The following is a 55720-nucleotide window of genomic DNA, read 5'->3' on the forward strand; positions in this document are numbered from 1 at the left end:
AAAGCATCGAGGTCGACACCGTCACCCTGCGGGTGGTGGCCCGCACCCTGCCCGGCAAACAGTTCGAGGTCGGGCGGCAGCTGCGCGTCCTGGTCATTCGGGCGCTGGCCCGCGTCGGCATCGTGACCGCGGCCGACGCGACGATAGGCCTGGTCGAAGACGACCCCTCCGTCCCGGCCGCCCAGGCCGCCGAGAAGTCGACCGACGGCAAAGTCGAAGATGCGGTGCGACGGCGGTGAAGTTCACCGTGAGCATCCTCGAGAGGCGGGGCGAAGACACGCAACGACGACGCTGGAGCCACCTCTTCGGCGGCCGCATGCGCACGTCAACGCTGATCTTGATCATCGCGTTCTTCGCGGTCTGGTGGGTCTACGACACCTACCGCCCGGAAGCGGCCCCGAAGCCGCCGGCCCCGCAGGTGGTGCCGCCGGGCTTCGTGCCGGACCCCAACTACACCTGGGTGCCGCGGAGCAAAGTGCAGCAGCCCCCGGCGACGGTCACGATCACCCCGACGCCGACCACGACGGTGCCGACCACCACCACGCCCCCCGTCACGACGACGACGACCACGCCGCCGCCGTTCCAGTTGCCCACGCCGCCGTGCCTGCTGCCGCCGCCCTTCTGCCCGCCGAGCACCAGCCCGACGCCGACGCCGCCGCAGCTACCCCAGCCCGGGCCCGGTCCGGCGCCGAGCTCACCGCTACCGGCCAGCTGACTTGGCTCGCCAGCGAAATTCACGGCTACACTGGCGTGCCGTGATGATCACCCTTGACAACGTCAGCAAGAAGTACAAAGCGTCGGCTCGTCCGGCGCTGGACGACATCAACGTCAAAATCGACAAGGGTGAATTCGTCTTCCTGATCGGCCCTTCGGGCTCCGGCAAGTCGACGTTCATGCGGCTGCTGCTGGCCGAGGAGAGCCCCAACACCGGTGACATCCGGGTTTCGAAGTTTCACGTCAACAAGCTCCCCGGACGCCACGTGCCGAAGCTGCGTCAGGTCATCGGTTGCGTGTTCCAGGACTTCCGGCTGCTGCAGCAAAAGACCGTGTATGAAAACGTCGCCTTCGCGCTGGAGGTCATCGGCAAGCGCCGGGAGGCGATCAACCGGACCGTGCCCGAGGTGCTGGAAACGGTCGGCCTGTCCGGAAAGGCGAACCGGCTGCCCGGTGAGTTGTCCGGCGGCGAGCAGCAGCGGGTCGCCATCGCCCGCGCGTTCGTCAACCGCCCGCTGGTGCTGCTGGCCGACGAGCCGACCGGCAACCTCGACCCGGACACCAGTAAGGACATCATGGATTTGTTGGAGCGGATCAACCGCACGGGCACCACGGTGCTGATGGCGACGCACGATCACCACATCGTCGACTCCATGCGGCAGCGGGTCGTCGAGCTGTCGCTTGGCCGGCTGGTTCGCGACGAGCAGCGCGGCATCTACGGGATGGATCGCTAAGTGCGCTTCGGCTTCCTGCTCAACGAGGTCCTGACCGGCCTTCGTCGCAACGTCACCATGACGGCCGCGATGATCCTGACCACCGCGATCTCGATCGGCCTGTTCGGTGGTGGTCTGCTGGTGGTGCTGCTGGCCGACCATTCCCGCGCCATCTACCTGGACCGGGTCGAGACGCAGGTCTTCCTCACCGAGGACGTGTCCGCCAACGACCCGTCCTGCGGCACCAACCCGTGCAAGGCGCTGCGGGAAAAGATCGAAGCGCGGCAAGACGTCAAATCCGTGCGCTTCCTCAACCGTCAGGACGCCTACGACGACGCCATCCGGAAGTTCCCGCAGTACAAGGACGTGGCCGGAAAGGATTCCTTCCCAGCGTCGTTCATCGTCAAGCTGGACAATCCCGAGCAGCACAAGGATTTTGACTCCGCGATGCAGGGACAGCCCGGGGTGCTCTCCGTGCTCAACCAGAAGGACCTGATCGACCGCCTGTTCGCGGTCCTGGACGGCCTGAGCAAGGCCGCGTTTGCCGTCGCCCTGGTGCAGGCCGTCGGCGCGATCCTGTTGATTGCCAACATGGTCCAGGTGGCGGCGTATACGCGCCGCACGGAGATCGGGATCATGCGCCTGGTCGGCGCGAGCCGCTGGTATACCCAGTTGCCGTTCCTGGTCGAGGCGATGGTCGCCGCGGCGGTCGGTGTCGCGATCTCCGTCGCCGGGTTAATCCTGGTACGGGCAACATTTTTGGACAATGCGCTGAACCAGTTCTACCAAGCCAACCTGATCGCCCGGGTCGACTACGCCGACATCATCTACATCTCGCCATGGCTGTTCCTGCTCGGCGTGTCGATGGCCGCGTTGACCGCCTACGTGACGCTGCGCCTGTACGTACGGCGGTAGCTGTGGCCAAGGACTCCGGCGGGGCCAAGGCGGCGGGCGGCAAGCGCGGCAGCAAACAGATCATCGCCACCAATCGCAAAGCGCGGCACAACTATTCGGTTCTCGAGGTTTTCGAGGCGGGAGTGGCTCTGCAGGGCACCGAAGTAAAGAGCCTGCGGGAAGGACACGCCTCACTTGCCGATGCCTACGCAACCATTGATAACGGCGAAGTGTGGTTGCGTAACTTGCACATTCCGGAGTATCAGCACGGTAGCTGGACCAATCATGACCCGCGTCGCAATCGAAAGTTGTTGTTACATAGGCAACAAATCGACAGACTGGTCGGCAAGATACGAGATGGTAACCTCGCCCTGATGCCACTGTCACTTTACTTCTCCGAGGGCAAGGTCAAGGTCGAGCTCGCGCTAGCGCGAGGTAAGCGGGCTCACGATAAACGTCAGGACATGGCCCAGCGCGATGCCCAGCGCGAAGTGCTTCGCGAACTGGGGCGGCGAGCCAAGGGCTTGAACTGATCGGGGCGGCGTACGCCCAGCTGTCTGCCGTTACGTACGGCGTCAGCGATTTCGTGGGCGGTGTGGCCGCTCGACGGGTGGCGGCGCTGCGAGTGATGCTCGTGGCCTACCCGGTCGAGGCAGTGTTGCTGGGGCTGCTGGCCGCCGTGGTGGGCGGCCCGATTCAGTCCGGCGCGGTCATTTGGGGCTCCCTGTACGGCATCGGGATGGCGTTCGGCATGTGGGCGTTCTTCGCCGCGCTGGGCGCCGGGCCGATATCGGTGGTCTCGCCCTTGGCCGCCGTGCTCAATGCCGCGGTGCCGGTGGCGGTCGGCGTGGCGCTGGGGGAGCGGCCGGGGCAGGCGGCCTCGGTGGGCGTCGTGTTGGCCCTGGTCGCCGTCATGCTGGTCAGCCGCGAGGCCGCGGTCGAGGGCGTGACGCCGTATCGGTTCACCCCGAAGGTCGCCTGGCTCACGGTGGTGGCGGGCTCGGCGATGGGGCTGAACCTGGTGTTTCTTCACCAGGCGCCACACGAGACCAAACTCTGGCCGCTGGTGTTCGCGCGGCTGTCCGCCTCCGCGGTGGTGTTCGCCATGTCCGCGATGAGCAAGAACCTGAAGATGCCGGCCGGCAAGCCGCTGAAGCTGGCCCTGGGGGTGGGGGTGCTGGACATCTGCGCGAACGTGACCATGCTGCTGGCGCTGCACACCTGGCTGCTCTCGCTGGCCAGCATCCTGATCTCGCTGTATCCGGCGGCGACGGTCGTGCTGGCGATGGTGGTGCTGCGCGAGCGGGTGAGCCGATGCCAGGGCGTCGGCATGGTGATGGCCATGGGTTCCGTGGCGATGATCGCCGCAAGCTAACGGATCGGCCCGCGATCGGCCTACGATCCGACCATGGCCGACCGACCCGTCACGCAGCTGGATAAATCCGACGTCCTGTCCGGGCTCTTCGCCGTGTGGGACTCCATCGACGCGCTGCTCGACGGGCTGCCCGAGGAGGATTGGCTGGCGGCGACGCCGCTGCCCGGCTGGGACGTCAAGGCTGTGGTGTCGCACATCATCGGCACCGAATCGTTCCTGGCCGGAATCGCCGCCCCGCAGCCCGATATCGACGTGTCGGCGCTCGAGCACGTGCGCAACGACATCGGCGCGATGAACGAGTGCTGGGTGCGCCACCTCAGCGGGCAATCGGGCGCGGAAGTGCTCGCACGATTCAGGGACATCACCGCCGATCGCCGCAAGGCGCTGGCCGGCATGTCGGAGGACGAGTGGAACGCGGTGATGCCGACCCCGGTGGGCCCCGAAACGTACGGCCGGTTCATGCGGGTGCGCACGTTCGACTGTTGGATGCACGAGCAGGACATCCGCGCCGCGCTGTCGCGGCCGTCGTCCGACGCCGAGCTCGTCGGGCCCGCGTCGCGGCTTTCGCTCGACGAGATCGCGGCCACCATCGGGTATGTGGTGGGCAAGCGCGGCAAGGCGCCCGACGGCTCGCGCATCCTGTTCGAGCTGACCGGCCCGGTGGCCCGCGACATCCGCGTCAGCGTGAACGGCCGCGCGCAGCTGGTCGACGACTTCGGCGGCGGAGAACCGACGGCGACGATCCGGCTGGACGGAGTGCAGTTCACCAGGCTGTCCGGTGGCCGCCCGCTGTGCCCCGCGCGCGCCCGGGACATCGAACTCGGCGGCGACGAAGACGTTGCCACCCGGGTCGTCGAGAACCTCAATTTTGTGATCTGACCGCTTCCCGACCGGGAAGGTTATTCCATTGCCGCTCGTTACTAGGCGGGTACCATGGATTGTCCTGCCGAAATTCGGCGGGGATGCTCGAAGCAGCAAGACAAGGGGCTGAAAGGTTTCGACTTCGCGCATCGAATCAAGGGAAGCGTGCCGGTGCAGGCAAGAGACCACCGTAAGCGTCGTTGCAACCATATAAGCGCCGATTCACATCAGCGCGACTACGCTCTCGCTGCCTAAGCGACAGCTAGTCCGTCAGACCGGGAACGCCCTCGACCCGGAGCCTGGCGTCAGCTAGAGGGATCCACCGGTGAGTCCGGTCGCGGGACTCATCGGGACATACACAGCGACTGGGATCGTCATCCTGGCTAGTTCGCGTGACCAGGAGATCCGAGCAGAGGCATAGCGAACTGCGCACGGAGAAGCCTTGAGGGAATGCCGTAGGACCCGGGTTCGATTCCCGGCAGCTCCACAACAGAACGTCGTTAGCAGGTCAGAGGGCACTTCCGCTCTGGCCTGCTTTCTTTGTGGGTACATTTTGGGCACCCCGATACCAGGTCGTCCAGCGCGACGGTCGTTCAGTAGCCACACGTTACGTGCCGGATCGCAATCGTGACGGACGAGCGCGACCGGAACGGTGGGAGGTACCGGTTGCAGAGGATCCGCGCACCCCTTCGGCGAAGATTCGTGCTCCGAGTTCGATTTGAGCGCGAATGTCGGCCTCGGAGGTGCCGAACCAGCGCGGACCGACGGTCGTGGTGAAGATTGTGAAATTCGCGAGCAGCTCGGCCAGGGTGACCGAATCGACGTGTCGAGTAACCTGACCGAGATCTTGATAATGAGCGACGCCGTCGGCGATCACCGACACGCGATGGTCGTGATTCGGACGCATGACCCGCAGGGAGAAGGCGGGATCAGATAACGCGCGCCCCGCTATGTCCCAGCCTGGCATCGTGTCATCGCGCTCGTGAATCGTCAGCCGCGCAAGAAATAGCTGCTTCACGAAGTCGATGAACCTGTCAGGAAGGGACGCCCTGTTCGGCGAAAACTTCAGTCGCCGCCTCGATCAAGGCGCGCTGTTTCCCGTCCTTGTCTCGGACACGCTTCGTACCGCTACTGCTCATGGGGACACCGTAAAGCGACGGCGCACTTCATCATTGACATCGGGCTCCGGTGGTGCACTCGCAATCACCACTACCAAGTGAAACTTGACAGTAATAGGGTGACGTCGTTAAATGCGTCGACAATGAAGATGAACGCGGCGGTCTTGTGGGATGTGCACCAGGAGTGGAGCGTCGAGGAAGTCGACCTCGATGGTCCGCGAGAAGGCGAGGTGCTCGTCTCCTTCGAGGCGACGGGGTTATGCCACTCCGATCACCACGTCCGCGAGGGTGATCTTCCCCTCGCGCTGCCTCTCGTCGGGGGGCACGAAGGCGCGGGCATCGTCCAAGAGGTCGGACCAGGTGTCCAGAACCTGAACGTTGGTGATCACGTCGTGGGGTTGTTCCTGCCGGCGTGTGGGCGATGCCGGTGGTGCTCGAGCGGCCATCAGAACCTGTGTGACCTCGGCGCGCAGATGGCCACCGGCGGGCAACTCGACGGCAGCTTCCGCCGGCACGCCAAGGGCCGCGACATCGGTGCGCTGGCCTGGCTCGGCGCGTTCGCGCAATACGGCACAGTGCCGGAGGCATCGGTGGTCAAGATCGACGAGGACCTCCCGCTGAGCCGGGCCTGTCTCGTCGGCTGCGGCGTGACCACCGGCTGGGGCTCGGCGGTGAACACCGCGGGAGTCAAACCGGGCGACACCGTCGTGGTGATTGGGTGCGGCGGCATCGGCAGTGGGGCGATCCAGGGCGCGCGGCTGGCCGGGGCGGAGAAGATTGTCGCCGTTGACATCGTAGAAGGCAAGCGGGACATGGTATCTCAGTTCGGAGCCACCCACTTCGCGACGTCGACGGAGGAGGCGACGGCCTTGGTGGCGGATCTGACCCGCGGCGTAATGGCCGACTCCGCGATTGTGACGGTCGGACTAGTGGAAGCCCCGATGATCGTCGACGCACTCAACATCGTCAGCAAGAACGGCGCCGTCGTTGTCACCGCGCTGGGATCGATGCTCGACATGACGGCGACACTGCCGATGTCGATGGTCGCGATGGTCACGCTGTTCCAAAAGCGCCTGCTGGGAAGCCTTTACGGCGAGGCCAACCCGCGCTCCGACATTCCGCGGCTACTGAGCCTTTACCGCGAGGGCAAGCTGTTGCTGGATGAAACAGTCACCACCGAATACAAACTCGCCGACATCAACGACGCCTACGACGACATGCTCGCCGGCCGGAACATTCGTGGCGTGATCATTCACGAACACTGACAGCTCCCTACGCGAAAGCTAGGTCAGCGTGACTCGCGGTCCCGGTGTGAACGCCACTGGAGTCTTCCGGTACCCCCGAGTCACTGAGTTGTCGTGAAAGACCGACTCGGCATCCGAAGCCGTGTAATCGGGCATGCGGGCCAGCGCCTGCTCCACGCCGATACGAAACTCCAGGCGCGCCAGGTTCGACCCCAGACAGCGGTGGACGCCGGCCCCAAAGCCGAGATGACGATTGGCCTCGCGGTCGAGGATGCACTTGTCGGGATCCGGGAATTCGCGACTGTCACGGTTGCCTGACGCGTAGTTGACAACCACCGATTCGCCCGGGCAGAACTTCTGCCCGCCAAGCTCGACATCCTTGGTCACCGTCCGTGGGATGCCGTGAATAGATCCGGCGAAGCGGATGAACTCCTCGACGGCGGTCGGCATGAGCTCAGGGCTCGCGGATCAGTCGGTCAGCCCCTAAGGGCTCGCGTCCTGTGTGGTTGCCGGAGGAATCCCCAGCGTTCTTGCGAACCGCGAGGTGGCGGACTACGACTCCCGCTGCCACGACGCGGGAGTTTGAGCCGACCGGCATCTCGACGTATGCGATCGCGGTTCCGTCTGCATCGGAACAATTGTAGAATGTCTGCGATTTGCACTTTGTCGGCTACGAGCTGGGCTTTTGTTCTCTGGGAGGGCACTGTGCTGACGGCGTTGACCGCATCGGCGCTACCGGTGGTGCCGTGACTGCGGCGGCGCGGCATGCCGGGTGACTCGGCGATGGAGAAGCTGGCGCGGCGCGTCGGCGACCTGCTGACCAATGACCCCGAGTTCACGGCGGCGCTGCCCAGCCCCGACGTTGCCAAGTCGATGCTGCAGCAGGGCATCGGCCTGGCTGGTGTCATGCGTACAGTCGCCGAAGGCTATGCCGATCGGCCGGCACTGGGGCAGCGGGCTACCACTGTCCGCGAGTCGGCAGACGGAAGTCGACGTGTTCTCGAGATCTTGCCCCGTTTCGACATGGTCACCTACGGCGACCTGTGGAGCCGCGCCAACACCATTGCAGCGGTTCTGAAACGGGACGGCGTGCAAGTGGGGGACCGCATTGCCACGATGGGGTTCGCCGGCGTCGAGTACACCGCGTTGGATATGGCCGTAGCTCTGGTCGGTGGTGTGTCGGTGCCGTTGCACACGGGCGCTCCCGTGGCCCTGCTCGCGCCGATGGTCGACGAAGCCGAACCGTGTGTGATCGCTTGCAGCGCGGAGTATGTCGCGGAAGGCGCGCAACTCGCTCTCGGTGCGGTGCACCCCGTGCGGCTGATCGTGTTCGACTATCGGCCCGAGGTCGATGATCAGCGAGAGGCGGTTGACGCCGCGCGGGCCCGGCTCGCGGAAGCTGCCGGTTCACCTGTGCTCGAGACGCTCACCGAATTGGTCCAGGGCGCAGGCACTTTGCCCCCGGTCGATCCACCTCCTCCTGACGACGATCGCCTGGCGGCGATTGTCTACACCTCGGGCAGCAGCGGCAAGCCGAAAGGGGCGATGCTGCGGGAAGGACTGGTGAGCCGGGCGTGGTCCCAAGGTGCAGCGATGATGGTTCGATACAGCTTCGCGCTCCCGGCGATCACATTGAATTACCTGCCGATGAGCCACACCGGGGGACGCAGCATGCTCTACGCCGCGTTGGGCGCCGGCGGCACAGCCTATTTCACTGCGGCGAGCGACTACTCGACGCTGCTGGAGGACCTCTCGATGGTGCGGCCGACGCAACTTAACTACGTACCGCGGGTCTGGGAGATGCTCTATCGGGAGTTTCTCAGCGAGTGCACGCGACGCGAACACCAAGGCGTAGAGACCGCGGATATCGACGACGCCGTCCTTGACGATATCCGCACCCGCGTCCTCGGTGGCCGCTATGTGACGGCGTTGTCGGGCTCCGCCCCGATTTCGGACGAACTCGCGGCGTGGGTGGAACGGCTGCTCGACTCGCATCTGATGAACGCACTCGGTGCGACCGAATCCGGGGCGGTGATCATCGACGGGAAGGTGCAGTCTCCGCCCGTGACCGACTACAAGATTGTCGATGTGCCGGAATTGGGGTATTTCAGCACCGATCGGCCGTATCCCCGTGGCGAGCTGCTGATCAAGTCGAAAACTCTCTTCGGCGGCTACTACAAGCGACCGGAGCTCACCGCCGACGTTTTCGACGAGGACGGGTTTTATCGCACCGGTGACGTTGTAGCAGAAGTCGGTCCCGATGAGTTCCGTTATATCGACCGCCGCAACAACGTCCTCAAGCTCTCCCAGGGAGAGTTCGTCACGATTTCTAAACTCGAAGCGCTCTTTACGAATTGCGAGCCTGTTCGTCAGATCTACGTCTACGGCAACAGTGAGCGGTCCTTCCTTCTCGCTGTTGTTGTTCCGACCGATGAAGCGTTGGCAGCCACCGACGGCGCTGCGCTCAAGGCGCTGATTCTGCGCTCGCTACGACGCGCGTCGCGTGCGGCCGAACTGCAGGGATACGAAATCCCGCGCGAAATCATCGTCGAAACAACGCCTTTCAGTGTCGAAAACGGTCTGCTAACTGGGACTGGAAAGCCTCAGCGCCCCAACCTGAAGCGGCAATACGGCGAGAGACTCGAGCGCTTGTATGACGATCTTGCCGACACCCAACACGCTCGGCTGCGTGAGTTGCGCGAGCTGGCCGCCAGCCAACCCGTCGTCGACACCGTCTGTGCGGCCGCCGGAGCGCTGCTCGGATACACCGCGGAGGCACCGACGCCCGGCGAGCATTTCACCGAGCTCGGAGGGGACTCGCTGTCAGCGTTGACATTCACCGACGCCTTGAAGGATATCTTCGGCGTCGAGGTCAATGTCGGGGTCGTCATAAGCCCGTCGAGTGACTTGCAGGCCACCGCGAACTACATCGAAGCGCGACGGATGTCGACGTCCAGAAGGCCGACCTTCGACTCGATACACCACGCGAGTTCGACCGTCGTGCGCGCCGACGAACTGACCCTCGACAAATTCATTGACGCCACCACGCTCACGCACGCTCCATCCGTCCCGGGCCCGAGTCCTGCGGTCCGCTCGGTGTTGCTTACTGGTGCGACCGGTTATCTGGGTCGTTACTTGCTGCTGCACTGGCTGCAACGCATGAAGACAACGGGCGGAAAAGTGATCTGTCTGGTTCGGGCGAAGGATAATTCGGCCGCGCGAGCGCGCTTGGACGACGTGTTCGACAGTGGTGACGCCGAGATGCTAACCCATTACCAGACACTGGCGGCCGACCATCTCGACGTCGTTGCCGGCGATAAGGACGCAACCGACCTCGGACTGGGCCATGCGGAGTGGGAATCGCTGGCCGACACCGTCGACGTGATCGTCGATCCAGCAGCGCTGGTCAACCACATGCTGCCCTATGGCCAGCTGTTCGGTCCCAATGTGGTTGGTACCGCTGAGCTTATCCGACTCGCGTTGACGTCTCGTCAGAAGCCGTTCGCATATGTCTCGTCGGTGGGGGTCGGGGCCAGCGTGAATCCTTGTGAATTCACCGAGGATGCCGACGTCCGGACGATCAGCGCGACCCGCGCCCTCGACAACACCTACGCCAGCGGTTATGCCACCAGCAAATGGGCCGCAGAGGTGCTGCTGCGGGAGGCGAATGACCTGTGCGGGCTGCCCGTGGCCGTATTCCGTTGCGACATGATTATGGCGGAACCAAACTTCCGTGGACAGCTCAATGTCCCTGACATGGTTACCCGCCTCATCCTCAGCATCGCGGCCACCGGCCTCGCCCCCGAATCGTTCTATGTTCGCGATCCCGACGGCCAGCGCGCTCGAGCGCATTTCGACGGTCTGCCTGTCGACTTCGTGGCGGAATCGATATCGACGTTGAGTACGGTCGCGAACAAGGGTTTCCAGACTTTCCACGTGATCAACCCGCATGACGATGGCATCGGCTTGGACACCTATGTCGACTGGATGATCCAGGCGGGGTGTCACATTGAACGGATTCCCGACTATGAGGTCTGGATCGCGAGATTCGAGACTGCGCTGCGCAATCTGCCAGGACGACAACGCCAAGCCTCACTGCTGCCACTCCTGCAGATCTTCCGACACCCGCAACACCCGATGCGGGGGACGTTCGCGCCTGTCCAACGGTTTCGCGCCGCGGTCATGGATTCCGGCATCGGTCCGGATTGCGGCATTCCGCACATCGGCCGGCCCGTCATCGAGAAGTACGTGTCTGACCTGGAGCTCCTCGGTCTGCTCGACGGGGATCGCCGTGCCGCCTACGAAGTTGAGGAGAGTTGAGCAATGGATCATATCGAATTTGAGGTCACTCACGAGGCGCCATCCTTGGAGCATTATCGGCGCCGCTGGACACCCGCTCCTGACGCCGGGCTCGCCGGCATTTGGCTGGGGGCGATCGTCAGGGACGACGCAGACCACGATTACTGGGCCGTCCGTGGAATCGACGACTTCGTGGTAGGGATGACCCACGTAGTGTCACCCATTTGCGGCTTCAGGCGGCTCGAGAAGGACATGAACGTCCAGGCACCGCACTTGTTCGCCGAGTATTCGACACTCGACTGGTTCGAACCGGTGCAGTGCGTCGACTCCGGCGACAGCGTCCAGACGATCTTTTACGGAGGCGAGATCGATCGCTCGGGCGATGGCTTTCATTGGCGTGACGCCAGCAGCCGGTGGGACATTCACGGCCGGACGGTCAGCGACATCGTAATCACCCATGTGCCCCGACAAAACGGCATCGATCACGAGGTTTACTACCGCCACGAATTGATCTATGCGACAGGGATGGTCAACGGCGAACAGGTGTCCGGGTATGCCCACCAGGATTTCGCTTACGGGCCGCCGGGCATGGCGTACACCGAACTGCCGATTGCGCGCCACCTGCAAGGCATGTGGGTGTCGTGGCTGCACGAGCATGCCGACGGCGAACTGGGCGGTGGCAGCTTCTGGCAAGGCAAGGGCGGGCTGGCTTTTGGGCCCGGCTATCAGTTCAAGGGCGATACAACGACCGTCTACAAGGACATCGTCGCGAAGCCGGGTTTCAACGATGCCGGACAAATGGTCACCCTGGATGTGTCCATGGGTGCTGACTCGTACGCATTCGAGTTCGAAGCAACCGGGAGTCCAATCCACTTCTTCGGCCCGATGACGGGCGCTTCGTCTGGCAAGGTTCCGGCCCGAAGCTGGTGCTGGGTCGAGTATGCCGGCGACATGATCACTCCCGAAATACTCGATCTGACGATGTTGCCCTTCCGCCTCGCCCGAGGCCGCTGAGCCCGAAAGTAGCCCTGTTCCAAATCAATCGGCGCAAAGGAGCGACATTATGGCGGAACTACCAACCTCGGCCGAGGTGGTCGGTTACATCGAAGAACTGAAGAACTGGGACCGATGGGGACCCGACGATCAGCGCGGTACGTTGAATTTCATCACACCAGAGCATCGGGTCGCGGCCGCCCGACTGGTGACCGAGGGACGGACCGTATCGTGCGCCCGCGATCTCGTCACCGCCTACGGCAGCCCCGACAACTGCGCACAGATGTACTGGGTCAACACCGGCGAGGGGGTGGCGCATAAGGAACCGTCGGTGCCGCCGACGGCGCTCGGATTCGGCAATCTCGGCTCGGCCGTGGAGTTCTTCGGCTTGGTGTTCCACGGCATCAACGTGACCCATATCGACGCCCTGGCGCATTTGTTCTGGAAAGGCAAGCTTTACAACGACCGACCCGCCGGCCTTATGACCGCCGAACACGGGGCACTGTGGGCATCGGTGATGCAAATGAGCGACGGCATCGTCGGCCGTGGCGTCCTGATGGATGTGTCGCGCGCAGAAGGTGCCGAAGTGCTCGAGCCCGGGCGGGCGGTCACGCCCGAAGACCTCGAGGCCACCGCCGCCAAGCAGGGCGTCACGGTCGGGCCCGGCGACATCGTTCTGCTGCGAACCGGCCGCTGGCACAAGGGCAGCAGCGCAACGGGATCCACGACCGAATACGAAGACGCGCACGACCACGCCCGGTGGGGACAGGTCGCCGGTTGGCACCAAGCGTGCATGCCGTGGCTGCGCGATCGCGACGTCGCGGCCATCGGCAGCGACGGGCCGCAGGAAACGATCCCACCTAAGTACCTCGATGCACTCGACGCGACCGTCCACGTCATGGCCCTGAACTCAATGGGAATGCCCCTAATCGACAACTGCGATCTCGAGGCGCTCGGTGCGGTCTGCGCGGAACTCGGTCGCTGGGAGTTCCAGTTCATCATCAGTCCGCTGCGCGTCGTCGGTGGCTCAGGATCCCCGGTCAACCCGATCGCGGTGTTCTGATGACTCTGCCAAGCGAGGTCGTCGCATGGGCCGAAGATCGGTGCGGCGGCAAGGTGGTCGACATCGCGGAGCAAATTCGTTGGCGTCCCCACCATTTCCTGACAATCGAACGGCCGAAGGGCGCCCTCCACGTCGTCGCACGGTCGGCGCGGACCGAGATGGCGGGGGCGGGCTTCGCGAAGCATTTCGATATTGCGCACGAGGCGCGGGTGCTCGAAGCGCTGCAGGGCAAAGGCCTGAAGGTTCCGCAGTTCTTTGGTTTCAACGAGGAATTCGGCGTCATCCTGATGGAACAGGTCACGGGCACGAACGAGTTTTCGGACGCACCGGACGACAGCACCCGCAAGAGAGTGATGGCCGAGTACATCGAACAGCTCGCCAAGCTGCATCAACTTGATGTCGAGTCGATGCACCTCTCGGGCCTCTCGATACCCCAGACACCCGAGCAGGCCGCGTTCGGAGGCAAATTCAAGTACATCGAAGAGGACTTCAGCAATTGGCGCCCGCATCTGCGGCCTGAACCGTTCTTAGAGCTCGGCATCTGGTGGCTGCACGCCAACGTCCCCAGAGGTGATCGGCGGGTCAGCTTCGTGCAGGCCGATACCGGACCTGGGCAGTTCATGTTCGCCGATGGTCATCTCACTGCGCTGATCGACTGGGAGCTGGCCCACATCGGCGACCCGATGCTCGATCTCGGCGTGATGCGAATGCGCAACATGCTTTATCCGACCGGGCCGTTGGCCGAACCATTGGCTCACTACGAGCGGGTGAGCGGCCGTCCGATCGACTGGCAGGCACTGTGCTTCTACACGGTGATGTCAATGGTCTTGACTCCGATGGGCGTTTCGCCGTTGATGCAACATCCCACTGCCCACAGCGAGCACACGTTGCCCGGTTTCGGTTGGGATGCCACGCTAAGGCGGGGGTTGGGCGAGGCGCTGGCCGAGGCGATCGGAATGGAGATCGAGCCGCCGGAGCTGCCGGATCCGCCTGCTGCACAATATCCTTCGCTGGGCGACTATCTGGTCGAGTATCTCGGCCTCAAGTGTGAGCCGGTCGCGAGCGACGACGCTGGACGCTTCCACATTAGTTCGGCCGCCGCGATTGCGCGCAGTGTGGTGCTGGATTCGAAGGTCGGCGGCGAACTGCTCGATGCCGATCTCGACGACATGTGCGCGGTGCTCGGGCGTCGTCCCGACAGCCGCGATGACGGGTTCGCCCGGCTCTCCGAGATCGTGGCCGCTGGTGCGGGCCAACAACTCGAGCGACTCGTCTGGCTGTTCGCGCGCATCGAGCGCCGACGTGAGTTTTTGCTCGAGCCGCTGATGGTCTCTCAAAGCTCCGGAGCATTCGAACGACTTGCCCCGCAGGAGGTAGCGCAATGACCGCTGACATACCCGCCGATACCGCGGCGGAAATCCTCGAACTGCCCGATACTGTTCAAGTCGGCCTCGATGTCGATCCGCATCCGTATATCGCTGAGGCGAGGCGGCGCAATACAATTCAGACCGAATACCCGCTACCGATGACCGCGGCCATCAGCGCACCGGACGACGGGACTGCGAAGACGTTCAACGTGCTCGGCTACGAAGAGGTCACCGCCGTCTTTCGTGACGATAAGACCTACTCATCGGCACTGATTGGTCAGGCGATCGGTCCGCTGCTGGCCGACACGATCGTGGCGATGGACGAGCCCGAACATCATGCGCACCGTGCGCTCGTTTTCCAAGCATTCAGGCCAAAAATGCTCGCGCGCTGGGAGAACGAGCTTGTACGCCCAGTGGCCGATCAGCTGATCGACGCGTTCGTTACTACCGGCCGAGTTGACCTTGTCCGGGCGTTCACGTTCGCGCTGCCCATGCGTGTCATCGCGCGGATCCTCGGTCTGCCCCGGGATGACACGCAGAAGTTCCAGAGATGGTCGATCGAAGTCATCAGCATCGGCATGAACTGGGATCGAGGCATGGCAGCCTTCAACGCCTTGCGGGACTACTTCGCCGAGCTAGTCGAACAGCGTCGACATGATCCGCAGGACGATCTGATCACCGAACTAGTGCAGGCTGAGGTTGACGGCCAAAGGCTAAGTGATGAAGAGATATTCGCCTTCCTGCGCCTGCTCTTGCCGGCCGGAATCGAGACAACCTATCGATCGCTGGGCAATCTACTCTTCGCGTTGTTGAATCACCCGGATCAGCTCGAAGAGGTCCGGTACGATCATGCTCTGATTCCCCAGGCCGTCGAGGAGGGATTGCGTTGGGAGCCACCGATCTTCAACACGGGGCGGATCAGCGCTCGCGACAGCCGCCTCGGCGGCGTGGACATTCCAGCGGGTTCGGTGGTGATGCTGTTCATCGGTGCCGCGAATCGTGACGAGAAGGTCTTTCCCGACCCAAATAAATTCGATGTGCATCGCAAACCTAACCAGCAGATCGCATTCGCCGTTGGGGCACATGCTTGCCTCGGAATGCATCTCGCGCGTATGGAGAACAGAGTTGCTCTGGAGGCAATCCTGGACCGGCTCCCAGAGCTGCGGCTCGACCCCGCGGCAGCGCCACCGCGGATCATCGGCATGCCGCTGCGCTCACCGGGCACCCTACCAGTGCTGTTCACGCCCGCGGCCAGGTGATCCGGATACCGTGATGGCACAGAATGAGCGAGACATAAAGCGGTTCAAAGTGATTCAGGTAGCTACCGGAGCGGTTGGCACGCATAGCCTGCGAACGATAGTTGGCCGGAAGGACATGGAACTGGTTGGCCTGTTGGTCTTCAGCCCGGAGAAGGCAGGCAAGGAAGCCGGTGAGTTTATCGGCAATGAGCCCTTGGGCGTACGAGCAACCGATAGCTTCGATGAGATCCTGGCAACGGATGCCGACGCCGTATCCTTTAACGCACTAGGGGATACGTTAGATCCCGCCGCCGCTTTCGATCAGATCTGTCGCTTGCTGGAGTCGGGCAAGAATGTGTGCTCAACGTCGTTGAGCGGCCTTGTCTACCCGCGCGTTATGGATCGCCACGGCATGAGTGAGCGCCTGAAAACCGCCTGCGAAATGGGTGGCGTGTCGTTCCATGCGACCGGTATCAACCCTGGATTCATGATGGACGTATGGCCGATCGTGCTCGGTCGCCTCGTCCGACACATCGACACGGTTTACATGACCGAGATGGTCGACATGTCGCGCTACACGTCAGATCAGGTGTTGCACGTCCTTGGCTATGGTAAGACGCCGGGGGAGATGAGTTTCGAGGTGCCGTTTGAGCACGCACGGGAGAGCGCATACTTCGGCTCGATATTGATGCTTGCCGAGGCCGCCGGCCTCGAAATCGACGATGCGACCTTGAGCTGGGAGGGCTTTCCCTCGGACAAAACGATCGTCACACCTGTTTGTATGGTCGAACCCGGCCACGTCGGCGCTATCCGTGTCCGAGTGCGGGCCTTCAAGGACGGCAAAATGCGAGTCGAGAGCCAGATGCTGTGGATGCTAGGCAAAGACGCGGCTCCGGCCGACTGGCCCTACGGCGACGGCTCCTGGAGCATTCGAATCGAGGGTGACCCGACCATCGAAACGCGGATCGACACAACTACCAGATATGACGCTCGACAGCCCGATGTATTGATGACCGGGGCTCACGCAGTGAATGCCATACCCGCGGTCGTCGCCGGTCCAGTCGGCATTCTGACCCACCTAGATCTACCGTTATTCACCGGCACTTTTTCGGCGTGATTTAGGGGTAACGTGATCACGCCCGCGGTGGGTTGATCAACGCGTCGTCACTCTCGGTTCTTGAACGCCGTCATCAGCAAGTGCAAGCATTCGCGCTGCATTGCGGCGTGTTCGGCGTTGGCGCGCTCGCCATCACGGCTGCGAATCGCATCGATGATTGCAAGCGTGCCAGTGCGACTGATCTCTATTGTTTCGGGGGCGACACCGACGATCGCGTCGATAGACGTTGCGCGCGTGCGCCGTACGGTCCGTGCCACCGCCGGCGCGCTGGCACCCTCGAACAAGATATCCAGGTAGTCCTCGCACAGCGCGGACACCGCGGCCGGGTCCTCAGCGGCAGTCAGCTCGTCGGCAATCTGCGCGAGCTGTGCGTCGAATTCAGGCGTCATGCGTGCGACGGCGCGTCGAGCGATCAAGCCGAATACAAGATCCCAGACTTCGGCGTTGTCGCTGATTGACGTTTCGATCGGCAAGACGAAGCCGCCGCGATGCATTTCCATCTTGACCCAGCCCTCTTGCTCGAGGATCACAAGGGCTTCGCGCACGGGAACCCGGCTGGTGCCGAGTTCGGCAGCGATGTCTTCCTGGGTGAGTCGCTGGCCGGGGCCAAGCTCGCCGTTGATGATCTGGCGGCGAAGGTGATCGGCAACGAGCTCCCCGCTGCTGCGGCGCTCGAGTAGAGAGCGAGGTCTTGCCGACTGGTTCATGTCGTGTCGGCCCTACCTTCACTGTCGTGCACTCGGCCGACGGCCGTGCCACGCCGAGCGTAGCCCGTCGGTGCTGCGCTTGCGCCCGGGCGCGCCGCCCGGAAGTGTCGTAACCACAAATTGTAGACAATCTGCAAACCACCCGACTAGTGTTCGGCACTAGCTCAGCCCGAGGCGCACCTCGAAAGGACGACTAGTGTCCTACCGCGTAATCCAGTGGGGAACCGGGAACGTCGGCATGAACGCGTTGCGGACCATCATCGACCGTCCCGACTTCGAGCTAGCGGGTCTACGGGTGTACAACCCGGAGAAAGTGGGGCGCGACGCGGGTGACCTTGCCGGCGTCGCTCCGACCGGAGTCGTCGCGACCGACGACGTCGAGGCAATTCTGGCGCTCGACGCCGACTGCGTGTGCTACTCCCCGCTGGGAGGCACGATCGACGGTGGGCGCAGTGCGGTCGACGACATCAGCCGGCTGCTGGCGTCGGGCAAGAACGTCGTGTCCAGCGCGCACGAGGACCTGGCCTTCTTGGCACCGGATGTCAATCTGCCTGGTGCCCACCCCGACACGTATGAACGGATGTCCAGCGCATGCCGCACCGGTAACGCCTCCTTCTTTCATGTCGGCATCAATCCGGGATTCGCGATGGACCTTTGGCCGATGTTGATGACCCGGGTGTGCGGCCGCATCAATTCGGTGCGAGTGGCCGAGATCGTCGACATGGGGCGCTACACCTCGATTCACATCGTGCGCGACGCCATCGGATTCGGGCTTCCACCAGATGCCCCAACGCCGCTTGACGCTCACTTCAGTCAGGTGTTCAACTCGCCCTATTACCTGTCCATGCGGACGTTAGCCGACGCGATGGGCCTCCCGCTCGATGATGTGAAGTACCGCAGGGAGGTCGCGGTGACCAACCGACCGCTGACCATCGCGGCGGGCAGCATCGACGCGGGCACGGTCGCAGCCCTGAAGATGTCGTTGGACGGGATTGTTCGGGGCCGGTCCGCGATCACCTTCGAGTTGATCTGGCGGATCTCCGACGACGTCGCGCCGGAGTGGCCCTCCGGCGACAGCCGGTGGCTGCTGAATATCGATGGTGACATGAACGTCGAGTCGGAGGTGACGCTCAAGACCACGCTCGGCACCGGCCGAGCCGTCTCGCTGGCCGTCGCGACCCTGCTTCTCAATGCCGTTCCGGCGGTGTGCGCGGCGGCCCCGGGCCTGATCGGCAACCTCGGACTGCCCGCGCACGCCGGAGGTTACATCGCCTCCTGACTTGCGCAGTGGGCGTCGACGATTCACCGAGATTGCGCAATTGGCACGAGGCTCCGAGCGCCCGGCAGGCTTCTCGGGCCGGACGATTTCTCCGGCATCGCGTACCCTCCAACGCCATGGTGAAGACGCGATGAGTGCAGGCCTTTTCGGACTGCTCGACGACGTCGCGGTCCTGGCACGACTGGCCGCCGCCTCCGGCCGCGCGACCGCCAAGGCGGCCGGGGTTGTCATCGACGACACGGCGGTGACGCCCCAGTACGTCCACGGGATCGCCGCCGAGCGCGAGCTGCCGATCATCAAACGCATCGCGATCGGATCCCTGCGTAACAAGCTCCTGGTGATCCTGCCCGTCGCGATGCTGCTCAGTCAGTTCGCGCCGCGACTGCTGACCCCGGTCTTGATGCTCGGCGCCACCTACCTGTGTTACGAAGGCGCCGAAAAGATTTGGGAGAGCATTCGCGGTCATAACGCCGACGCTTCGCCGGTCGCCGAGCACGAAGTGGTGAGCGGGGCGATCCGGACCGATTTGATCTTGTCCGCCGAGATCATGGTGATCGCCCTCAACGAGGTGGCCGATCAGGCGTTGGTGCCACGGCTCATCATCCTCATCGTCGTCGCGTTGGTCCTCACCGTCGTCGTGTACGGGGTCGTCGCGGTGATCGTCAAGATGGACGACGTCGGCCTGCGCCTCACGCAGACCAGACCCCGAATCGGGCAGCGTGTCGGCCGAGGTCTCGTCGCGGGGATGCCCATGGTGCTCTCGGCGCTTTCAACCGTCGGGACGGTGGCGATGCTCTGGGTCGGTGGCCACATCCTGCTGGCGGGCAGCGACCGCCTCGGTTGGCGCACGCCGTATGGCCTGCTCCACCATGCCGAGGATCAGGTTCGCCACGGCGTCAAGTCTTTTGGTGCGGTGCTTGGCTGGTTGGTCGACACCGGGGCATCCGCGGTGGTGGGATTGGTCGTCGGATTCGTGGTCTTTGTGGTCCTACGGCTGTCGAAGCGGATCTGGACCGCTTTGTTCATCACCTCGGACTGACTGCCCTCTCAAGCGTGACCTCGGAAATGTCGGAGTGGCTTTTTCCTCCGGTGGTGCCGAGGGTGGTTATCCACAGCACTACGACGGTCACCGGGGCGGACTTGTTCACGGCGATGACGTTGTGGCCGGGCCGCAACCCAGTGCGCGGGCTGAGTTCGGCGGTCTCGCTGAGCTTGGCGGGAGCCGGGCCCGCCGATGACCGTATCTGTGCCACCGTGCCGGTGCTGTCCAGGTCGACGGTGACCGCACTCAGCGAGGTCGGCTCGGGAAGTTGCAACAGTAATCCGACGCCGTCCTTGAACTTTGGGAACGGTTCGGGGTCAAAGTAGGTGTCGGTCGACCACGCCGTGGCGGGGTTACCGTCGATCGCCAGCCCGGCCGAGTTCGGGCCGTCCGGCGCGCCGCCGGGTGAAAAGACTGAGGCTTTGAGCGGCTTGACCGTCCCACTTCGAGCGGCGGGCGGAGGCGCTGCCGGCGCGGCCGACATCGGCGCCGTGGTCTGAAGCCCCAGCCTGTCCGGGTGCATCGCTGCGTCGGTGTTGACCGCGCCCACTATCCGACTGATTGCGCTGGCGAACGTCATCAACACGACGAGAACGACAGCCGCCGCTGTCCCCAGCATCGTTTTCAACAGCTGACGGCGAGCGTATTCGGCCTTTTCGGCCGGTCCGAAATTGCGAAAGCTGGCATAGGAGCCGGGCGGTGGAGGTAGGAGCAGTTCGCGAGTGGTGGAGGGCGTCGCGTAGTTCTTGGCGTCGTCGCTGGCCTCGCGCAGCAACGTCGAAATCGTCTTGGCACTCCGGATACCGTCGTCGCGCACCAGCCCTGCGGCGGTGGACGAAATCAGGAACGGAACTTGCGGGTTGAGGACCGCGGGCGCCGGGATTCGGCCCTCCGCATCGGTCTCGACGCTCTTCCAATCCTCAACCGGGGCACCGACTTTGGAGGGCCAACGGTTGACGAGCAAGCCATACATGACAGCACCGATGCCCCGAAGGTCATCCCGCGGCGTCGTATTCGGCATGGTCGCCGGAAAGGCCAAAACCAGGCGCCGGTCGACGCTGACCCGGATTCGCTCGGGATGGTCGATCGACAACGCGAAACCTGCCCCGTGCACGACGTCGGCGGTCTCCGCCAGGGATAACACGGCGTCCGCGACCCCGACGGGCGACGGCTGCGTACGGGCTACTTCTTTCAGCGTGGCACCGCGCGTCCAGTCGGAAACAACTACTCCGCCGCACCAGTCGCGCCCGACATCAATCACCCTCGCCAAGCCCGGCGACTCGATGCCGCGCAGGCTCGAGGTGTTGGAAAGAATCGCGTCGACGGTACTGGTCGGCAGGGAGTTCTCGGAGTCGACGACCGTGACGGCCAGATGTTGACCCGTGACCGTGTCAGCGGCTTGCCAGAACTGAAGATGCGAAGATTTGCCGTAGAAGATCATCAGCCGAATCCGGCCGCCCGCGATCGTGGCACCGGCAACGAGGGGCGCCTTTTCTCTGGGCGAATACGGCTCGGTCCAGTAGCGAGGAATGTCAGTCGTCGGCGGATCAGGTGCAACCGGTTGCGTGGCGGTCATCGCTTCGTCTCGCTCCCGCGGTGCTCACCGACCGCCTCGGCCGGACGAGCACGGACGCTGATATTGGTCATCCATACATAGCCGGGGGTGGACACTCTTAAACCCGGTATTCGCCGGCGCGGCAGTCCTCGCAAACTTGTCCCTGACTGCGCCGCGCGAGCATAAGCTCTGGCTGTTCGGCGATCGCAGAGATAATGGGAGCGGCGCGGTGTCATATGTTCTTGCGTTGCCCGAGGTGATGTCCGCCGCTGCCACGGACGTGGATTCGATCGGTTCGGTGGTCGCGACGGCAAACCGCGGCGTAGCGGGTGCGACCACTGGGGTCTTGGCCGCGGGGCAGGACGAGGTCTCCGCGGCCATCGCCGCCGTGTTCTCCGCTCACGGCCAGGGCTATCAAGCCCTCAGCTCGCAGGCGGCGGCCTACCACAAGTGGTTCGTGCAGGCCTTGGCCGGCGCGTCCGGCGCGTACTCCGCCGCCGAGGCGGCCAACGCATCGCCTTTGGCGGCGCTCGAGCAGGCGCTGCTCGGTGTGCAGCAGGAAATCCAGCAGATCCCCGCGGCGCTGGGGAACGGATTCAGCCAGGGATTCGATGTTCTGTTCGCAGACCCGAATTCACCCCTCTTGGCGCTACTCACCGGCGACAATCCGTTAACCGGCATCGTGGGGACCAACAACCCGCCGCGGTTGTTGACGTTGCTGCTCGGAGAATCGGTGCAGCACACCACCTATAACGGGATGCCGGTCGTGCAGATCACGCCGGCTCATCCCAACGGCGATTACGTGGTGGCCATTCACGGTGGCGCGTTTATCTTGCCGCCGTCGATCTTCCATTGGATCGACTACACGGTGATGGCCTATCAGACCGGCGCGACCATCGAGGTGCCGATCTACCCGCTGCTGCAGCAGGGCGGCACCGCCAACACCGTGGTGCCGAATATCGCCGGCCTCATCTCGCAGGAGATCACCCTGCACGGTGCCTCGCACGTCAGCGTGACCGGTGACTCCGCGGGCGGGAACCTCGCCCTGGCGGCCGCCGAATACCTGGTGGCCCACGGTCAACCCGTGCCGTCGTCGATGGTCCTGCTGTCCCCCTGGCTCGACCTGGCGCACGACGGCGGTCAGATCGGCCGGGTGTGGGCGGGCGGCCTTTCCATCACCGATCCCGAGGTGAGTCCGCTGTACGGGTCCCTGACCGGTCTTCCGCCGACGTATGTCTACTCGGGCTCGTTCGATTCGCTCTATAACGAGACGCTGGCCCTTCAGCAAAAAGCCCTGGCCGTCGGGGCCCCGATGGGCTTCGTGCTGGCGCAGGGCCAAGTTCACGACTGGATCCTGCTCACCCCGACCGGCCCCCGGTACTGGGCGCAGATCGACCAGGAACTCGGTCTCGTGCACTGACGCCAGTCGCGCCACAGCACGGAGTCAAGTAGTCGATTACTCTAGCTGGCCCCGCGCCGGCGGCGGAATCTGACGAGCAGCACAAAGCAACACCGTCGTTCGCGCTGCGAAGGGGTAGTCATGGACGCCCAACAACCACAGACCCTGTGCACCACTGATCGACCGGCGAGGTCATCATGACCGCCGCGGCAAGCCCAACCTGTCTCGTGCCGAGACGATTTCGTTGGTGGCACGCCGTCGCCAGCGCCGTCTTGATCGGCTTGGGCGCGTACCTGTTCGTTGCGCATTGGAAGCGGGCCGACGCGGAATACCTGTTCACGGTGATCTTCAGCAAGAATCCAGATTTCCTCCGGATGGGCATACCTGCCTTTGTGGCGAAGGCGCTCAATTCGGCCCTGCACTTCGACCATTTGGTGATCGCGGGCTATTTCCTGGTCCTCATTACCTGCGCCGCGGTCTTCAAGTCTCTGGCGTTCTCCGAGTCCGGCAAGAGGCTGAGCCGCTACGTCCTCGCCGCGGCGATAGTCGCCGCGGTCGCGCACATACTCGAGGACGTATTGATTTACGGCGCGCTGCACCGGGCGTCGGCCGGGTTGCTCAGCGGACTGCCTGACGAACTCTGGCTCTACGGGCCCGCGGCGATGGCAACCGTGAAATGGTGTGCGCTCATCGTGGCGGTGGCGGCGATACCGTCAGCTGTCTTCTCGATAGTCCGGGTGGCCCTGTCGCACCTGCGGCTGCGCAGGTACCGCCGACGACACGACGGCAGAAACTGGTGGGACGACGCGTTAGCGGTGCCCGCGCGGGAGCCTGTGGAGGACGACGTCGAGGCGGCCTGGCGGCAGGCCTATTGCGTGCCCGACGGCGAAGACCTCGCCGCCCACGATGACGGCCTCGCGCCGACGCCGACGGCGCTGTGCCTGTCCGGCGGCGGAATCCGCTCTGCCTGTGTGGCGATGGGCGCTATGCAGGAGCTCGCCGGCCCGCGAGACGCCGGCACCGGCGCCTGGCCCGCGACGCCGGCGCTCGACGATTTCGACTATGTGATCTCGGTGTCGGGTGGTGGGTTCAGCGCCGGGGCGCGGGTGCTCGGCGTGCAGGGCGGGCCAGCGCGCGACGGCCGGGGCGGTGGCGCGATCGCGCCGCTCTCCGAGCGCTTCAGCCCGGGCTCGGTCGAATTCGACTCCTTGCGCCGCCGCTGCGACTACCTCGCCGATTCACCGCTCGCGCTCCTGCGCGCCCTCGCCGAGGTGTTGAAAAATCTTCTGGCGTCGCTGCTCATCGTCGCGTCGTCCGCCGTCATTCTTGGCTGGCTGCTGGGCATGTTCGTCAACTATTTCCCGTTCCGGGCGGTGGTTCCGCGTGGCCGCGGCGCGTCGCCGATTTACCCGGATGTGCACCAGCCGGTGGACATCGATGCGCTCCACGCCCGCCCGGTAGCCGCGCTTGGGGCCATCGCGATCCTCGCTGTGGCCGTGATCGTCTGCGTCGTCGGTGGCCTGGTCTGCGAGTGGGCCTCCACGTCGCGGTTGTGCACCCGCGCGCAAGACTTTTTCGGCTTGCTGGGCCGCAGCGCCGCGATGCTGGCCTTGCTGGTAGCCCTTCTCAGCGTCGCCGGTCCCGCGCTGATGTGGCTGTGTGTGCAGCGACCGGACCAGGGGCATGTGGGGGCGGTCGGCGGTCTTGCCGCGGTGATAGGCCTGCAGTACGCGACGACACTGCTGTCGATGACGAAGAAGAAGGAGGGCCTGGTAAATCCCTCGCGGTGGCTGAAACTCGTTCCGTCTGGAGTCGTGCGCATCGCCTTGGTGGTGTTGACCTTGGGTGCGCTGTTGGCCGCGTGGCTGCTGCTGCTTGGAATCGTCGCCGGCCGGGTCTTCAACATGGAGGTCGATCAAGCTATCGCCAACCCGGCCCACAGCCGCCAGCCCCTGACATCCGACGTTCAGTGCCTGTACCTGGCTGGGGTCGCGCTGATTGCGGTGTTTCTCAGCAGCTTCGACGTGACCTCGCTCAGCCTGCACCCGTTCTATCGGCAACGACTGGCGCACACATTCGCCGTGCGCCGCCTCCTCGGCAGGGCGGTAGCGTACGACCGTTGCGAGTCGACCTGGCTCGACCAGTACGGCAAGGCGCAGGACGGCGGTCCGAAATTCGTGTTCGCCGCGGCCGCCGCCATCTCGGACGGCGACATCCGGCCGGCTCCCGGTCTGAATGCTGTGTCGTTCGTCATGACCGCCGATTACGTTGGGGGACCGGCCCTTGGCTGGCTCCGGACCGCGGAACTTCGCCAAGCGTCGCCCCCGCGCATTCAACGCGACCTCACCGTCCAAGCGGCGATGGCGGTGAGCGGAGCGGCATTCGCCTCGGCAATGGGACGACAGAGCCAAGGCATTCAGTCGCTGCTCGCGCTGTCCGGTGCCCGGCTCGGAACCTGGCTTCCCAATCCGCTTTTCGTGAAAAACGCTCAGCTCAAAGCGGCCGACGCTTCCTTCCCCAAGGCGCTGCCGTCGGTGCGGGGAGCCGGCTACTTCTATCGAGAGCTGTTGGGGATCAACAGATTCGACGCACGACTGGTCCAGGTCACCGACGGCGGACACTACGAAAATCTTGGCCTCGTCGAGGCCCTGCGTCGGCGGTGTCGGCTGATCTACTGCATCGACAGCAGCGGCGACGCTCCTCCTTTGCTGTCCGGTCTCGGCGAAGCGATCAGGCTCGCCAGGTTCGAACTCGGCGTCGAGGTCATCATGGAGACCGGCGGACCGTTCGGGGTGGAAAATCTCGCACCGGGATCCGGTGAGGAGTTCCCCGATGGTAATGCGTTTTGCAGCCTCAACTCCCGCATCACGAAATGCGCTGTGGCAAGGGGCAGAATCATCTATCCCGACGCGGCTGGGATCGAAAACAAGGAAGCCAGAACCGGCTGGCTGATCATCGCCAAAGCCGTGTTGTGGAAGGAGTTGCCCGATTGGGTCTTGACCTTCGCCGCCCAGAATGGCAGCGCGGAGTTCCCCCACGACAACACGTCTGACCAATGGTTTTCCGAGGGGCAGTTCGCCGCTTACACCGAAGTCGGCCGCAGCATCGCGGTGAGCGCCATGAAGGTCCCCGGCGACGGCAGCTTCCCCGCGAGCGAAAGCCCGGTGCAGGCGGTCAGCGACGACGTGCCCGACGCGCCGGCGGCATGACTACAGAAGGAGCCTTTCGATGATCACCCGCCCGAGGACGAGTTCGCCCACCCTTTTCTGTGCCGCACTTGCGCTTGTCGCCAGCCCGTTCGTAGCGCCGGCCGTCGCGCACGCCGACTTCAATCAGGACTTCTACCGGTTCTGTATCACGAACCTTGGTCAGGGCAACGACTACTGCTGTGCGCACGCGGGGGGCAACGTGAAGGGCGCCAGTTGCGCGGACCCGGTCACCGGAAACCTCATATCGCCGGCGGTCGCGGTGCGGCCGGGTTGACCGTCATCGGGCTCGTCGAGGACGCCCATTCTTGAGGTGGGCGATGCCGGCCAAGGATGTCGCACCTAAGGCCGCAGATATCACGATCATCCATACCGGTGCCTGGCTCGACGCCACCACCGCGCATAGCCAGCCCACGACGCCGCCGACCGCTGCAACGGCGAGGAGTTCGGGCCAGGCATAGCGATGCGCCCATCGAAGCGCCAAAGTTGGCAACAGTAGCGCGATCGAGGCGACCAGCGCCATAACCGCCGCCCGCACGGATGTGGGCACGTCGAACTTGCCGCCAAGCGTGTTCGACACGCTGAACGCACCCAGTAGCGCGCCAAGAAGGCTCGTCTGCAGCACGGCGAGCAAGTTCGCCGTTCGTCCGTGCGCAGCTGAAATTTGTTGCAGGCGAAGGTCGGTGAGCTTTTGCGCCTCGGCCACGCGTTCGCGGCACGACTCCAGATACGCGATCTCGTGATCAACTCGATGGAGAAGCCAGTCCGCCAGGCCCAGCTCGCGGGCGAATGGCGAAGTGTTTGACAGGGCTGTGTCAACGTCGGTCGGCTGATATTCGCGCAGATTGTGGGCGGCGATCTCGACGGTCTGATGCAGATCTCGCAGACGTGTGATCGAGATCAGAAGGCCCGCGGCCTCGCCCTGAGCGCGACCCAGCCGGCTCTGCGCGTCGATCAACTCACTCGCGGATGCGGCCTCCGTCTCGAATTGTTGATGAAGCGCAAACATTTCGGCGAGGTCATCGTCGAGTCTGCGTTCTTGTTCGCGCAATTCCGAGATGCCCCGCTGAAACACGTTGACCTCAAAGCGAAGCTTGCTCGCATGCACGAAGTAGCGCACCAAGGGTCCGGCGTCGTCGTTCTCGCCTGTCAGCCAACACCATTCGCTCAACACGGTGGCGTTGGAGTCGTCAGTCAGCGCGACGACTGAACGCCCCCACGACGACTCTCGGTCCCACAGCGCAATTCCCGGCTCGACAACAGCAGACAATTCAAGTCCTGAGCCTGCGTGGTCGGCCTGCAACTTGCGGACAGTGCCGCCGGCTCTCGCCGCCAACACGGTGGCCGGTTGGTCGCCGACGCCGGTGAATAGGTGCACTGCGCCCAACGCGCCGATGAGCTGATCGCCGCCGGTGGCATCGCGCCACGCTGTCGACAAGTTGGTCCATGCGTCTTCGACGTCGGTCGTCGGCGCGCGCAGCCTGATGGCAACCGCCGCAACGTCATGCGCAGTAAATACGAATGCGGCGTTTTGCGCGTCGGCATCGGTTTTGCCCGCCAGCACGCGGAACCACACGTCGTCGATGGGCAGCTCGTCTGGCGGCTCGATGGGGACGTCATGATCGGCGAGGGGCTCGGTGATCCCGATCTTCGATGCCGCCATCCAAGTCTTCCGCAGGGCCCTGTCGAGACTACCCACGCCAGGTAAAAGCGGCACGAATACGAAAACGTGAAGTGCGTGACCGCGGATGCTGATCGTCACGAGATCAACCTTCCGCGGAGCGGAAGCCGCCGCGGGCAGAAAGCGTGTCCACCAAGCGATTGGCGAACTCGCGTATCTCCTGCGGGGGCGGGACTTCGATGTCGACAGCTGCGTCGAGAACACCCACCGGCATCGCAGGCCGCTCGGCGGGCGCACCGCTGATCCGCGACTGCCGCCTTCGGATCGTTACCGCGATGAGCGCCGCACCAATAATCGCGAGCAGTACGCCTCCGAGCACCAATCCGATCAACCCCGCATGGAGTGACGTGGCCGGCCCCGGGGGTGCGGGCGAAGGGGGCGCCGGTGTCGTTGCAACCGAACGTTTTAAAAGGCTGGTCCCGACTGCGAAGACGCCGAGCAGGCCCACTACCACCGCCGCGACAGCGCTCAGAAGTATGGCTGGAGAAAACCGTGCGACACGCGGGGCATTGCCGCGCGAGAGCTCAGCCCGAAGTGGGGGTGCCCCAAGTGGGGGCGCCGCTCTTACCGCGGACTCTCCGTCCGATCCCGCCAGATCGGCGAGGTAATTGAGCGCTTCCGTCAGTGCGGCGGTGTCGTCATGTTTGGTTGCCCAGTCGATCTCGTGGAAGCGAGCGTCAACGACCGACCACTGAGAGGGGGACAACTGAAGCCTGACGACATGGTTGATTGCGCTCTGGGTCTCTTCGAGCAGCTCCTTCGGCAACTCACTCGCCACAAAGGCAAATCGTACGGCTCTTGCTGGTGATTTGCGGCGCGAACAATTGGCGAAAGCGGCGGGTTCGGACCGGCGCCCTCATGCAAATATGGGTCCAATGATCCTCGCCATCGACCTGGGCAAGACGCGGTGTCGGGCGTCCGGGGGCGGCCGGCGGGCCGAGGGGCCAGGCGCGCCGGGGCTCGCGGCGCCCGGCGGCGTGCGGGCCGCGGAGGCGGCGATCGTGGCCGTCGCGCGAGATTTCGGCCGCGTCGACGAGGTGATCGTGGGGGCCGCCGGCGCTCTGAACGCGCCGGACGCGGCGCGCGCGCTGGCCGACGCGCTGCTGACGTCGCTGCGGGCCGAGCGGGTCGCCGTGACAGGTGACAGCGTGATCGCGCACGCGGGGGCGCTGGACGGGAAGCCGGGCGTCGTGCTGATCGCCGGCACCGGGGTCGTGGCGCTGGCCATCGATGCGGACGGCGCGCTGCGAACCGCCGACGGCTGGGGCCCGTGGCTGGGCGACGAGGGCGGTGGCGCGTGGATCGGAGCCGCGGGCCTGCGCGCGGCGCTGCGCGCCCACGACGGCCGCGGCCCGTCCACCGCCCTGCTCGACGCGGCCCGCGCCCGGTTCGGGGCGCCGGAATCCTGGCCGGCGCAGCTCACGGACGCGGCGGCGGTCGCGTCGTTCGCGCCCGCCGTCCTCGCCGCGGACGACGACCCGGTGGCGTCGGCGATCGTCGGCGCCGCCGCCGAGGCACTCGCCGCGACCGCCCGCGCGGCCGGGGATGGGCCGGTCGCGATGGTCGGCGGCCTGGCCGGGATGGAGGCGCTGCGCAAACAGCTCGACTTGATCCCGGCCGCCGGCGACGCGCTCGACGGCGCGCTGCGACTCGGCGCGATTCACGAGCCGCACGTGATCCGCGTGCAGGCGGCCGTCCGGCAGGGCCTCGACGCCCTCGCCACCGAGGCCGTCCGTCCCGGCCTCGACGACCTCGACCTGCGGCCGGTCGGCGAGGTCGTGGCGCTGCTCGTCGCCGCGGAGGGCGAGGCGCATGGAGCGGTTGCGGCGGCGGTTCCGCGGATCGTGGCCGCGGCCGAGGCCATCGTCGCGCGGCTCGAGCGGGGAGGCCGCCTGATCTATGCCGGCGCCGGGACGCCCGGCCGTCTGGGAGTGCTGGACGCGGCTGAGTGCGGGCCGACGTTCGGCACCGACCTCGTTCGTGGCGTCATCGCCGGCGGGAGCGCGGCGTTGACCGAGGCGATCGAGGGCGCGGAGGACGCGTTCGACCCGGCCGACCTCGCCGATCTCACCGCCGCCGACGCGCTGGTCGGGGTCACGGCGTCGGGCCGAACGCCGTACGTGCTCGGGGCGCTCGAGCATGCCCGCGCGGCGGGAGCGCTGACGGTCGCGATCGTCAACAACCCGGGCAGCGAGGCGTCTGCCGACGTGGTGATCGAGCTGCTGACCGGGCCGGAGGTGCTCGCCGGCTCGACCCGGCTGACCGCGGGGACGGCACAGAAGGTGGTGCTCAACGCGCTGTCAACCAGCGTCATGATCGCGCTCGGCAAAGCCTACGGACCGCGGATGGTCGATGTCCGCGCCACCAGCGCCAAGTTGCGTCGCCGCGCCGTGCGGATCGTCCGCGACGCGGCCGGGGTCGACGAAGAGTCTGCGGTCGCGGCTCTCGCCGGCGCGGGCGGTCACGCCAAGACGGCGATTGTCGCGCTGCTCGCTGGCGTCGACGCGGCCGAGGCCGCCCTGCGGCTGGACCGCGCCCGCGGACGCGTGCGGGACGCGCTCAATGGGCAGGTACCGCAATGAAATCCCCGGCGCCACCGACCATCTGGCCCAGGCCGCGCTCCTTGACAAGCCGTGCCGCCGGACCCAGCATCATGGCGGGATCATCATGAAGCGCATGCGAAGGGCCATCGCCGTCGGAGCCGTCGTGCTCGTGGCGGGCTGCTCGCATGCCCATATATCGCAGACGGCTGTAGTCGACAGTTCGCAACCGACGCCAACGCCGATTCCAACGCCGGTGCCCGCCGCGGTTCCCGCGCCCAACGTCCCAACCGTTTCCAAGCCGCCCGACGCGGCTCCCGCGCCCGATTTCGCGACGGTGTCCAAGCTGATCAACGATGCGATTGCGGCGAACCGGATGCCCGGTGCCGTGGTCGTGATCGGACATGCCGGACAGATCGTCTTCCACCAGGCGTATGGCTCGCGCAAGCTCGCCGGTGAACCCGGGCTGGACGGATCGCCCGCACCGGCCGAGCCGATGACCGAGGACACGCTCTTCGACATGGCGTCCCTGACGAAGATCCTCGCGACGGCGCCGGCCGTCATGCAGCTATACGAACAGGGCAAGGTTCAGTTCGACGACCCGGTGCAGCAGTACCTGCCTGAGTTCAACACAGTGGACGACCCACGGCGCGCAAAGGTGACCGTTCGCATGTTGCTGACGCACACTTCAGGCGAGACGGGCGACGTCGAACTCAAAGATCCATGGGGGCTGGACGGAGCGGACAAAGCGGAAGGCATCCATCGTGCGCTCACGACGCCGCTGGAGTCGGATCCCGGCGGGGTTTTCCGCTACTCCGACATCAACTTCATCCTGCTCGGTGCGCTGATCGAGAAAATCACCGGCGAGGCGGAAGACGATTACGTCGCCGAACATGTGCTCGCACCGCTCGGCATGCAAGACACCCGCTACCTCCCCGCGGACAAAGCCTGCGGCCCGCACACGGTCCGGGGAGCCGCGATCGGTTGGGCTGGCCCGTCAACCGGGAACGGATGTCCCGCGGGCACGTGGAGCACGGATCTCTTGCCGCGCATCGCGCCAACGGCGCGTGACGAAGAGGGCCGGGCCGATCCGGGCAAGAATCCCGATCTCGACTACCTGCTTCGGGGCACCGTGCAGGACACCACGGCGCGGCGCATGGGGGGTGTGGCCGGGCATGCCGGCGTGTTCTCGACGGCGCACGATGTGGGCATTTACGCGCAGTCGCTGCTCGATCGGCTTGCCGGCCGCCCGAGCGAATTTCCCTTGGCGCAAACGACTTTGGAGCTGATGACCACTCCCCAGCAGCCCGGCCACACGGCCCAGCAGCTCCAGGCGGCCAACGATGCCGCCCGCCAAGCCATCGCAATGAGGCGAAGCCCCACATATCCGCTGCTCGCCGCGCACTATCCGGCGATCGCGGGGCAAAATCTGCGCGGCTTTGGCTGGGACATCGATACCCCCCTTTCCATGCCGCGAGGCATGATCTTCCCGATCGGCAGCTTCGGCCACACCGGTTTCACCGGAACCTCACTCTGGCTCGACCCGCGGTCCGATACCTACGTGGTTCTGCTCACCAACTCGATCCACACGCGGGGCAGTGAACCGATCTCGGATGTGCGCGGCGAAGTGGCGACGGCGGCCGCGCGCGCGTTGGGTCTTTAAGGGACCTCTAGGTCCGCTCGAAGTGCTGATAGTCCAGGGGGGCCGTCCACTCGCCACCCCACCGCCAACCCCGGTCCGTGAAGGCGTGCACCGCCGGGTCGCCGACGTGTAGGAGTCCCGGGTCGGTGCGGGTGCGGTCCAGGTAAGCCGCCGCGTTCCGGGGTTCGAAATACCCGCTGGCGTAGAGGCACGGGTTGACCAGCGTGTTGATATCGATGGCGCGCCCGTAAGCGTGTGGCGACCACTGATCGGTTCCGGGGATCAGTCGGCAGTTGAAGGCCGACGTGTTGTTGTCCTCCATCGACAATTCGTCGTCGGCGTCCGCATAGTGGTCGACCGTCTGCATTTTTTCGATCGGGTAGCCCAGCCGGAAGAGCTGCCCGAAGATCGCGACGACGTCCGCCGCCAGGTCTTCATGCACGACGAGCTGGCCGCGGTGGGTCTGGCCGTCGAACCCGACGTAGTCGACGCCGACCCGGCGCAGCTGCTCGGGTTCGACGGGACAACCCGGCCGCCAGGTCGTACCGAGTTCCGCGGCAGTGACCGGCTCCACCGTCGCACCTGCGGATGTTGGTGGCGCGCTCGCCGACGGCGGGGCGGCGGGTGACGACGACGCGGCGGCTGACACCGACGGAGATGCTGTGGCCGCATGCGGCGGGGGCGCGGCGGCGCATTGCACCAGCACGACACCGGCCGCGAGCACTTCCGCCAGCACGGCCCATGGCCGCTTGAAGGGCGTCAATCGAAATGAGTCCTCACCGCTACCCCGGACAAGTCCGTGCAACGCTACCGTTGCGCTGCAGCAGAAGTGGGTAAACAAACGCCATCAGATTTGCCAATCACGTCAGTAATCGGAAGGTGGCATCGGATGGCTGGTCACGAAGGGGGCCGATGGGACGTCGGCACCAAGGACGACGCGGTCTACCTCCAGCGCGTCTCTGAGAGCGACGAGCGGTTATTCGACGACTTGTTGGCGGCCGACGAGGCCCGCGAATTAAGTGGGCTGTTGACGAAATACGCAGACAAGGTCGACAAGTCCAAGGACTCCGACAAATCCGACGACTCCGATAAGTCGGAGGACTCGGACAAGTCCGAGGATTCCGACAAATCCGAGGACTCGGACAAATCCGAGGACTCCGACAAGTCCGAGGACTCCGACAAGTCCGAGGATTCCGACAAGGCCGAGGACTCCGACAAGGCCGACGACTCCGAGGACGGCGACGAGTCGTCAGATTAGCGGAACCAGTTCGTCAAACCTCTGTCTCTTGCGCCCACCTCGGCCGGCGAGCTTCTCGGCTGTGCGGCGAACGCGCCGCGGCCAGTGTCGCCGCGCTCCCGCCGTTGATCGCGGTCAGCGGCGGCGGCTGGCCCTTGCGCAGCGTCGCGATCAGCTCGCGGTACGGGCCGATCAGGTAGACGGTGTCGCCCGCTTGCAGTCGGGCGTCGCGGCGGGGCCGCAGTCTGATCGGCCCTTCCGGGCGGATGATCGCGATCACGCGGGTTTGCGTGGACATGTGCATCATCGTCAGCCCGTCCAGCTCGCTGCCCTCCGCCACGAGCATCCCGCCCACCATGAACGAGCGCTGTCCCACCCAGAACGTCCCCAACACCTGCAGCCCCATCGCTGCGCCGATGAACCAGGGCGCGGCCAGGTCGACGATCGACCGCACGTTTTCGAAGCCGAACCGCTGATTCACCGCGGTACCCAGGGCGCGGCCTTGAACCCGCATGACGATGGGCGTCTTGGTGTCGGATCCGAGGATCTCGAGCAGCACGATCCCGGTCTCGATGTTCTCCATGTCGTCGCTGGTCACCACCGCCACCCCACGGGCGCGGTCGACGCGCGCCGATTCCAGCGTCTGGCGCATCGCCGGATCTCCGAAGATCACCGGGACGTCGAGTTCCGCCGCGGTCGGCAGGAAGCGGTTGTTCTCGTCCTTCTCGATGACCAGGACGTCATAGCCGGCCGCGGCCAGGTCGCTGACGACGCGGATCCCGACGGAGCCGAGGCCGATGACGACGACGTGGTCGCGCATTTGCCGGGCCCGCCGGAGTCCGGCCAACTGGACGAAGCGGCGCGACAGCAGCAGGTCCGCCAGGAACGCGACGAGAATGGCGGTGACGATCGCGCCGCTGAACATCAACCCGACCGCGAACAGTCGCAGCCAAACGGATTGTTGGGTGAAGTTGAACTCGCCATAGCCCACGGTGGTGATCGTCTCGGAGGTGAAGTACAGGGCGTCGACCCACGACATCCGCGGGTTCCGATAGCTGAAGTGCACCACCGCTGTCGAACCGAGCGTGAGGAATAGCGCGAATCCCAACGAGGGATAAAGCATTGGGTTGATGTCGTCGCGCATGGCGCGCGTGGCATCGATTATGCGCCGCGCCCGGGAGTGGCGAGAGCGCGTCGCTGTCGCGGAGGGCACCTTGATCCCACGGGCTTCCAATTCGTCTTTGACGCCGATCATCGACGTCCAGTCGCCGGCGTAGACCCGCTGATCCCGTCCCGGGCAGGGCACCACCTCGCCGGGGGCGGGTGACTTCTTGCCGTGGACCACCGCCACCGGCGCGAGGTCGCCGTAGAGCTCGCGCAGGGTGCCGTCGTGCGGTGCCTCGGCTCCCCAGACAACGAATTCGATACCGGCCGTGTCGAACTGGTGCGCATTACGCGACAGAACCGCCTCGACGAGGGATGGCGTCGCGAGCTCGGCGACGTCCAAGATCGCGCCGGGGCCGTTGACCGTCGACACCGCTTCGCGCAGCACGTCATTGGCCAGCCGGGCCACCACGCGAACGTCCGGGCTGTATTGCCGTGCAAGTAAAGCGATTTCGAGATTCACGGCATCATTGGGACCGGCGCAGACGACCGCGCGTGCTCGATGCACCCCGGCGCCGAGAAGGTCGGCAGCGGTGTTGATCTTGATGATCCGCGCGCCGGCGCCCCGCAGCTCCTCGGCGATGGTTCTCGACAGAGCGTCGTCACCGGCGACGATGATTTCGCGATGCATGATCTCGCGCGCAGGGTGGGAAACGGGTTGCTCCATGCGCCCGTCAAGATGGCCGATTTGTGGCCGGAGCCCGGGGACCGACGACATCGTCTTCATGGTTCGGCCTTTCGTTTTTCGTTCCTATGACTATCGGCCACTGTGCCGGGTCATGCCACCGGAGGAGCGCGGATACAGAAAGTCCTGCGGTGCAACAGGTTCGACTCGGGCTTGTCACGCCGACGAAATAGTCGGGGTGTACAAAACGCTGGCGCGGTCCGCCGGGCGCCCCGTTAAGCGAAGGAGCATTCCGTGTCCGAACACACGCCCGACGACATCTTCAAACTGGTCAAGGACGAGAAGATCGAGTACGTCGACGTCCGCTTCTGTGACCTGCCGGGCACCATGCAGCACTTCACGATTCCGATTTACGTGTTCGACGAGAACGTGTTCGAGGAAGGCCTGGCCTTCGACGGCTCGTCGATTCGCGGTTTCCAGTCGATCCACGAGTCCGACATGTTGCTGCTTCCCGACCCGGAAACCGCGACCGTCGACCCGTTCCGCGAAGCCAAGACGCTGAACGTGAACTTCTTCGTGCACGACCCGTTCACCCTCGAGTTGTACTCACGCGACCCGCGCAACGTCGCCCGCAAGGCCGAGAACTACCTGATCAGCTCCGGCATCGCGGACACCGCCTACTTCGGCCCCGAGGCCGAGTTCTACATCTTCGACTCGGTGAAGTTCGACTCGGCCATCAACGGCTCGTTCTACAAGGTGGACGCGACATCGGGGTGGTGGAACACCGGGGAAGATACGGAGTCCGACGGGAGCCCCAACCGCGGCTACAAGGTCCGGCCCAAGGGCGGCTACTTCCCGGTCGCCCCCACCGACCACTACGTCGACCTGCGCGACAAGATTCTCACCAATCTGACCAACGCCGGCTTCTTCTTGGAGAAGGGTCACCACGAAGTGGGCGGCGGTGGCCAGACCGAGATCAACTACAAGTTCAACACGCTGCTGCACGCGGCCGACGACCTTCAGATGTACAAGTACATCGTCAAGCAGACGGCATGGCAGGCCGGCAAGACCGTGACGTTCATGCCCAAGCCGCTGTTCGGCGACAACGGCTCCGGCATGCACTGCCACCAGTCGCTGTGGAAGGACGGGGTCCCGCTGATGTACGACGAGGAGGGCTACGCCGGCCTGTCGGACACCGCACGGCACTACATCGGCGGCTTGCTGTACCACGCTCCGTCATTACTGGCCTTCACCAACCCGACGGTGAACTCCTACAAGCGGCTGGTGCCGGGTTATGAGGCCCCGATCAACCTGGTGTACAGCCAGCGCAACCGCTCGGCATGTGTTCGAATCCCGATCACCGGCAACAACCCGAAGGCCAAGCGCCTCGAGTTCCGTTGCCCGGACTCGTCGGGCAACCCGTACCTGGCGTTCTCGGCCATGCTGATGGCGGGCCTGGACGGCATCAAGAACAAGATCGAGCCGCCACCACCGGTCGACAAGGACCTCTATGAGCTGCCGCCCGAGGAGGCCGCCGAAATCGTGCAGGCGCCCACCCAGCTGTCCGCCGTGATCGACCGGCTGGAGGAGGACAGCGAATACCTCACTGAGGGCGGTGTTTTCACGCCCGACCTGATCGAGACGTGGATCAACTACAAGCGCGACTACGAGATAGCGCCGTTCAACCTCCGGGTGACCCCGTACGAGTTCGCCCTCTATTACGACGTGTGAACCTGGTCAGTTCCCCGCCTCGATGGCCGCGACTCTCGCGGCGGCGTCCGGTCCGCAAAAGCGCTGGAGGTCCACCGGGGCGCCCGCCAGCAGATCGTCGATGCGGCGCTTGAGGTCACCCGACGAGAGATGGGCATAGAGGTTCGCGCCCGGGCAGGACGTCGAGGCCAGGTCGCGATGGCCCGCCAATGTGCTGCTCGCTACCCGAAAGTTCTGGGCGGCCCAGGCGAACGCGAGCGCGGCTCCCTGTAGCTGGGCCTCGGACACGGCCTCTTGGTCGAAGTCACCCTCGCAGAGGACGAGGAAATGGCCGGTCGTGTTGTAGTCCGTCGCGGTGTCGCCCGCGAATTCGGTGCTTCGCAGTTCGTAAATGTTGCCGTTGCGGTCGACGCCGACGTGGTACGCGATGTCGATCCAGCCCTTCTCGTCTTGGTGGTACCGCTGGTCCTGGCGCAAATGGCTTGGGGCATTGCGGTTTTCGCCGAGGACCACCGCCTCGTGGTGCAGGGTCATTCGGGTGATGGTGTGGGGCTTCCCGCCGGAGCGGGCCGGCCGCGCGCCCCAGGCGTCCCGGCAGAGCAACTGCGCCGACGTAGCGGCTGGGGCCGCTGCGGCAATGTCCATTTGTGCCGCACCCGCGCCGAGCAGCGACAAGCCGACGCCGCCCGCCAGCCGGAGCAGCTGGCGGCGGTCGACCATGGCCCAGCGCTCTACTTCGCCGTACTCGGGCAGTACGCAAAGACGGCGGCCTGCGCCAAATGCAGGGCGTCGTCATGACTGAACCGCTTCGGCCATGGATTACCGGCGGCTTTGTCCTGGTTCTGTGCCTCCAGGATGTTGTTCACCGTCGACTCGATGGGCTCTGGGCGCGGCGGCAACATCAGGAAGCAGGTGTGGTGGCCGAGCTCCATGAACCGCTGACGCATGGCCGCCTTGCCGCTGTCGGTGATGCCGTAACTGTCCAGCGTGGACATGAATTGAGCGTCCGCCCCGTCGGCCGGGGAGTTGGCCGCGCCCGACGCGCTGATCGTTACCGTTTGCGGCCCCGGCGACATCGCCGTCTTATCCCGTGACAGGTAGACGCCCACCGAGATGAGACCCGCGAGGGCGGCGACGGCGAGAGCCGCCCCTCCGATGAGGACCCCAACCGGCGTCCGCCTGGTTTGGCTGCCCGTCATGCGCGGCCTCCTCTGACTGCCGGGTGGTCGCCAAGGGCGCTCGCGCTTCCTGGATCACGCCGACCCCTCGCCTGGGCTCCCCAGGCAACCCCAAGTCCAATCAATATCGCACCGTCTGCGCTCCGGAGTTCAACGACACGTCCATGGCCGATGTCGAAGTCTGTCACGGCGGTCTCGGTCCGTACAGACCGCGCTAGGACGCCGGGCCAACCAGGTTGGCGTTCTGTGGGCAGTACGCGTGCACGGAGATCGTCACATACGTATCGGCGTCGAGCCCGGGGTTGCTCGTCCGAAACGACCCGACGATCTGCGGCACCGTCAATCCCTGGCGGATGTCGTCGCACACCACCTTGCCGTTGTGAATGGCGGCCTCGGGGTTGGCGAACGAGATGCCGTGATCGTTCAGGTCCTGCACGTACTTGTTGTCCTGGTCGGGCGTGGACACGATGGACGACGGCCCGGCCGCCGGAGGCGGCGCCGCGGGTGCGGTCGATCCGGGCGTGGGGGCGGCCGGTTGCGGAGCCTTCGAGGACGGGCTGAACACCCAGAACACCAGGACGATCGCGCCGGCCAACCCCAGACCGCCCATCAGCAGCGCGCCGGCCTTACGCCAAGTGGCGCTCCATGATTGGCGGTCTTCCGGTGGTTCATCGGGGACGTCGTTGTAGTCGCGCGCCGACGTGCGGTCGGCTTCATCCGAAGCTGCGTGATTGGGTACGGCAACCGTCTCGGCGCGGTTGAGCCCGAACGTATCGTCGGCAGCCGGAGACGGCTCGGCCATGACGGCCATGGTAGCCATCGCCGAGCGATTGTGAGAACCTCGCGCTATGTCAGCGTCGCCTGACCACCGCGCCGACACGGGCGGCCGGGGTGTTTCCGGAGGCCGGATCGACCGCGCGATGGATGTGCTTCGGCGCCTGCTGCGGTACGAGGTCAGCGTCGGAGCGCTGATCGAGCTGGCGCTCTGGCTCGCGATCCCCTACCTGACCATCGGCTTCGTGTGGGCGGTCCTGCACACCGAGCAGACGCAGCGAATCCAGGCGCGGCTGGAAAACGTGTTCCCGACGGCCCCCGACATCGCGGCGTTCGGCTTGACGGCGGCGTTGTGGCCGGCCTCGATCCAAATCGCCGATGCGTGCCCGGCCAAGTAACCGGCCTCGCCGCTAGCCCGCCGCCGCGTCTTCCCCGGTGACCCGTTCGATCGTGTGGGGCGCGACGCCGAGTCCGCGCAGGCAGAACCGCAGCGCGCGTTCGCGCACCACGGCGCGGTCCCAACGATGGGTCGCCCACTGCCGCTGGGTGCCCGCCCACACGACGCCGTGGATCGATTTCGCCGCGGTCGCCGGAACGATGTCTTCGAACACGCCAAGTTCGAGCCCGCGTTCGAGCTGCTCGATGAGCGGCTCGAGTATCGCGCCGTAGGCCGGGGCCGCCATCTCCGGCGAGGAGAACGCTTTCGAATGAGCCTCCAGCGAAAGCCGACGCGCGCCCGATTCGGCGTTGTCCCCGAAGGCGAGTTCGAGTCGTCCGTCCACCCAGGCGACGACCGCTTCGACCGGGTTGGCGGTGTTCGCCATCTTGCCCCGCAACCGTTGGGTCTCCATCCGGGCCAGCTCCAGAAAGACCTCCGCGACCAGCTGATCCTTCGAGTCGAAATGCCGGTAGAACGCGCGGGTACTCAACTGCGCGCGTTCCAGCACGGCAGCGACGCTAAGCCCCCGGACACCGTGGTCGTGCATCGACTGAGACGCGGCGTCCAGGATGGCGCACCGCACGTCCGGGTCGGGGGCGAGCTTGTTCCGTCGTTGCGTCAAGGAGGTAGTCATGGTGTCAGCAGAGGGTTGCCCGGTTATACAGACGTTTCATAGGTGCGTAGGTACCCCGCCCAATTGCCAGCGAAAACCTCGAAATGCCCGCCGATTGAAAATTTACGTTTTCGAAATGTCCGGCTAGCCGGCGGCCGTGACTTGTTCGATGGTGTGCGGCGCGACGCCCAGCCCACGCAGGCAGAACCGCACCGCTCGGTCACGGACGTCGTCGCGGTCCCAATGGTTCGTCGCCCACTGCCGCTGCGTGCCGGCCCACACGACGCCGTGTATCGACTTGGCCGCGACCGTAGGGACGATGTCCTTGAACACGCCGAGGTCCAGGCCCCGCTGGAGCTGCTCGATGAGCGGCTCGAGGATCGCGCCGTAGGCGGGCGTGACCATCTCGGGAGTGGAGAACACTTTCGATTGGGCCTCCAGCGACACCTGTCGCAGCTCCGCCCGGATGTCCTCGTCGAAGGCGAGGTCGAGCCGCCCGTCGATCCATGCGGCCACCGCCTCGATCGGGTCGGTGGCTTCCGACATCTTGTGCCGCAGCCGCGTCACCTCGCTGCGCGTCATCTCCAGGAAGACCGCCGCCACCAGTTGGTCCTTCGACTCGAAATGCCGGTAGAAGGCGCGGGTGCTCAGCTGCGCGCGTTCGAGCACCGTGGCGACGCTGAGTCCTCGAACCCCCTGCTCGCGAACCGATTTCGCGGCGGCATCGACGATCGCGCGGCGCACGTCGGGGTCGGGCGCAAGCTTCTTGCGTCGTGGCGTGACCGTGTGGCCGGCATATTGCTGCGGACGCGCCCGCGGATCCCCCTGTCCCGTCATAGTTTGTAAAAATAATCCGCTGATCGGTCGCGTACATCCGCTTTCGGAAACCCCGTGTCGGACGAGTTTTGATCGAATGTTGGCCGGATGTCTATTAGACAAATGCACAATTGTTTCGTTTCAAGATCATTGTTGACTGCTTGTTGCTGGTCTGGGATGTTTTGTTGAGATCGCTCGCGGACGGCATCCGGACAGACGGCAATTGTGTTTCATATGAACAGGTTTGCTGGGATGGGTGACCGTACCGCAATTTTCTTACGCCGCGCCCTGCGTGAAGCTTCCACCTGAAAACGACGATTTCGGTGAACTCCAGTTCACTAACGCCTGCGGGGTCATGCTCGTGAACGTCAGCGAATGGCTCTAGGCTGCGGGCCATGGCGATTGACCGGGCCGCGCTTCTCGCGGGCAGCATCCGACTGGCGTCGGGCATCTCCTTCCTCGTCGACCCGCTCCGGGCGAACCGGCTGTGGGGCGATCCGGAGGAGCCGACGCCGACGGCGCGACTGCTGCTGCGTTCCATGGGCTATCGCGATGCCTTGATCGGAGGGCTGCTCGCCGCGGCCGCGCTGCGCGGCAAGGACACCCGCGGCTGGTTCCTCGCCTCGGGCGGCGCCGACGCGGCCGACCTGCTCGGCGGGATAAGCGTGCATGACGAGTTGAAGCCGTCGCAGCGGGTTATCGGCCTCGGCGGCGCCGTCGTCGGTATCGGGGTGGGGCTTTGGGGCGCGACCCGTCGTAATGTCGTCAGGCGACGAGGGGAGCAAGCATGAGGATCGGCGTCCTGACGTTCATTACCGACGAAGGCATCGGCCCGGTCGAGTTGGGCCAGGCGCTCGAGGAGCGCGGGTTTGGCTCACTGTTCCTGGCCGAGCACTCACACATCCCGGTCGACGCAAAGACGCCGTATCCGATGGGCGGGCCGATTCCGCGGAAGTACTACCGGACGTTCGATCCGTTCGTGGCGTTGACCGCGGCGGCCGTCGCGACCCAGCAGCTCGTGGTGGGCACGGGGATCGCGTTGGTCCCGCAGCGAGACCCGATCCTGACGGCCAAGGAGGTGGTCTCGCTCGATCTGGTGTCGCAGGGGCGATTCCGCTTCGGCGTCGGCGTGGGCTGGCTACGCGAAGAGATCGCCAACCATGGCGTCGACCCGGGAGTGCGCGGTCGCGTGGTCGACGAGCGGCTGCGCGCGATGATCGAGATCTGGACGCAGGAGAAAGCCGAATTTCACGGCGACTTCGTGAACTTCGACCCGATCTACAGCTGGCCGAAACCCCTGACGAAGCCATATCCGCCGCTGTATCTCGGTGGCGGGCCGGCGAGCTTCAAGCGAATCGCCCGCCTCAACGCCGGCTGGCTCGCCATGAGCCCGTCGGCGGAAGCCCTGTCCGGTCAGCTCGAGGAACTGCGCGCCGTCGCCGACCACGACGTGCCGGTGATCGGCTCGCACTTGGGCGAACACTCGGCGAAGGAGCTCGAAGGCTACCTCGCGCTCGGCGTGGAGCAGGCTCTGGTGGAGTTGCCCACCGAGCCTCGCGACGAGACGCTGCGCCGTTTGGATGAGCTGCAGGCCGAGTTCGCGCAACTGGCGTAAACCCTTGCGGGGCGGGCGAACTAACCGGCCGCGGCCGACGCCGCCTCCAGCAGCGACCAATAGCTTCTTTCGCGCTCGGTCAGCTCGTTGGACGTGATCCCACCGAAGGTCGCGGCGTCGCGCGCGAACCGGGTCGCCGCGTCGGGCAACGCGTCCGGGCCGTCGAGCCGGAAACAACTCGGTGCCAGGGGGCCGAACAGCAGGGCGCGCCGTAGCTGCGGCCAGGCATCCGGGTTCGGCTCGACCCCGGCGGCCCGCGCGAAGGTCACGGCGACCAGGTTCATCCGCGTCTTCTGCGAGGTGCCGCGCAGCGAGCGATAGGCCTTGATCGCCGATCGTTGGTCGGTCTCGGTCGGCGACGGGATGGTGCCGCCCCATGCATACGCGATCCACCTGGCTTGAAGTTCAAGCGGCACAAAGTATCCGCCCGACTGATCCCACATGCCCATGAAGGCCAGTCCGGGAAGGTCGGGGTGGAAGGTGTAGCGGTCGGCGTCCATGTGCACCGAGTCGAGATCGAGGACCCGCCGGATGTCGTCGTCGAGGAACGGCAACGAAAGCTCGAACCCGGTGCCGAACACGATCCCGTCGAATTCCTCGGCGCGGCCGTCGGCGAACGCCACCGTGGTGCCCGCCACCGACTCCATCCACGGCCGCACCGTGATCCGGCCCTCTGCCACCAGCGGCAGGTAGTGCTGGTTGAGGGTGAGGCCGGCCACGGAGACGGAAGGGTCTGGCGCCGGCGCGCCGTACTGCTCGGGGCTTCCTGCCGCTGCGACCACTAGTTCCTTCAGTTGCCGGTCGATCTCGGCCGGTTGCAGCGTCTCGGCGGCCAGCGTTCCGTATCGCGTGTAGACCCGGTGATCGGAAGGTACGCCGGCGGCGAACTTGGGCAGGACGTACCGCTGGCGCCGCTGGGTCACCACGATGCGCTCCGCACCGAGTTGGGCGAGATCGGCCGCGATCTCGAGCGCGCTGATCGCGCAGCCCGCCACCAGGACGCGCTTGCCCTGATAGGGGTCGGGCCCCCGATAGGCGTACGTCGGCTTCGCCCCCGCCGAGCCGGCGAAGGTCTCGAGCCCGGGCACCGGGGGAATGGCGGCGGCATGGAACCTGCCCGTCGCCACCACCACCCGCTCGAAGCTTTCTTCCCCGCCGCCGTGACGCACCAGCCAGCGGGCACCGTCGCGCGTGACGAGCCCGACGGAAGTCCCGAACTGAATGCGCTCGACGAGCCGGAACCGTTCGGCGTAGCGGCGCAAATAGTCGAGAATGTCGCGGTTGGACGGATAGACCAGGCCGGTCCCGTGCTCGAGGTCGCTGAAGGCCGTCAGCACGCGGCTGCTGTTCGTGTGCATGCTGGGCCACACGCCGCTTCGGCCGTCCAGGCCCGCCCACTGACCGCCGAGCACGGGTGAGCGCTCGAAGATCGTGGGCTCGAACCCCTGCGACAGCAGCCAACGCGCCGCGATGAGCCCGCCCGGTCCCGCCCCGATCACCGCGACGTCTCCGGCCATCCTGGAACTCTAAACGCTTCAGCCCATGCCGATTCGAATGTTCTTGACTTGCAGGAATTCGTAGAGGCCGTCCAGTCCACCGGTGCGCCCGAATCCGCTTTGCTTGAAACCGCCGTACGGTCCCTGCGGCGAGATGTCGCTGAACGTGTTGACCCACACCGAGCCCGCCTCGAGCCGGCGCGCGATCCGGTGCGCGCGGGAGAGGTCGCGCGTCTGCACGAAGGCGTTCAGGCCGTACGGTGTGTCGTTGGCGATGCGCACCGCTTCTGCTTCGCTGCCGAACTTCATCAGGGACACCACCGGACCGAAGGTCTCCGTCTGGGCCAGCGTGGACGCGTTGTCCACGCCGCCGAAAACGGTCGGCTCGATGTAGTACCCCGCGGCCAGCTGGCCGCCCAATCTGGTTCCCCCGGTGAGCAATTCGCCCGCTTTGTCGGCGACCGCGCCGTCGATCTCCGCGATGATGCGATCGGCGGCGGCCTGGCTGATGACGGGCCCGAACACCACGGCGGGGTCGAACGGGTCACCTGCCTTGGCGCTCTTGACGACGCCGACGAAGCGTTCGGCGAACGCGCCGTAAACGGATTCGTGCACCAGGATCCGGCTGGCGCAGGCGCAGCTCTGTCCCGACTGGATCAGCGGGCCCTGATGGGCCGACAGCATGGCCGCCGCGTCCAGGTCGGCGTCGTCGAAGACGATCATCGCCGACTTGCCGCCGAGCTCGGCGACCACCGGTGTCAGGTTTGTCGCCGCCGCCTCGAGGACCTTGCGGGCGGTCGCCGCGCCGCCGGTGAAGTGCACCTTGCGGACGCCCGGGTGGCGGACCAGCGCTTCACCACCTTCGGGCCCGGCGGGCACCACGTTGACGAGCCCGGCCGGTAGGCCCGCCGCCACACACAGCTCGCCGAACCGCAAGGCGGCGAACGGCGCCACCTCCGACGGCTTGAGCACGACGGCGTTGCCGGCCGCCAGCGCCGGGGCGACGCACGACGCGATCACCACCAGCGCGCCGTTCCACGGCGTGAGGACGCCGACGACGCCGTACGGCTGGCGTTCGACGAGGTTGACGTCGAACGATTCGGCCACTGGCGTGCTGAGACCGTGCGGTTTGTCCACGTAGCCCGCGAAGTGGCGCAGAAATCGTTCGAGCAGAATCGCGTTGCCGGCGAACGAGATTGGGACGGCGTAGTCGTGCACGTTGAGCCGGGCCAGCTCGTCGAGGTCGTCGCGCACCGCGTCGACCAGGTCGATCAACCTATCCCGACGGCGATCGGCGGTGAGCGACATCCATTCTCGGTGGGCCGCCCACGCGGGGGCGACGGCCTCGTCGATCTCGGCGGCGCCGGCCAGCTGCACGCTCGCGTTGGGCCGGCCGGTGGCCGGGTAGATGTGCGGGTGGACCCCGCCGGACGACCGGGTGACGCGGTCGCCGCCGATCAGCAGTGCTCCGGACAGCGACGTGTTCACGTCGCGGTCGCTTCCGCATGCCATTCCGCCGAGACGCGCTGCTTCTGCTCGCCGATCACCTGGCTCAGGTGGGAGGCCTTCGGCCAGCCGTAGTAGGCGGCGAAATGCAGGGCCAGTTCGTCCATCTCGTCGAACGAGATGTCGCGGCTCTTCAGCGCGGCGTAGACGTGGCTCAGGATCGGGATGGGCGCGTCCTGGATGGCCACACAGGCCACCGTCACCAGGCGCCGCTCCTTGATTCCCAGCCCGGGCCGCAGCCACATCTCGCCGAACACGAAGTTCAAAATCCCCGCCCCGGAGTAGGGGTTGTCCCGGATCGGCACGAACGGAATGCAATTGACCGACTTGAAGCATTCCTCCCCGGTCGCCAGCCGGCTCTCCGGGTCGCTCGGTGTCGGCAGCGGCAGCAGCGGCTCGGGGGGCGGCACGGCTAGGCCGCGCTCGCGGTGGATCCGTTCCCACTGCTCGTCGACGGCCATGTTGAATCGGGACGCCTTGGGCCACCCGCCGTATACCGCGAAATGCAGCACGGTTTCGCGCATCTCGGTAATGCTCACGTCGCCACTGTTGAGGGCCGCGTACACGTGGTCCCGCAAGGGTGCTTCGGCGTCGGCGGCCGCGACGCAGGCCAGGGTGACGAACCGCCGGTCCCTGCGGCTCAGGATCGGCCGCGACCAAACTTCGGCGAAGACGAACTCGATCAGGGCGCTGGTCGTCGTGGGGATCGGATCCTCAGGCGCAGGCACCGTCATCACCTCGGCGAACTGGCGCAGCCCGCGTTGCGAACGTTCCATCGTGAAACCTGCTCTCTGCGTTGAACGTTGGACGGCTAGCGCAGGGTGACGCCGGCGTCCACCTTGAGCTCCAGCCCGGTGACGAACCGGGATTCGTCCGACACCAGAAACAGCACCGCGTTGCTGATGTCGATCGCCTCGGCCATCACGGTGGGCAGGGCGTTGAGGAAGATGGGAATCAGGTCGGGTCGCTGTTCGGCGAGTAGCGCGTGCATGGACTCCGGGCGCATGCCCGTCTCCACGCCGGTCGGATGCACGGTGTTGACGCGAATGTTCTGCGCGGCAAGCTCGTTGGCCAGCGCGCGGCTCAATCCGACGACGCCGTGCTTGGACGCCGTGTAGGGAAGGTGCAGCGGGGTGCCCTTCAGCCCCGCCGACGAACTGACCAGGATCAGGCTGCCGCCCCGGTCGACCAGATGGGGGAGGGCCGCGGCGCAGGTGTTCCAGGTGCCGATGAGGTTGACGTCGACGACGGTGCGCCACTGCTCCGGCGTCGTGGTGTCCCAGGTGCCGACGGTCAGTACCCCGGCGTTGGCCACGGCGGCGGCCAGGCCGCCCAGTTCGGCGACGCCGTCGTCGACCGCCGACGCCAGGGCCGCGGCGTCGCGGATGTCGACCACATGGATGACCGCGCGGCGGTCGTGCTTTTCGACCAGCCGCGCGGTCTCCTCGAGGTCCGCGCGCGAGGCGAGGGGATACTCGAGCTCCGGCAGCGAGGCACAGATGTCGACCAGGATGAGGTCGGCCCCCTCCTCGGCCAGTCGCACGGCGTGGCTGCGCCCCATACCCCGCGCGGCGCCGGTTACCAGCACCCGCTTGCCCGCGACTCGTCCGATGGCGGTCATAGCTTGTTGCAGAATCCGGCGTCGACCGGGAACGTCACCCCGGTGACGTACTTGGCCTCGTCGGAGACCAGGTAGGCGATGGCGGCGCTGATGTCCTCGGGCTCGAGCAGGCCGACCGGCATCGGGTTCTGCAGGTGCGGGCCGCCGTCCGGGTAGTTCTCCAGGAATTCGGTCATGGCGGGATTGACCGCCATCATGGTGTTGACCGCTGTCGGGTGCACGGTGTTGACTCGAATGTTCAGCGGCGCAAGCGCATTGGCGAGCGTCCGCATCAGCCCGACGATGCCGTGTTTGGACGCCGCGTAGCCCAGGCCGCCGCCTTGCAGGCCGCCGAAGCCTTTCAGCCCGGCCGTGGAACTGGTGAAGATGATCGCCCCGCCGCGATTGCCGGCGAGCAGGTGCGGAATCGCCGCCCACGCGGTGTGATAGGCGCCGTCGAGGTTGACCGCGGTGGCCGCCTTCCACTGCTCCAGCTCCTCCTCGATGGTGAGCTCGCGGAAGGCCACCGGCGCGATCCCCGCGTTGGCGAGCACGATGTCGAGGCGACCGAACTGCTCGACGCCGGCGTCCACCGCCGACTTGACCTGATGGAAGTCGCGGACGTCGGCCACCAGGCCGAGCATCTTGGCGCCCTCCGCCTCGACCAGGGCCACCGTTTCGTCGAGCTCGGCGCGGCTGGCCATCGGGTAGCCGTTCGCGGGAATGTCGTCGCAGATGTCGACGCCGACGATGTTGGCCCCGTCGCGCGCCAGGCGAATCGCGTGGCTGCGGCCCTGACCGCGAGCGACGCCGGTGATGAAGGCGACCTTGCCTTCCAGTTGGCCCATGATTTCTGCCCCTCGGTAACGTGGTTACTCGGTGCGTACAGTAACATGGTTACCGTGGTTGCAGAAGGGGGTCGCGCGCCGGATCCGATCATCGAGATCGTGGTCGAGCTGCTGGACACGCAGGGCTACGAGGCCGTGCAGCTGCGCGAGGTGGCCCGGCGCGCGAGGGTATCCCTCGCCACGATCTACAAGCGGTACGCCACCCGCGACGAGCTCATCGTCGCCGCGCTCGAATGGTGGATGGACACCAATCGCTATGCCAACCTGCCGGCACCGGTCGGCGGCGAGGGCCGCGGCTCGCTGTACTCCGACCTCATGCAGGTGATGCGGACGATCTTCGAGCCGTGGGAAAAGCACCCCACGATGCTGCGGTCGTACTTTCGCGCACGATCTGGCCCGGGTGGGGAAAGACTGATCCAGCGCGGCGTGGACGCGGTCGTTCCGGTCGCCAAATCGATTACGGCCCAGGTGGATTCGGAGTACGCGAAAGATCTCGAGCTGATCCTGACGGGCGTCGTCTTCGGCTTCCTCGGTCGCTTTGCGCAGGGCGAGATCGAGGTGACCGAGATCGTGCCCGGGATCGAGCGCGCCGTGTTCTGGCTGACCGCGGCCTACGAGAACCGCGCCGTGGCGCAATAGGTCAAGTGCCGCAGAACGTTTGGTACGCGCCGAAATCCTCCGGCGCGGGGCTGGCGTAGCGCTCTAGGCCCGGTCGTTCGTCGAACGGGGCGGTGACGGCGTCGAGCAACTGCCCGAGCGGATCGAGATCGTCGGCCGTCGCCGCGGTCAGGGCCTCCTCGACGAGGTGGTTGCGCGGAATGTAGACGGGGTTGGTGCGGTCCATCGATTCGGCGTCCGGGCCGAGGGCTCGCCAGCGTGCCAACCAGTCGTCGAATCCGGCGGGGTTGATGAACAGCCCGCGCGCCCCTTCCGAGTCGCCTCGCGCCGCCCGCCCGAGGTGGCGGAAGAAGGACGTGTAGTCGACGTCGCTGTCTTTCAGCAGCGCGAGCAACTCGCCGACCAGCGGCGTGACGACTCCGGCGTCCACGTCGTCGGGCAGGCCCAGTTTGGCGCGCATGCCGGCCGACCACACGGCGTCGTAGCGGGTTTGGAAGATTCCGAACGACTCCTCTGCGAGCGCCACGGCCTCGTCAACATCGTTGGAGAGCAACGGAATCAGCGATTCGGCGAACCGGGCCAGGTTCCACCCGGCGACCACCGGCTGGTTGCCGTAGGCGTAGCGCCCCCAGAAATCGATCGAGCTGAAAACCGTCTCCGGGTCGTAGGCCTCCATGAACGCGCACGGTCCGTAGTCGATGGTTTCACCGGAGATCGTCATGTTGTCGGTGTTCATCACGCCGTGCACGAAACCGATCAGCATCCATCGGGCGACCAGCGATGCCTGGACGGCGACCACCGCTTCGAACAGGGCCAGGTAAGGCCGCTCGGCCTCGGCCGCGCTCGGGTGGTGTCGGGCGATCGCATGGTCGGCGAGGCGGCGCAGCAGATCGACGTCGCCAGTGGCCGAGGCGTATTGGAAGCTGCCCACGCGCAGGTGGCTGCTGGCGACGCGGCTGAGCACGGCGCCGGGCAGCACCGTCTCGCGCTGCACCGGGCGCCCGGTGGCCACGACGGCCAGCGACCGAGTCGTGGGAACGCCCAGAGCGTGCATCGCCTCGCTGACGATGTACTCGCGCAGCATCGGGCCGACCGCAGCCAGGCCGTCGCCGCCGCGCGCGAACGGCGTGGGGCCGGACCCCTTTAGGTGGATGTCGCGCAGGCGCCCGCCGTCGTCGACGAGCTCGCCCAGCAGCAGTGCGCGCCCGTCGCCCAACCGCGGGACGTACCCGCCGAACTGGTGCCCGGCGTAGGCCTGGGCCACCGGAACCGCGCCGTCGGGGACGAGGTTGCCGGTCAGGAAACGCAGCCCGTCGGGGCTGCGCAGCCAGTCGGCGTCGAGGCCGAGCTCGGCGGCCAGCGGTGCGTTGATCGCGAGCGGGCGCAGGTCGGGGGCCGGTTCGGCCCGCCAGCGGACGGCCATCTCCGGCAGCTGGCGGAAGAACCGGTCCTGCAAAGCAACGGTGGTATCCGGCGCAACGCTCACTTCACCGAGACTACGGAAGGTCCCGGGTTTATCCGATGGCCTGCGCGATCAGGTCCCGGGCGCGGTCGAGCATCGAGGCGAACGGCCCGACGGCGAAATTGAGCTTCGCCGATTCCACGCCCGGATGGGGGCGGGTGGGCGCGATGGCCTCGGCCGCTCGCACCGCCAACCCCATTCGCTTGAGGTCGCCCGAGTCGACTTCCTTTTGCAGCACGGGGAATTCCTCGTCCTCCTCGTGGCGGGCGTGGTCGAGCACGGCGTCGCGCAGCTTCGTCAGCTCGTCGATGAACTCTTGTGAGGTGGTGTCGAGCTTCTCGATCCGCGACAGCAGTTCCTTGGCCTCGTGCTCTTCTTCGAGCCGGGCGTCGACGATTTTGTCGCCGTCGTCGGCCTCGCGGCGCGTCCGGGGATGCACCACCATCTCCTCGGCGGTCTCGTGCACGGCCAGCAGTTGGCGCAACTCCACGAACGGCTTCTCGCGGGCCTTGGGGTCCGACGCGTGCAGCACTTCGTCGAACATGTCCTCGATGAGGTTGTGCTGCGCTTTGAGGAACTTGACGACTTCTTCGGGTGATTGAACAAGCATCTCGGCCATTGCCATAACTCCATTGATAGGGGACTGGGGTGCGGGCTATGGGCTGTGCACCGCTTTGCCAGACATACCCGACGGCGGGACGGGTAAACGCAAGCCCCCGTCAGACCGTGCGCAGCATCTGACGGGGGCTTCGGCAAATGCCGCTAGACGTTGCCCCGCGCCGTGGGTGTCCCAACGGCGGTGACCGTGTCGGTGTCCCCGCGGCGCTTGAGGCCCATCAGCCCACCCAGTCCGAGCAGGCCGAGCAGCCCCCACAAACCGGTGTTGTCGCTGCGCTGGTCGGTGTTCTGACCATTGTTGTTGTCGGCCAGCGTCGTTGTGGTCGGCGACTGCGAGGCAATGCTCTCCGTGGTGGCATTGGCGACGCCCGCCCCACCGAATAGCAGTGCGCCGGTGGCAGAAATGACCGCAATTGTCTTACGCATGTTTGCTCCTGAATTGGATCTGCTCGATCGAGTGAATGACCGAAGAAGAATGCGACGCGAAAAGTTGGCCCGAGTGTCGCAAGGGTTGGGCTACCCGATGTGCGGGGACTGAAACGGCAGACAAACTACGATTGTTTGCTGATGGATCAGCAGGACCCCCAGCAGCGCATCGCCGACCTCGAGCTTCAGCTCGCGCAGCAGAAACGCATCGCGGAGCTGGAGCGTCAGCTGGCCGATGCCCGGGCGGCCGCGGGGGGAGGCCAACCAGTCGAGCAGCCCGCCGAGGTCTCCGCCGCACAGCTGGCCGCCATCGACGAGCACGCCCGCCGGCTGGCGCAGGCACTGCAGGCCGACCGCGGTCAGCCCTTCGGGGGACCGGCGCCGCTTCGGGAGGCCCTTTCGCGCGCCGTCGTCGATGCGGGTTTGTCGCAGCAGCAGTACCGAGACGTCCTGGACCGCGCCGGCCTGCGCGCGGGCGGCACGATCAAAGTCGGGGGCCAGGTCGTCTACCAGCGTTGTGACCCGTCCGATCCCGTTTTCCTGGCGCCGCGCCCGCGGGGCGCCTATGGCGATCAGGGCTTCGCGCCGCCGCGGCGCAAGCTCTCCGGGGCGGGTTGGATCGGGCCGATCGTCGCGCTGCTCGGCGGGGGAATCGGCCTGTGCGTCGGCATCGGGGCGGCGGCGACCGCCCTCATCCCGTCGAGCGCGCTATGGATGGGTCCCATCGTGTGCCGCAGCGGGTATGCGATGGCGTACAACACCTCGCACTACAGCTACAAGCCGGGCCAGTCGGGCACCAGCGTGAGCTTCCAATGTGTCGGGGAAAGCGACTTCTATGACGTCAACGACCTCGCGGTCTTTGCGCTGCAGTCGTTGCTCGCCGCGCTCCTGGTGTTCGCGGCCCTGGCTGTGGGTGGCTTGCTGTGGCGGCGCTCGCACAAGCCCGCGTGATCGTCGGTTCGCCAGGCGACTACGGTCTAAGAAACACGAATTTCACCCAACGGAATGAACATGGCGACAGATCAGACGTACGAACAGGTCGACGACCAGGCGCCGGATCCCGCCGACATCGGCTGGCGCATCGATCCCGTTCTCGCCCGCAGTTGGCTGCTGGTCAACGGAGCGCACGCCGACCGGTTCCAGGCCGCGGCGCATTCCCGCGCCGACATCGTCGTCCTCGACATCGAGGATGCGGTGGCGCCCAAAGACAAGCAGGCCGCCCGCGAGAACGTGGTGCGTTGGCTCAGCGCCGACAACAACGACTGGGTCCGCATCAACGGGTTCGGCACCCCGTGGTGGGCCGACGATCTGGCGGCGCTGGCCGGTACGCCCGTCGGCGGGGTCATGCTGGCGATGGTCGAATCGGTGGACCACGTCACCGAGACCGCCCAACGCTTGCCCAATGTGCCCATCGTGGCGCTGGTCGAGACGGCCCGCGGCCTGGAGCGCATCACCGAGATCGCCGCGGCCAAGGGCACCTTCCGGCTCGCCTTCGGGATTGGCGACTTCCGCCGCGACACCGGCTTCGGCGAGGACCCGAGCACCCTGGCATACGCGCGCTCGCGCTTCACGATCGCCGCGAAGGCGGCCAACCTGCCCAGCGCCATCGACGGGCCGACGATCGGCTCCAACGCCTTGAAGCTCATCGAGGCCACGGCCGTTTCCGTCGAGTTCGGGATGACCGGCAAGATCTGCCTGACACCGGACCAATGCGCGGTGGTGAACGAGGGGCTGTCCCCGTCGCAGGACGAAATCTCCTGGGCCAAAGAGTTTTTCGCCGAATTCGAACGCGACGGGGGAGAGATCCGCAACGGCTCCGACCTGCCGCGCATCGCCAGGGCCACCAAGATCCTGGAGCTGGCCCGCGCCTACGGCATCGAGGTGTCGGAGTTCGACGACGAGGAGCGGGTGCACTCGCCCGCGCCGTCGGACACGTACCACTACTAGGGAGTCAGCCCGATGAGCGCCACCGTGGACTTTCATTTCGACCCCATGTGCCCGTTCGCCTACCAGACGTCGTTGTGGATCCGCGACGTTCGTGAGCAGCTGGGCATAACCGTCAACTGGCGGTTCTTCAGCCTCGAGGAGGTCAATCGCTCGGGGGGCCAAAAGCACCCGTGGGAACGGGAGTGGTCCTACGGCTGGTCGCTGATGCGGATCGGGGCACTGCTGCGCCGGACCGACATGTCGTTGCTGGACCGGTGGTACGGCACCATCGGGCGCGAACTGCACACCCTGGGCGGCAAGCCGCACGATCCCGCGGTGGCGCGAAAACTGCTGGGCGACATCGGCGTCGACGCGGCGGTTTTGGACGAGGCGCTGGACGACCCCACCACCCACGACGAGATTCGCGAGGAACATCAGCGCGTCCTCGACGCGGGCGGGTTCGGTGTGCCGACGCTTTTTCTGTTGGGGCAGTGCCTGTTTGGGCCCGTGTTGGTGGATCCGCCAACGGGACCACCCGCGCTGACCCTGTGGAACGTCGTAACCGGGATGGCCGAGCTGCCGCACGTCTACGAACTGCAGCGGCCCAAGGCGCCGGCCGATCTCGATCTCATCGGCCGAAGCCTGCGCCCGTATCTCGATGGGCGCGATTGGGTCAGCATCAACCGCGGCGAAGTCATCGACCTCGAAGGCCTAAGCGGCGTGTCGAGCAAGGGCGACGCCGATTCGTAATTCGACCTCGCTGACTTCGATCGTGGGTGCTCGCGGCGGGGCCGTCGACCGGTAGGTCTGCCCCGTCGGTGTGGTGAATTCCGCTGTGTGCGTGTGATTTTCGTCCGTGCTGGTGCGGACCCGCCAGCCCGCGGCCTCCTTGGCGTAGTTGCACTGCTCGCAGGAGCCCAGGCCGTTGTCCGCGGTGGTGGGTCCGCCCGCGGCCCATGGCTGCGCGTGGTCGCTGTGCCGGATCGGCGCGTCGCAGTACGGCGTGCGGCAACGTTGGTCGCGCAGCTCGATGAAGGCGGCCAGGCCGCGCGGGAACAGCCGTGCGCGTGACTCCATCGCCACCAGCGCCCCCGACCGGGGATGGGCGTACAGCCGGCGCAGCGTGGCCCGGGAGCGCCGGTCGGCCAGCGCGCTGGCGACCATTGCCCGGGCGACCGCCGCGGGAATGGGGCCATAGTCGCCGAGGTCGGCCGGTGTGGTGTCACCGCCCAGCAGAGTTCCATCCGAAAGCACCAGGTTGACCGCGACCGGGGCGGGGACCGCTGCGGCGCGTCCGGTGACCCGCTCCACGAGCGTGTCCGCCATGACCTGGCCGCGTGAGCGCCCGTCAATGCTGGTGTCCGCCTCGCGGCGCAGTGCCGCGTACACCGAGACCCCCTGGGTCACCGGCAGCAGCGCGGTCACGTAGGTCATCGTGTCCGGGGCCGGCCGGATGGTGACCGTGCGCTCGGTCTCGGCCTTGGCCGCTCGCTCGACCACCGCATGGGGGTCCAGCCGGTAGGCGATCGCCTTGGCGGCGGCGGCCACCCGCGCGTCGCCCATGCCGTCCAGGCTGTCCGGGTCGGCGCACAATTCGGCGTCCAGCGTGCGGCGATCCTCGACGTCCAGGCACGCGCTCTCGCGCACGATCAGGGTGGCCCGCCACTCCGACAGCGCCCCGCATTCCAGCGCCGCCAGCGTGTGCGGCATCTCGTGCACCAGCGCCTTGGCGAAGCCCAGGTGCCGGCCGCCCCGGGCCGGGGAATCGCGTCGCGCCAGCGCGATCTCGCTGGCCACGCCCCGTCCGCGCCGTGCGGCGGGCACCCCGGCGGCCGCCTCGTTGGAGCGTCGCAAGGCATCCAGGGCCGCGGCCAAGCGCGCCTGACCCGCGGCGGCCGCCGACTTCTCGCGCTCCAACTCGGCGATCCGCTCGATGAGAGCGGCCTCGTCGGCATTCGGGTCGAACATGTGTTCGAGTATACCCGCCCCACCGACACGATCGCTAACCTGAGCCCGTGGGCGCCAAAAGCCGCATTCGAGTGGCGCGCGTATATGACGAGACCGAGCCCGATGAGGGCCAGCGGGTGCTGGTCGATCGCATCTGGCCGCGCGGGGTCCGCAAGGACGACCCGCGGGTGGGCATCTGGTGCAAGGACGTCGCGCCGTCGAAGGAGCTGCGCGAGTGGTACCACCATGACCTGGAACGGTTCGACGAATTCGCGGCGCGCTACGCCGACGAGTTGCACGACAGCGCCGCGTTGGCGGAGCTGCGAAAGCTGGCCAAGCGCGGCGTCGTAACCCTGGTGACCGCCGCCCGCGAGGTCGACGGCAGTCACGCGGCGGTGCTGGCGAAGCTCCTGCGAGCCGCTCGGTAGGCTGCGCGTTTGATATGAGCGAACCCGAAGTGATCTTGCCGCGGGAACTGACCGACATCAGCGACGAGGTGCGTCGCGTGCCGCCGCCGCCCGGCACCGCCGAGGTCCCCGCCCCGTATGCATTCCGGCTTGCCGACCCGGACAAGGATGCCGAGATGATCTCGGAGTGGATGAACCGGCCCGCCCTTGCCGAATCGTGGGAATACGCCTGGCCGCCCAAGCGCTGGCACCGATACCTCAGCGCGCAACTCGACGGTAGCTATTCGCGACCGTTTTTTGCCAGCCAGGATGGGCAAGACCACGCTTATATCGAATTGTACCGGGCCGCAAAGGATTCCATCGCCACCCGATACGAGGCTGACCCCTACGATTTGGGGATACACGCCGCCATCGCCGACGAAGAGTTCGTGAATCGGGGTATCGCCGGGTACGTGCTGCCGTACTTCGTCGCGAGCGTGCTCGGCCAGGAACACGCAGCCGGCGCGCTCGCAGAATCGCCGTGCCGTCTTGTTGCGGTAATCGGGATCGAACATGATCCGGCGACACCGTGGATCCTGGCCGAGCACGCTCGCGACGAAGTACGGCAGCACGTACCCGGCGATACCCCGATTCACGAACTCTTCCTCG

General features: G+C 65.9%; 52 protein-coding genes, 1 other RNA gene and 5 pseudogenes. 35 read left to right on the plus strand and 23 right to left on the minus strand.

Annotated features, from left to right (window positions below):
- From A9X00_RS13685 to ssrA, 8 genes and pseudogenes are all read left to right on the plus strand, one after another.
- Positions 1-239, plus strand: a pseudogene (locus tag A9X00_RS13685) (mechanosensitive ion channel family protein); the annotation flags it as partial.
- The gene (locus A9X00_RS13690; protein ID WP_067153865.1) at positions 236-715 is read left to right on the plus strand and encodes a hypothetical protein; all 480 of its coding nucleotides are present in this window, start codon (positions 236-238) and stop codon (positions 713-715) included. The pseudogene A9X00_RS13685 and the gene A9X00_RS13690, both read left to right, overlap by 4 nt.
- A 43-nt stretch (positions 716-758) precedes the next feature.
- Positions 759-1448, plus strand: a complete 690-nt coding sequence (gene ftsE / locus A9X00_RS13695) for a cell division ATP-binding protein FtsE (protein ID WP_067153866.1) — start codon at positions 759-761, stop codon at positions 1446-1448.
- On the plus strand, positions 1449-2342 hold the full coding sequence (ftsX, locus tag A9X00_RS13700; protein WP_067153867.1) for a permease-like cell division protein FtsX: 894 nt from the start codon (positions 1449-1451) through the stop codon (positions 2340-2342).
- Positions 2343-2344: 2 nt separating this feature from the next.
- The gene (smpB, locus tag A9X00_RS13705; RefSeq protein WP_067153869.1) at positions 2345-2854 is read left to right on the plus strand and encodes an SsrA-binding protein SmpB; all 510 of its coding nucleotides are present in this window, start codon (positions 2345-2347) and stop codon (positions 2852-2854) included.
- Positions 2855-2946: 92 nt separating this feature from the next.
- Positions 2947-3696 (plus strand): EamA family transporter, encoded by a 750-nt coding sequence (locus A9X00_RS13710; protein WP_197515156.1) that lies wholly within the window; start codon positions 2947-2949, stop codon positions 3694-3696.
- 33 nt (positions 3697-3729) lie between these two features.
- Positions 3730-4575 carry a maleylpyruvate isomerase family mycothiol-dependent enzyme gene (locus A9X00_RS13715; protein ID WP_067153873.1) on the plus strand — a complete coding sequence of 282 codons (846 nt, stop codon included), beginning with the start codon at positions 3730-3732 and terminating at the stop codon, positions 4573-4575.
- Positions 4576-4679: 104 nt separating this feature from the next.
- Positions 4680-5047: a transfer-messenger RNA gene (gene ssrA, locus A9X00_RS13720) on the plus strand.
- 117 nt (positions 5048-5164) lie between these two features.
- On the opposite strand, the gene A9X00_RS13725 is transcribed toward ssrA, so the two are convergent.
- Positions 5165-5575 (minus strand): hypothetical protein, encoded by a 411-nt coding sequence (locus A9X00_RS13725; protein ID WP_067153876.1) that lies wholly within the window; start codon positions 5573-5575, stop codon positions 5165-5167.
- 243 nt (positions 5576-5818) lie between these two features.
- On the opposite strand from A9X00_RS13725, the gene A9X00_RS13730 reads away from it, so the two are divergent.
- Complete coding sequence (locus tag A9X00_RS13730) at positions 5819-6940, plus strand: NDMA-dependent alcohol dehydrogenase (protein WP_067153879.1); 1122 nt, start codon at positions 5819-5821, stop codon at positions 6938-6940.
- A gap of 18 nt (positions 6941-6958) precedes the next feature.
- On the opposite strand, the gene A9X00_RS13735 is transcribed toward A9X00_RS13730, so the two are convergent.
- A complete protein-coding gene (locus A9X00_RS13735; protein ID WP_067153882.1) occupies positions 6959-7369 on the minus strand; it encodes a cytochrome P450 in 411 nt (136 codons plus the stop codon).
- Positions 7370-7684: 315 nt separating this feature from the next.
- On the opposite strand from A9X00_RS13735, the gene car reads away from it, so the two are divergent.
- From car to A9X00_RS13765, 6 genes are all read left to right on the plus strand, one after another.
- Positions 7685-11239, plus strand: a complete 3555-nt coding sequence (gene car, locus A9X00_RS13740) for a carboxylic acid reductase (protein WP_067153884.1) — start codon at positions 7685-7687, stop codon at positions 11237-11239.
- A gap of 3 nt (positions 11240-11242) precedes the next feature.
- Positions 11243-12232, plus strand: a complete 990-nt coding sequence (locus A9X00_RS13745; RefSeq protein ID WP_067153887.1) for a hypothetical protein — start codon at positions 11243-11245, stop codon at positions 12230-12232.
- Positions 12233-12281: 49 nt separating this feature from the next.
- On the plus strand, positions 12282-13274 hold the full coding sequence (locus A9X00_RS13750) for a cyclase family protein (RefSeq protein ID WP_067153894.1): 993 nt from the start codon (positions 12282-12284) through the stop codon (positions 13272-13274).
- Positions 13274-14659 carry a phosphotransferase gene (locus A9X00_RS13755; protein WP_067153897.1) on the plus strand — a complete coding sequence of 462 codons (1386 nt, stop codon included), beginning with the start codon at positions 13274-13276 and terminating at the stop codon, positions 14657-14659. The genes A9X00_RS13750 and A9X00_RS13755 overlap by 1 nt, the downstream gene beginning before the upstream one ends.
- Positions 14656-15900, plus strand: a complete 1245-nt coding sequence (locus A9X00_RS13760) for a cytochrome P450 (protein WP_082975200.1) — start codon at positions 14656-14658, stop codon at positions 15898-15900. The genes A9X00_RS13755 and A9X00_RS13760 overlap by 4 nt, the downstream gene beginning before the upstream one ends.
- Positions 15901-16015: 115 nt before the next feature.
- Positions 16016-16996 (plus strand): hypothetical protein, encoded by a 981-nt coding sequence (locus A9X00_RS13765; RefSeq protein WP_082975202.1) that lies wholly within the window; start codon positions 16016-16018, stop codon positions 16994-16996.
- Positions 16997-17043: 47 nt separating this feature from the next.
- Here the strand turns inward: A9X00_RS13765 and A9X00_RS13770 are convergent, their stop codons facing one another.
- The gene (locus tag A9X00_RS13770) at positions 17044-17703 is read right to left on the minus strand and encodes a GntR family transcriptional regulator (protein ID WP_082975204.1); all 660 of its coding nucleotides are present in this window, start codon (positions 17701-17703) and stop codon (positions 17044-17046) included.
- A gap of 196 nt (positions 17704-17899) precedes the next feature.
- Between A9X00_RS13770 and A9X00_RS13780 the strand changes: the two genes are divergently transcribed.
- Both A9X00_RS13780 and A9X00_RS13785 read left to right on the plus strand, forming a co-directional pair.
- Positions 17900-18982, plus strand: a complete 1083-nt coding sequence (locus A9X00_RS13780; protein WP_156772074.1) for a hypothetical protein — start codon at positions 17900-17902, stop codon at positions 18980-18982.
- 130 nt (positions 18983-19112) lie between these two features.
- Entirely contained in the window at positions 19113-20021 is a 909-nt protein-coding gene (locus A9X00_RS13785; RefSeq protein WP_067153913.1) for a DUF808 domain-containing protein, read from the plus strand.
- Here A9X00_RS13785 and A9X00_RS13790 read toward each other — a convergent pair.
- Positions 20008-21600, minus strand: coding sequence for a protein kinase family protein (locus A9X00_RS13790; RefSeq protein ID WP_067153916.1), 1593 nt, complete (start codon positions 21598-21600; stop codon positions 20008-20010). The genes A9X00_RS13785 and A9X00_RS13790 overlap by 14 nt on opposite strands.
- A 208-nt stretch (positions 21601-21808) precedes the next feature.
- Between A9X00_RS13790 and A9X00_RS32755 the strand changes: the two are divergent.
- The 4 genes and pseudogenes from A9X00_RS32755 to A9X00_RS13805 all read left to right on the plus strand — a co-directional run.
- Positions 21809-22129 (plus strand): annotated as a pseudogene (locus A9X00_RS32755) (PE family protein); the annotation flags it as partial.
- Complete coding sequence (locus A9X00_RS13795) at positions 22130-22999, plus strand: alpha/beta hydrolase fold domain-containing protein (protein WP_369830748.1); 870 nt, start codon at positions 22130-22132, stop codon at positions 22997-22999. It abuts the pseudogene before it with no gap.
- A gap of 206 nt (positions 23000-23205) precedes the next feature.
- On the plus strand, positions 23206-26187 hold the full coding sequence (locus A9X00_RS13800) for a hypothetical protein (protein ID WP_156772075.1): 2982 nt from the start codon (positions 23206-23208) through the stop codon (positions 26185-26187).
- A 19-nt stretch (positions 26188-26206) separates the two neighbouring features.
- Entirely contained in the window at positions 26207-26461 is a 255-nt protein-coding gene (locus tag A9X00_RS13805; protein WP_067153925.1) for a hypothetical protein, read from the plus strand.
- A 3-nt stretch (positions 26462-26464) separates the two neighbouring features.
- Here A9X00_RS13805 and A9X00_RS13810 read toward each other — a convergent pair whose 3' ends face one another.
- On the minus strand, positions 26465-27946 hold the full coding sequence (locus A9X00_RS13810) for a CATRA conflict system CASPASE/TPR repeat-associated protein (RefSeq protein ID WP_156772076.1): 1482 nt from the start codon (positions 27944-27946) through the stop codon (positions 26465-26467).
- 4 nt (positions 27947-27950) lie between these two features.
- Entirely contained in the window at positions 27951-28643 is a 693-nt protein-coding gene (locus A9X00_RS13815) for a hypothetical protein (RefSeq protein WP_067153930.1), read from the minus strand.
- A 97-nt stretch (positions 28644-28740) separates the two neighbouring features.
- On the opposite strand from A9X00_RS13815, the pseudogene A9X00_RS32760 reads away from it, so the two are divergent.
- The 3 genes and pseudogenes from A9X00_RS32760 to A9X00_RS13825 form a co-directional block, all read left to right on the plus strand.
- Positions 28741-29412 (plus strand): annotated as a pseudogene (locus A9X00_RS32760) (BadF/BadG/BcrA/BcrD ATPase family protein); the annotation flags it as partial.
- Between the two features lie 135 nt (positions 29413-29547).
- Complete coding sequence (locus A9X00_RS32765) at positions 29548-30447, plus strand: N-acetylmuramic acid 6-phosphate etherase (RefSeq protein ID WP_369830749.1); 900 nt, start codon at positions 29548-29550, stop codon at positions 30445-30447.
- 94 nt (positions 30448-30541) lie between these two features.
- Positions 30542-32068: a serine hydrolase gene (locus A9X00_RS13825; protein ID WP_082975213.1), complete on the plus strand. Its 1527-nt coding sequence runs from the start codon at positions 30542-30544 to the stop codon at positions 32066-32068.
- Between the two features lie 7 nt (positions 32069-32075).
- Here the strand turns inward: A9X00_RS13825 and A9X00_RS13830 are convergent, their stop codons facing one another.
- Positions 32076-32810 carry a M15 family metallopeptidase gene (locus A9X00_RS13830; RefSeq protein WP_232006809.1) on the minus strand — a complete coding sequence of 245 codons (735 nt, stop codon included), beginning with the start codon at positions 32808-32810 and terminating at the stop codon, positions 32076-32078.
- Positions 32811-32936: 126 nt separating this feature from the next.
- Here A9X00_RS13830 and A9X00_RS13835 point away from each other — a divergent pair, with 126 nt between their 5' ends.
- Positions 32937-33305: a hypothetical protein gene (locus A9X00_RS13835; RefSeq protein WP_067153936.1), complete on the plus strand. Its 369-nt coding sequence runs from the start codon at positions 32937-32939 to the stop codon at positions 33303-33305.
- A 13-nt stretch (positions 33306-33318) separates the two neighbouring features.
- Here A9X00_RS13835 and A9X00_RS13840 read toward each other — a convergent pair whose 3' ends face one another.
- Complete coding sequence (locus A9X00_RS13840; protein WP_082975215.1) at positions 33319-35079, minus strand: NAD-binding protein; 1761 nt, start codon at positions 35077-35079, stop codon at positions 33319-33321.
- A 288-nt stretch (positions 35080-35367) separates the two neighbouring features.
- On the opposite strand from A9X00_RS13840, the gene glnA reads away from it, so the two are divergent.
- Positions 35368-36804: a type I glutamate--ammonia ligase gene (gene glnA / locus A9X00_RS13845; protein ID WP_067153939.1), complete on the plus strand. Its 1437-nt coding sequence runs from the start codon at positions 35368-35370 to the stop codon at positions 36802-36804.
- Between the two features lie 6 nt (positions 36805-36810).
- Here glnA and A9X00_RS13850 read toward each other — a convergent pair whose 3' ends face one another.
- The 3 genes from A9X00_RS13850 to A9X00_RS13860 form a co-directional block, all read right to left on the minus strand.
- Positions 36811-37503: an N-acetylmuramoyl-L-alanine amidase gene (locus tag A9X00_RS13850; RefSeq protein ID WP_232006810.1), complete on the minus strand. Its 693-nt coding sequence runs from the start codon at positions 37501-37503 to the stop codon at positions 36811-36813.
- Positions 37504-37514: 11 nt separating this feature from the next.
- The gene (locus A9X00_RS13855; protein WP_067153942.1) at positions 37515-37982 is read right to left on the minus strand and encodes a DUF732 domain-containing protein; all 468 of its coding nucleotides are present in this window, start codon (positions 37980-37982) and stop codon (positions 37515-37517) included.
- 193 nt (positions 37983-38175) lie between these two features.
- Positions 38176-38763, minus strand: coding sequence for a DUF732 domain-containing protein (locus tag A9X00_RS13860; protein ID WP_232006811.1), 588 nt, complete (start codon positions 38761-38763; stop codon positions 38176-38178).
- Between the two features lie 46 nt (positions 38764-38809).
- Between A9X00_RS13860 and A9X00_RS13865 the strand changes: the two genes are divergently transcribed.
- On the plus strand, positions 38810-39133 hold the full coding sequence (locus tag A9X00_RS13865; RefSeq protein WP_156772077.1) for a hypothetical protein: 324 nt from the start codon (positions 38810-38812) through the stop codon (positions 39131-39133).
- Positions 39134-39145: 12 nt separating this feature from the next.
- On the opposite strand, the gene A9X00_RS13870 is transcribed toward A9X00_RS13865, so the two are convergent.
- On the minus strand, positions 39146-39808 hold the full coding sequence (locus A9X00_RS13870) for a TetR/AcrR family transcriptional regulator (protein ID WP_067153952.1): 663 nt from the start codon (positions 39806-39808) through the stop codon (positions 39146-39148).
- Between the two features lie 123 nt (positions 39809-39931).
- Positions 39932-40624 (minus strand): TetR/AcrR family transcriptional regulator, encoded by a 693-nt coding sequence (locus A9X00_RS13875; protein ID WP_082975212.1) that lies wholly within the window; start codon positions 40622-40624, stop codon positions 39932-39934.
- Positions 40625-40998: 374 nt separating this feature from the next.
- On the opposite strand from A9X00_RS13875, the gene A9X00_RS13880 reads away from it, so the two are divergent.
- On the plus strand, positions 40999-41394 hold the full coding sequence (locus tag A9X00_RS13880; RefSeq protein WP_067153954.1) for a DUF4267 domain-containing protein: 396 nt from the start codon (positions 40999-41001) through the stop codon (positions 41392-41394).
- A complete protein-coding gene (locus A9X00_RS13885) occupies positions 41391-42218 on the plus strand; it encodes an LLM class F420-dependent oxidoreductase (protein WP_067153957.1) in 828 nt (275 codons plus the stop codon). The genes A9X00_RS13880 and A9X00_RS13885 overlap by 4 nt, the downstream gene beginning before the upstream one ends.
- A 20-nt stretch (positions 42219-42238) precedes the next feature.
- On the opposite strand, the gene A9X00_RS13890 is transcribed toward A9X00_RS13885, so the two are convergent.
- From A9X00_RS13890 to A9X00_RS13910, 5 genes are read right to left on the minus strand one after another with little or no spacing between them, the layout of a single operon-like run.
- Positions 42239-43735, minus strand: coding sequence for an NAD(P)/FAD-dependent oxidoreductase (locus A9X00_RS13890; protein ID WP_067153959.1), 1497 nt, complete (start codon positions 43733-43735; stop codon positions 42239-42241).
- A gap of 18 nt (positions 43736-43753) precedes the next feature.
- Positions 43754-45202, minus strand: a complete 1449-nt coding sequence (locus A9X00_RS13895) for an aldehyde dehydrogenase (RefSeq protein ID WP_232006812.1) — start codon at positions 45200-45202, stop codon at positions 43754-43756.
- On the minus strand, positions 45199-45996 hold the full coding sequence (locus A9X00_RS13900) for a carboxymuconolactone decarboxylase family protein (protein WP_067153965.1): 798 nt from the start codon (positions 45994-45996) through the stop codon (positions 45199-45201). The genes A9X00_RS13895 and A9X00_RS13900 overlap by 4 nt, the downstream gene beginning before the upstream one ends.
- Positions 45997-46031: 35 nt before the next feature.
- Positions 46032-46841 (minus strand): mycofactocin-coupled SDR family oxidoreductase, encoded by an 810-nt coding sequence (locus A9X00_RS13905; protein ID WP_067153967.1) that lies wholly within the window; start codon positions 46839-46841, stop codon positions 46032-46034.
- The gene (locus tag A9X00_RS13910) at positions 46838-47668 is read right to left on the minus strand and encodes a mycofactocin-coupled SDR family oxidoreductase (RefSeq protein WP_067153969.1); all 831 of its coding nucleotides are present in this window, start codon (positions 47666-47668) and stop codon (positions 46838-46840) included. The genes A9X00_RS13905 and A9X00_RS13910 overlap by 4 nt, the downstream gene beginning before the upstream one ends.
- A 45-nt stretch (positions 47669-47713) precedes the next feature.
- Between A9X00_RS13910 and A9X00_RS13915 the strand changes: the two genes are divergently transcribed.
- Positions 47714-48307, plus strand: a complete 594-nt coding sequence (locus A9X00_RS13915) for a TetR family transcriptional regulator (protein WP_067153971.1) — start codon at positions 47714-47716, stop codon at positions 48305-48307.
- Position 48308: 1 nt separating this feature from the next.
- On the opposite strand, the gene A9X00_RS13920 is transcribed toward A9X00_RS13915, so the two are convergent.
- The 3 genes from A9X00_RS13920 to A9X00_RS13930 all read right to left on the minus strand — a co-directional run bounded on the left by A9X00_RS13920 (position 48309) and on the right by A9X00_RS13930 (position 50792).
- Positions 48309-49772, minus strand: a complete 1464-nt coding sequence (locus tag A9X00_RS13920) for a YdiU family protein (protein ID WP_067153973.1) — start codon at positions 49770-49772, stop codon at positions 48309-48311.
- 28 nt (positions 49773-49800) lie between these two features.
- On the minus strand, positions 49801-50367 hold the full coding sequence (locus A9X00_RS13925; RefSeq protein WP_067153975.1) for a hemerythrin domain-containing protein: 567 nt from the start codon (positions 50365-50367) through the stop codon (positions 49801-49803).
- A gap of 143 nt (positions 50368-50510) precedes the next feature.
- Positions 50511-50792 (minus strand): WGxxGxxG family protein, encoded by a 282-nt coding sequence (locus A9X00_RS13930; RefSeq protein ID WP_067153977.1) that lies wholly within the window; start codon positions 50790-50792, stop codon positions 50511-50513.
- A 141-nt stretch (positions 50793-50933) separates the two neighbouring features.
- Here A9X00_RS13930 and A9X00_RS13935 point away from each other — a divergent pair, with 141 nt between their 5' ends.
- Genes A9X00_RS13935 through A9X00_RS13945 form a run of 3 tightly spaced genes read left to right on the plus strand, consistent with a single transcriptional unit; the run spans position 50934 to position 53468 of the window.
- Positions 50934-51743 carry a hypothetical protein gene (locus A9X00_RS13935; protein WP_067153983.1) on the plus strand — a complete coding sequence of 270 codons (810 nt, stop codon included), beginning with the start codon at positions 50934-50936 and terminating at the stop codon, positions 51741-51743.
- A gap of 60 nt (positions 51744-51803) precedes the next feature.
- Entirely contained in the window at positions 51804-52739 is a 936-nt protein-coding gene (locus A9X00_RS13940; RefSeq protein WP_067154012.1) for a CoA ester lyase, read from the plus strand.
- Between the two features lie 12 nt (positions 52740-52751).
- The gene (locus tag A9X00_RS13945) at positions 52752-53468 is read left to right on the plus strand and encodes a DsbA family protein (RefSeq protein WP_067153986.1); all 717 of its coding nucleotides are present in this window, start codon (positions 52752-52754) and stop codon (positions 53466-53468) included.
- On the opposite strand, the gene A9X00_RS13950 is transcribed toward A9X00_RS13945, so the two are convergent.
- Positions 53430-54686, minus strand: coding sequence for an HNH endonuclease signature motif containing protein (locus tag A9X00_RS13950; RefSeq protein ID WP_067153989.1), 1257 nt, complete (start codon positions 54684-54686; stop codon positions 53430-53432). The two genes, A9X00_RS13945 and A9X00_RS13950, sit on opposite strands and share 39 nt — an antisense overlap.
- Before the next feature lie 47 nt (positions 54687-54733).
- Between A9X00_RS13950 and A9X00_RS13955 the strand changes: the two genes are divergently transcribed.
- Together A9X00_RS13955 and A9X00_RS31890 are read left to right on the plus strand one after the other, a co-directional pair.
- Positions 54734-55093 carry a DUF488 domain-containing protein gene (locus A9X00_RS13955; protein WP_067153992.1) on the plus strand — a complete coding sequence of 120 codons (360 nt, stop codon included), beginning with the start codon at positions 54734-54736 and terminating at the stop codon, positions 55091-55093.
- Between the two features lie 14 nt (positions 55094-55107).
- A pseudogene (locus tag A9X00_RS31890) lies at positions 55108-55551 on the plus strand (GNAT family N-acetyltransferase); the annotation flags it as partial.
- On the opposite strand, the pseudogene A9X00_RS32770 reads toward A9X00_RS31890, so the two are convergent.
- Positions 55549-55720: pseudogene (locus A9X00_RS32770) on the minus strand (GNAT family N-acetyltransferase); the annotation flags it as partial. The pseudogenes A9X00_RS31890 and A9X00_RS32770 overlap by 3 nt on opposite strands.

It is taken from the genome of Mycobacterium sp. 1245805.9 (genome assembly GCF_001672915.1).
GTDB lineage: Bacteria > Actinomycetota > Actinomycetes > Mycobacteriales > Mycobacteriaceae > Mycobacterium.

Coding starts and splice junctions, on each gene's coding strand:
- A9X00_RS13910 (WP_067153969.1), bottom strand. CDS start 47,668: ATGGGCCAACTGGAAGGCAAGGTCGCCTTCATCACCGGCGTCGCTCGC.
- A9X00_RS13950 (WP_067153989.1), bottom strand. CDS start 54,686: ATGTTCGACCCGAATGCCGACGAGGCCGCTCTCATCGAGCGGATCGCC.
- A9X00_RS13855 (WP_067153942.1), bottom strand. CDS start 37,982: ATGACGGGCAGCCAAACCAGGCGGACGCCGGTTGGGGTCCTCATCGGA.
- A9X00_RS13875 (WP_082975212.1), bottom strand. CDS start 40,624: ATGACGGGACAGGGGGATCCGCGGGCGCGTCCGCAGCAATATGCCGGC.
- A9X00_RS13900 (WP_067153965.1), bottom strand. CDS start 45,996: ATGGAACGTTCGCAACGCGGGCTGCGCCAGTTCGCCGAGGTGATGACG.
- A9X00_RS13715 (WP_067153873.1), top strand. CDS start 3,730: ATGGCCGACCGACCCGTCACGCAGCTGGATAAATCCGACGTCCTGTCC.
- A9X00_RS13730 (WP_067153879.1), top strand. CDS start 5,819: ATGAAGATGAACGCGGCGGTCTTGTGGGATGTGCACCAGGAGTGGAGC.
- A9X00_RS13870 (WP_067153952.1), bottom strand. CDS start 39,808: ATGACTACCTCCTTGACGCAACGACGGAACAAGCTCGCCCCCGACCCG.
- A9X00_RS13825 (WP_082975213.1), top strand. CDS start 30,542: ATGCGAAGGGCCATCGCCGTCGGAGCCGTCGTGCTCGTGGCGGGCTGC.
- A9X00_RS13835 (WP_067153936.1), top strand. CDS start 32,937: ATGGCTGGTCACGAAGGGGGCCGATGGGACGTCGGCACCAAGGACGAC.
- A9X00_RS13925 (WP_067153975.1), bottom strand. CDS start 50,367: ATGGCCGAGATGCTTGTTCAATCACCCGAAGAAGTCGTCAAGTTCCTC.
- A9X00_RS13745 (WP_067153887.1), top strand. CDS start 11,243: ATGGATCATATCGAATTTGAGGTCACTCACGAGGCGCCATCCTTGGAG.
- A9X00_RS13945 (WP_067153986.1), top strand. CDS start 52,752: ATGAGCGCCACCGTGGACTTTCATTTCGACCCCATGTGCCCGTTCGCC.
- A9X00_RS13905 (WP_067153967.1), bottom strand. CDS start 46,841: ATGACCGCCATCGGACGAGTCGCGGGCAAGCGGGTGCTGGTAACCGGC.
- A9X00_RS13940 (WP_067154012.1), top strand. CDS start 51,804: ATGGCGACAGATCAGACGTACGAACAGGTCGACGACCAGGCGCCGGAT.
- A9X00_RS13880 (WP_067153954.1), top strand. CDS start 40,999: ATGGCGATTGACCGGGCCGCGCTTCTCGCGGGCAGCATCCGACTGGCG.
- A9X00_RS13890 (WP_067153959.1), bottom strand. CDS start 43,735: ATGGCCGGAGACGTCGCGGTGATCGGGGCGGGACCGGGCGGGCTCATC.
- A9X00_RS13755 (WP_067153897.1), top strand. CDS start 13,274: ATGACTCTGCCAAGCGAGGTCGTCGCATGGGCCGAAGATCGGTGCGGC.
- A9X00_RS13915 (WP_067153971.1), top strand. CDS start 47,714: ATGGTTACCGTGGTTGCAGAAGGGGGTCGCGCGCCGGATCCGATCATC.
- A9X00_RS13750 (WP_067153894.1), top strand. CDS start 12,282: ATGGCGGAACTACCAACCTCGGCCGAGGTGGTCGGTTACATCGAAGAA.
- A9X00_RS13790 (WP_067153916.1), bottom strand. CDS start 21,600: ATGACCGCCACGCAACCGGTTGCACCTGATCCGCCGACGACTGACATT.
- A9X00_RS13885 (WP_067153957.1), top strand. CDS start 41,391: ATGAGGATCGGCGTCCTGACGTTCATTACCGACGAAGGCATCGGCCCG.
- A9X00_RS13770 (WP_082975204.1), bottom strand. CDS start 17,703: ATGAACCAGTCGGCAAGACCTCGCTCTCTACTCGAGCGCCGCAGCAGC.
- A9X00_RS13930 (WP_067153977.1), bottom strand. CDS start 50,792: ATGCGTAAGACAATTGCGGTCATTTCTGCCACCGGCGCACTGCTATTC.
- ftsE (WP_067153866.1), top strand. CDS start 759: ATGATCACCCTTGACAACGTCAGCAAGAAGTACAAAGCGTCGGCTCGT.
- A9X00_RS13735 (WP_067153882.1), bottom strand. CDS start 7,369: ATGCCGACCGCCGTCGAGGAGTTCATCCGCTTCGCCGGATCTATTCAC.
- A9X00_RS13860 (WP_232006811.1), bottom strand. CDS start 38,763: ATGGCCGAGCCGTCTCCGGCTGCCGACGATACGTTCGGGCTCAACCGC.
- A9X00_RS13805 (WP_067153925.1), top strand. CDS start 26,207: ATGATCACCCGCCCGAGGACGAGTTCGCCCACCCTTTTCTGTGCCGCA.
- A9X00_RS13935 (WP_067153983.1), top strand. CDS start 50,934: ATGGATCAGCAGGACCCCCAGCAGCGCATCGCCGACCTCGAGCTTCAG.
- A9X00_RS13760 (WP_082975200.1), top strand. CDS start 14,656: ATGACCGCTGACATACCCGCCGATACCGCGGCGGAAATCCTCGAACTG.
- A9X00_RS13785 (WP_067153913.1), top strand. CDS start 19,113: ATGAGTGCAGGCCTTTTCGGACTGCTCGACGACGTCGCGGTCCTGGCA.
- A9X00_RS13850 (WP_232006810.1), bottom strand. CDS start 37,503: ATGGTCGACCGCCGCCAGCTGCTCCGGCTGGCGGGCGGCGTCGGCTTG.
- car (WP_067153884.1), top strand. CDS start 7,685: ATGCCGGGTGACTCGGCGATGGAGAAGCTGGCGCGGCGCGTCGGCGAC.
- A9X00_RS13840 (WP_082975215.1), bottom strand. CDS start 35,079: ATGCATCGCGAAATCATCGTCGCCGGTGACGACGCTCTGTCGAGAACC.
- A9X00_RS13765 (WP_082975202.1), top strand. CDS start 16,016: ATGGAACTGGTTGGCCTGTTGGTCTTCAGCCCGGAGAAGGCAGGCAAG.
- A9X00_RS13865 (WP_156772077.1), top strand. CDS start 38,810: ATGTCAGCGTCGCCTGACCACCGCGCCGACACGGGCGGCCGGGGTGTT.